At 61.3% G+C, this 56676-nt stretch carries 52 protein-coding genes, 2 tRNA genes and 1 pseudogene (1 of these 55 only partly in view); 31 read left to right on the forward strand and 24 right to left on the reverse strand.

Features of this window, described 5'->3' with window-relative positions:
- Positions 1-201: 201 nt before the first annotated feature.
- Complete coding sequence (locus GZ092_RS02465; protein WP_293634139.1) at positions 202-885, forward strand: hypothetical protein; 684 nt, start codon at positions 202-204, stop codon at positions 883-885.
- A 58-nt stretch (positions 886-943) separates the two neighbouring features.
- Positions 944-1321: a hypothetical protein gene (locus GZ092_RS02470; protein ID WP_293634140.1), complete on the forward strand. Its 378-nt coding sequence runs from the start codon at positions 944-946 to the stop codon at positions 1319-1321.
- Positions 1322-1350: 29 nt separating this feature from the next.
- Here the strand turns inward: GZ092_RS02470 and GZ092_RS02475 are convergent, their stop codons facing one another.
- A complete protein-coding gene (locus GZ092_RS02475; protein ID WP_293634141.1) occupies positions 1351-2082 on the reverse strand; it encodes a hypothetical protein in 732 nt (243 codons plus the stop codon).
- A 325-nt stretch (positions 2083-2407) separates the two neighbouring features.
- Here GZ092_RS02475 and GZ092_RS02480 point away from each other — a divergent pair, with 325 nt between their 5' ends.
- Together GZ092_RS02480 and GZ092_RS02485 are read left to right on the forward strand one after the other, a co-directional pair.
- Complete coding sequence (locus tag GZ092_RS02480; protein ID WP_293634142.1) at positions 2408-2788, forward strand: hypothetical protein; 381 nt, start codon at positions 2408-2410, stop codon at positions 2786-2788.
- Positions 2789-2800: 12 nt separating this feature from the next.
- A complete protein-coding gene (locus GZ092_RS02485) occupies positions 2801-3121 on the forward strand; it encodes a hypothetical protein (protein ID WP_293634143.1) in 321 nt (106 codons plus the stop codon).
- A gap of 199 nt (positions 3122-3320) precedes the next feature.
- On the opposite strand, the gene GZ092_RS02490 is transcribed toward GZ092_RS02485, so the two are convergent.
- The 8 genes from GZ092_RS02490 to GZ092_RS02525 all read right to left on the reverse strand — a co-directional run bounded on the left by GZ092_RS02490 (position 3321) and on the right by GZ092_RS02525 (position 8772).
- Positions 3321-3396 (reverse strand) — tRNA-Lys (locus GZ092_RS02490).
- 10 nt (positions 3397-3406) lie between these two features.
- Positions 3407-3482 (reverse strand) — tRNA-Lys (locus GZ092_RS02495).
- A gap of 76 nt (positions 3483-3558) precedes the next feature.
- Positions 3559-4398, reverse strand: a complete 840-nt coding sequence (locus GZ092_RS02500; protein WP_293634144.1) for a tRNA threonylcarbamoyladenosine dehydratase — start codon at positions 4396-4398, stop codon at positions 3559-3561.
- A 103-nt stretch (positions 4399-4501) separates the two neighbouring features.
- Entirely contained in the window at positions 4502-5224 is a 723-nt protein-coding gene (gene ybgF, locus GZ092_RS02505; RefSeq protein WP_293634145.1) for a tol-pal system protein YbgF, read from the reverse strand.
- Positions 5225-5278: 54 nt separating this feature from the next.
- Positions 5279-5818, reverse strand: coding sequence for a peptidoglycan-associated lipoprotein Pal (gene pal / locus GZ092_RS02510; RefSeq protein ID WP_293634146.1), 540 nt, complete (start codon positions 5816-5818; stop codon positions 5279-5281).
- A 40-nt stretch (positions 5819-5858) separates the two neighbouring features.
- Positions 5859-7148, reverse strand: coding sequence for a Tol-Pal system beta propeller repeat protein TolB (gene tolB / locus GZ092_RS02515; RefSeq protein ID WP_293634147.1), 1290 nt, complete (start codon positions 7146-7148; stop codon positions 5859-5861).
- Positions 7149-7162: 14 nt separating this feature from the next.
- Complete coding sequence (locus GZ092_RS02520; protein ID WP_293634148.1) at positions 7163-8005, reverse strand: glycosyltransferase family 2 protein; 843 nt, start codon at positions 8003-8005, stop codon at positions 7163-7165.
- On the reverse strand, positions 8002-8772 hold the full coding sequence (locus GZ092_RS02525) for a glycosyltransferase family 2 protein (protein ID WP_293634336.1): 771 nt from the start codon (positions 8770-8772) through the stop codon (positions 8002-8004). Before GZ092_RS02525 ends, GZ092_RS02520 begins: the two co-directional genes overlap by 4 nt.
- Positions 8773-8929: 157 nt before the next feature.
- On the opposite strand from GZ092_RS02525, the gene GZ092_RS02530 reads away from it, so the two are divergent.
- Positions 8930-10186 carry an O-antigen ligase family protein gene (locus tag GZ092_RS02530; protein ID WP_293634149.1) on the forward strand — a complete coding sequence of 419 codons (1257 nt, stop codon included), beginning with the start codon at positions 8930-8932 and terminating at the stop codon, positions 10184-10186.
- Positions 10183-11952 (forward strand): lipid A export permease/ATP-binding protein MsbA, encoded by a 1770-nt coding sequence (gene msbA, locus GZ092_RS02535; protein WP_293634150.1) that lies wholly within the window; start codon positions 10183-10185, stop codon positions 11950-11952. Before GZ092_RS02530 ends, msbA begins: the two co-directional genes overlap by 4 nt.
- Before the next feature lie 180 nt (positions 11953-12132).
- Here msbA and GZ092_RS02540 read toward each other — a convergent pair whose 3' ends face one another.
- Positions 12133-12783, reverse strand: coding sequence for a DUF2726 domain-containing protein (locus GZ092_RS02540; protein WP_293634151.1), 651 nt, complete (start codon positions 12781-12783; stop codon positions 12133-12135).
- An 87-nt stretch (positions 12784-12870) separates the two neighbouring features.
- Between GZ092_RS02540 and GZ092_RS02545 the strand changes: the two genes are divergently transcribed.
- The 3 genes from GZ092_RS02545 to GZ092_RS02555 are packed head-to-tail and all read left to right on the forward strand — an operon-like array spanning position 12871 to position 14650.
- Positions 12871-13155, forward strand: coding sequence for a hypothetical protein (locus tag GZ092_RS02545; RefSeq protein WP_293634152.1), 285 nt, complete (start codon positions 12871-12873; stop codon positions 13153-13155).
- An 18-nt stretch (positions 13156-13173) separates the two neighbouring features.
- A complete protein-coding gene (locus GZ092_RS02550) occupies positions 13174-13941 on the forward strand; it encodes an amino acid ABC transporter permease (protein ID WP_293634153.1) in 768 nt (255 codons plus the stop codon).
- On the forward strand, positions 13919-14650 hold the full coding sequence (locus GZ092_RS02555; protein ID WP_293634154.1) for an amino acid ABC transporter ATP-binding protein: 732 nt from the start codon (positions 13919-13921) through the stop codon (positions 14648-14650). The genes GZ092_RS02550 and GZ092_RS02555 overlap by 23 nt, the downstream gene beginning before the upstream one ends.
- 103 nt (positions 14651-14753) lie before the next feature.
- Here the strand turns inward: GZ092_RS02555 and GZ092_RS02560 are convergent, their stop codons facing one another.
- From GZ092_RS02560 to GZ092_RS02580, 5 genes are all read right to left on the reverse strand, one after another.
- The gene (locus GZ092_RS02560) at positions 14754-14966 is read right to left on the reverse strand and encodes a DUF3820 family protein (protein ID WP_293634155.1); all 213 of its coding nucleotides are present in this window, start codon (positions 14964-14966) and stop codon (positions 14754-14756) included.
- Positions 14967-14968: 2 nt separating this feature from the next.
- The gene (locus GZ092_RS02565; RefSeq protein WP_293634156.1) at positions 14969-15331 is read right to left on the reverse strand and encodes a translation initiation factor Sui1; all 363 of its coding nucleotides are present in this window, start codon (positions 15329-15331) and stop codon (positions 14969-14971) included.
- Positions 15332-15374: 43 nt separating this feature from the next.
- A complete protein-coding gene (locus tag GZ092_RS02570) occupies positions 15375-15734 on the reverse strand; it encodes a surface-adhesin E family protein (protein WP_293634157.1) in 360 nt (119 codons plus the stop codon).
- Positions 15735-16221: 487 nt separating this feature from the next.
- Positions 16222-18690, reverse strand: coding sequence for a transglycosylase domain-containing protein (locus GZ092_RS02575; RefSeq protein ID WP_293634158.1), 2469 nt, complete (start codon positions 18688-18690; stop codon positions 16222-16224).
- Positions 18691-18753: 63 nt separating this feature from the next.
- Complete coding sequence (locus GZ092_RS02580) at positions 18754-19398, reverse strand: YidB family protein (RefSeq protein WP_293634159.1); 645 nt, start codon at positions 19396-19398, stop codon at positions 18754-18756.
- 238 nt (positions 19399-19636) lie between these two features.
- On the opposite strand from GZ092_RS02580, the gene GZ092_RS02585 reads away from it, so the two are divergent.
- On the forward strand, positions 19637-20698 hold the full coding sequence (locus tag GZ092_RS02585; protein WP_293634160.1) for an alpha/beta hydrolase: 1062 nt from the start codon (positions 19637-19639) through the stop codon (positions 20696-20698).
- 229 nt (positions 20699-20927) lie between these two features.
- On the opposite strand, the gene GZ092_RS02590 is transcribed toward GZ092_RS02585, so the two are convergent.
- Positions 20928-22163 (reverse strand): MFS transporter, encoded by a 1236-nt coding sequence (locus tag GZ092_RS02590; protein WP_293634161.1) that lies wholly within the window; start codon positions 22161-22163, stop codon positions 20928-20930.
- Between the two features lie 21 nt (positions 22164-22184).
- On the reverse strand, positions 22185-24236 hold the full coding sequence (locus GZ092_RS02595) for a transglycosylase domain-containing protein (RefSeq protein ID WP_293634162.1): 2052 nt from the start codon (positions 24234-24236) through the stop codon (positions 22185-22187).
- A gap of 297 nt (positions 24237-24533) precedes the next feature.
- On the opposite strand from GZ092_RS02595, the gene GZ092_RS02600 reads away from it, so the two are divergent.
- Entirely contained in the window at positions 24534-24746 is a 213-nt protein-coding gene (locus tag GZ092_RS02600; RefSeq protein WP_293634163.1) for a DUF3606 domain-containing protein, read from the forward strand.
- A gap of 199 nt (positions 24747-24945) precedes the next feature.
- Here GZ092_RS02600 and GZ092_RS02605 read toward each other — a convergent pair whose 3' ends face one another.
- Positions 24946-26133, reverse strand: a complete 1188-nt coding sequence (locus GZ092_RS02605; RefSeq protein ID WP_293634338.1) for a PLP-dependent aminotransferase family protein — start codon at positions 26131-26133, stop codon at positions 24946-24948.
- Between the two features lie 236 nt (positions 26134-26369).
- On the opposite strand from GZ092_RS02605, the gene GZ092_RS02610 reads away from it, so the two are divergent.
- The 3 genes from GZ092_RS02610 (at position 26370) to nth (ending at position 28764) form a co-directional block, all read left to right on the forward strand.
- Entirely contained in the window at positions 26370-26621 is a 252-nt protein-coding gene (locus tag GZ092_RS02610; protein ID WP_293634164.1) for a helix-turn-helix domain-containing protein, read from the forward strand.
- A complete protein-coding gene (locus GZ092_RS02615; protein WP_293634165.1) occupies positions 26618-27970 on the forward strand; it encodes a type II toxin-antitoxin system HipA family toxin in 1353 nt (450 codons plus the stop codon). Before GZ092_RS02610 ends, GZ092_RS02615 begins: the two co-directional genes overlap by 4 nt.
- 131 nt (positions 27971-28101) lie before the next feature.
- Positions 28102-28764 (forward strand): endonuclease III, encoded by a 663-nt coding sequence (gene nth, locus GZ092_RS02620; protein WP_293634166.1) that lies wholly within the window; start codon positions 28102-28104, stop codon positions 28762-28764.
- A gap of 658 nt (positions 28765-29422) precedes the next feature.
- On the opposite strand, the pseudogene GZ092_RS02625 reads toward nth, so the two are convergent.
- A pseudogene (locus GZ092_RS02625) lies at positions 29423-29945 on the reverse strand (tripartite tricarboxylate transporter substrate-binding protein); the annotation flags it as partial.
- 4 nt (positions 29946-29949) lie between these two features.
- Here GZ092_RS02625 and GZ092_RS02630 point away from each other — a divergent pair.
- The 4 genes from GZ092_RS02630 (at position 29950) to GZ092_RS02645 (ending at position 34234) form a co-directional block, all read left to right on the forward strand.
- Positions 29950-30102 (forward strand): hypothetical protein, encoded by a 153-nt coding sequence (locus GZ092_RS02630; protein ID WP_293634356.1) that lies wholly within the window; start codon positions 29950-29952, stop codon positions 30100-30102.
- 136 nt (positions 30103-30238) lie between these two features.
- On the forward strand, positions 30239-31177 hold the full coding sequence (locus GZ092_RS02635) for a 1-phosphofructokinase family hexose kinase (RefSeq protein WP_293634167.1): 939 nt from the start codon (positions 30239-30241) through the stop codon (positions 31175-31177).
- A gap of 214 nt (positions 31178-31391) precedes the next feature.
- Positions 31392-33857: a phosphoenolpyruvate synthase gene (gene ppsA, locus GZ092_RS02640; protein WP_293634168.1), complete on the forward strand. Its 2466-nt coding sequence runs from the start codon at positions 31392-31394 to the stop codon at positions 33855-33857.
- Positions 33854-34234 (forward strand): CBS domain-containing protein, encoded by a 381-nt coding sequence (locus GZ092_RS02645; RefSeq protein WP_293634169.1) that lies wholly within the window; start codon positions 33854-33856, stop codon positions 34232-34234. Before ppsA ends, GZ092_RS02645 begins: the two co-directional genes overlap by 4 nt.
- Before the next feature lie 952 nt (positions 34235-35186).
- Here GZ092_RS02645 and GZ092_RS02650 read toward each other — a convergent pair.
- The 3 genes from GZ092_RS02650 to GZ092_RS02660 form a co-directional block, all read right to left on the reverse strand.
- Positions 35187-36872, reverse strand: a complete 1686-nt coding sequence (locus GZ092_RS02650) for a caspase family protein (protein WP_293634170.1) — start codon at positions 36870-36872, stop codon at positions 35187-35189.
- A gap of 26 nt (positions 36873-36898) precedes the next feature.
- On the reverse strand, positions 36899-40039 hold the full coding sequence (locus tag GZ092_RS02655) for a hypothetical protein (protein ID WP_293634171.1): 3141 nt from the start codon (positions 40037-40039) through the stop codon (positions 36899-36901).
- Between the two features lie 87 nt (positions 40040-40126).
- Positions 40127-42667 (reverse strand): hypothetical protein, encoded by a 2541-nt coding sequence (locus tag GZ092_RS02660; protein WP_293634172.1) that lies wholly within the window; start codon positions 42665-42667, stop codon positions 40127-40129.
- 534 nt (positions 42668-43201) lie between these two features.
- Between GZ092_RS02660 and GZ092_RS02665 the strand changes: the two genes are divergently transcribed.
- The 9 genes from GZ092_RS02665 to GZ092_RS02705 all read left to right on the forward strand — a co-directional run bounded on the left by GZ092_RS02665 (position 43202) and on the right by GZ092_RS02705 (position 51057).
- Entirely contained in the window at positions 43202-43642 is a 441-nt protein-coding gene (locus tag GZ092_RS02665) for a universal stress protein (RefSeq protein WP_293634173.1), read from the forward strand.
- 10 nt (positions 43643-43652) lie between these two features.
- Positions 43653-43949 (forward strand): DUF4389 domain-containing protein, encoded by a 297-nt coding sequence (locus GZ092_RS02670; protein ID WP_293634174.1) that lies wholly within the window; start codon positions 43653-43655, stop codon positions 43947-43949.
- A 573-nt stretch (positions 43950-44522) separates the two neighbouring features.
- Complete coding sequence (locus tag GZ092_RS02675) at positions 44523-45305, forward strand: transporter substrate-binding domain-containing protein (RefSeq protein ID WP_293634175.1); 783 nt, start codon at positions 44523-44525, stop codon at positions 45303-45305.
- Between the two features lie 134 nt (positions 45306-45439).
- Positions 45440-46111, forward strand: a complete 672-nt coding sequence (locus GZ092_RS02680) for an amino acid ABC transporter permease (protein ID WP_293634176.1) — start codon at positions 45440-45442, stop codon at positions 46109-46111.
- Complete coding sequence (locus GZ092_RS02685) at positions 46108-46893, forward strand: amino acid ABC transporter ATP-binding protein (RefSeq protein WP_293634177.1); 786 nt, start codon at positions 46108-46110, stop codon at positions 46891-46893. Before GZ092_RS02680 ends, GZ092_RS02685 begins: the two co-directional genes overlap by 4 nt.
- 16 nt (positions 46894-46909) lie before the next feature.
- Positions 46910-48151, forward strand: coding sequence for a cysteine desulfurase-like protein (locus GZ092_RS02690; RefSeq protein WP_293634178.1), 1242 nt, complete (start codon positions 46910-46912; stop codon positions 48149-48151).
- A gap of 5 nt (positions 48152-48156) precedes the next feature.
- Positions 48157-49569, forward strand: coding sequence for a dihydropyrimidinase (gene hydA, locus GZ092_RS02695; protein ID WP_293634179.1), 1413 nt, complete (start codon positions 48157-48159; stop codon positions 49567-49569).
- 19 nt (positions 49570-49588) lie between these two features.
- Positions 49589-50524, forward strand: a complete 936-nt coding sequence (locus tag GZ092_RS02700; RefSeq protein WP_293634180.1) for a MurR/RpiR family transcriptional regulator — start codon at positions 49589-49591, stop codon at positions 50522-50524.
- A gap of 2 nt (positions 50525-50526) precedes the next feature.
- Complete coding sequence (locus GZ092_RS02705) at positions 50527-51057, forward strand: ureidoglycolate lyase (RefSeq protein ID WP_293634181.1); 531 nt, start codon at positions 50527-50529, stop codon at positions 51055-51057.
- Positions 51058-51180: 123 nt separating this feature from the next.
- Here GZ092_RS02705 and GZ092_RS02710 read toward each other — a convergent pair whose 3' ends face one another.
- Positions 51181-52005: an NYN domain-containing protein gene (locus GZ092_RS02710; RefSeq protein WP_293634182.1), complete on the reverse strand. Its 825-nt coding sequence runs from the start codon at positions 52003-52005 to the stop codon at positions 51181-51183.
- Positions 52006-52157: 152 nt separating this feature from the next.
- On the opposite strand from GZ092_RS02710, the gene GZ092_RS02715 reads away from it, so the two are divergent.
- Together GZ092_RS02715 and msrA are read left to right on the forward strand one after the other, a co-directional pair.
- On the forward strand, positions 52158-53057 hold the full coding sequence (locus GZ092_RS02715) for a dienelactone hydrolase family protein (RefSeq protein WP_293634183.1): 900 nt from the start codon (positions 52158-52160) through the stop codon (positions 53055-53057).
- Positions 53050-53835, forward strand: a complete 786-nt coding sequence (gene msrA, locus GZ092_RS02720; protein WP_293634184.1) for a peptide-methionine (S)-S-oxide reductase MsrA — start codon at positions 53050-53052, stop codon at positions 53833-53835. The genes GZ092_RS02715 and msrA overlap by 8 nt, the downstream gene beginning before the upstream one ends.
- A gap of 149 nt (positions 53836-53984) precedes the next feature.
- Here msrA and GZ092_RS02725 read toward each other — a convergent pair whose 3' ends face one another.
- Complete coding sequence (locus GZ092_RS02725) at positions 53985-54632, reverse strand: glutathione S-transferase (RefSeq protein WP_293634185.1); 648 nt, start codon at positions 54630-54632, stop codon at positions 53985-53987.
- A 180-nt stretch (positions 54633-54812) separates the two neighbouring features.
- Between GZ092_RS02725 and GZ092_RS02730 the strand changes: the two genes are divergently transcribed.
- On the forward strand, positions 54813-55241 hold the full coding sequence (locus tag GZ092_RS02730) for a hypothetical protein (protein WP_293634186.1): 429 nt from the start codon (positions 54813-54815) through the stop codon (positions 55239-55241).
- A 237-nt stretch (positions 55242-55478) separates the two neighbouring features.
- Positions 55479-56676 carry the start of a PAS domain-containing protein gene (locus tag GZ092_RS02735; RefSeq protein WP_293634187.1) on the forward strand. 1592 nt of this gene lie beyond the right edge of the window, so the window shows 1198 of its 2790 coding nt (coding positions 1-1198); its start codon is at positions 55479-55481; the stop codon falls past the right edge of the window.

Genomic DNA, 56676 nt, shown 5'->3' on the forward strand with positions numbered 1-56676 from the left:
CCGCCCGCCCGCCGCTGGCGAACTTGTGAAAATGGGTGGACCGCTTGGACCACCCGGACCACCCCGCATAAACACTAGGCTTCATGCTACAACTTTAATAGCGCTGCTTGGACCATGCCCCGACCACCCCGGACCACCCCGGACCACCCCGGACCACCCCTAACCGGCACACGAAGTGCCATTACCTAGAAAGTACACAACATGCTGCAAAAGTTCCACCCCCTGTTTGATACCCCCCAAGGCCGCGCCCAGCTCGACGCCATTGACGCCCGCCTGGAAACCGCCCTGCGCAAAAACCCAGGGCCTCTGACTGAGGCTGCTGCTTGGTTTGCTTACCGGCAAGAGCGCATTGTCGAGCCCGGAATTGAGGGCCTAATAGGCCCAGCAGCGGTGTATCACTTCGGTGACGTGGTGCGCTACATTGGCAGCGCTGCGGATACCATGGCCGGCCACACCTTCGAAATGCCGACACCCGCAGCAAAGCGCCCGCTGGTGGCGCTTTCCACCTTGGGCAAGGGTTACGGGTGGCGCTACCTGCGGGCGCTTCAGGGCCTACAAGATGCGCTTCATGCCGCTGGCATCAAGCCAGATGCCATCGAACGTTTTAACGCCGGGTGCAGCCAGTTTGCCAATGAGTTCGAGGCCCAGCTATCTGCAGCGCACTGCGTCAACGCACAGAGTGAAAACCCGAACGCTGCAATAGAAGCGGTGCGCATGTTTGCCCGCCAAATGTTGGCGGTGTGCGACTGGCTGGAAATGACGCGGGAGAGCGCGGGGGCAATGGAGTTGCGGCGATTACTTGGCGAAGCCATGGAAACGCTTAGCGCACCTGCAAACCTGCCAGAAAAACGCCGCAGCAAGAAACGCAACGATTGGCACTGCTGACAAGCAACCTACAGCGGGTACGCCGGGCAGAATGGGCTGAACCTACAGGATCGATACGATGCAAAATAAATCCAGCCCGGCAGTTGCTGTTAGCCCCAAGCCTATCCGTACGTTGAGCCGCCGGTCACCCGAGGACGAGCAGAAACTCGATTGCGCCCTGGCGGCCTTTGGTAGTGCCGTCCAAGCCATAAACCGCAAGGCATACGCAGAACCTAAGGCACCACCGCACAGCGGCGAAAAGCACCCTACCCGAACCACCCGGGGGAGCCTGACGCAGTACCTTGGGGATGGCACTTATGTTCACTGGTGCATCGTGCGCCCCATGTCGATGGCTGAGGCTGAGCGCGAAGACAAGCGCGAACGCGAAGTGGCGCTGCAGGTTGCACAACGCGGGCCTGTGGCGCGATTCTTTGCTTGGCTGGCACATGCCCAATAGGTGTGCCCGCTGAATGCCAACGGTCAGATTTACACGCTGCGTTGCAATTGTACGGCTCTGGCCCGAATGTACGCGGCACGGGTCTTGGCATCGTTTCCGTCGCAGTCGGCATAGAGTCTGGTCCATAGCCCCCGATTCATATTGCCGGACTCAAGCTCAATGTCGATGGTTGCATAGATCGAGTCCTCAGTTTTTTCTGGCATGCGTGCTGATGCGGTTGGGGGTTGCGCAACAGGGTCGTGCTTGTGTGTCGCATTTACCCCGCCTAACCGCCATATTTTTCTGGCAAGAAACCCCAGGAGAGCAATGAAAGTTCCATACAGCAGGCCTATGACCAGTCCAGTTTCCGCTGGCCTTAATCCCCAATCACTGGCTGAGTCTTTTATGTTGGATAAAAGGCCAGCCCCAAGCAAAAGCGCTAAAAACAAACCCGCAAACAATACTGGCCTGGCGAACCGGCCGAACATGCTGCGCTTTTCAGTCGCTCCGCCAAGAACGGCAAGCAAAAGAAAACCTGTCCCGAACATCAACACTATGGCGCTTTCCGCACCAAAGCCATTTTGGGGTGTTTGGGGGCGGGCCTCATCTACCTGAACTAACTGAACAGCAACTGAACTTGCCGGCACCTTTTCATGGCCGCGCATGATGGGGTCATCGCCGCGCAGCAGGTTTTTAAACCCATAGGGGTCATCTACGTCTGGAGCGGCAGCAGCTCTGCCATTTAGCGTAGGCGTAGAGTTCATTGCAGTGGCGTAACGCATTGGATGTACTTCTTTTTGGAGCGATCGAGTAATTTACTTTACACCCAGTTACTTACGGAATTGACAGTGTGCCGTCGGTACAGAGCGGCATCTCAGACTAGGGGGGGCGCCTCCGCCTCTTTTCCCTAGCCCCGGGGGGTGGTACCCGCTTTTTGTCAGTTTTTGTGAAAGTTTGAAGGGTCCGGTCAACGCAAGCAAGAGTACGGCGCAACACTTAAACACGCGTACTGAAGTAATTATTTCAGTTTTACTGTAATGTATGGTTTATCAAACTATGAACTACTGTTAAATACAGGCCTCATTCACTTACTTTTGGAGCTTCGAAATGACCCATGCCTGCAGCACCGTCGTAGATATTGCCGTCAGCCTTCACAGTTGGAGTTCTTTTTACAGTGCTGAACTGTGGTATGCAGAGCTTGCGAAGAAGTGCACCGGTTCGCGGGTCACTATGGCCGAATTAGCTTACGTGCTTGATGGCCGCCCGGCACGGATCACTATGGCCGAATTAGATTACGTGCTTGATGGCCGCCCGGCATGGGTTACCGCCGACATACTTGATGGCCTCATTAAAGAAGACATGCCTCAATGCTGGTTTGACATTGATGCCTTACTGCAAGACGCATGGAACAGCGGAAACCCCGTGCTCAAAACTGCAGCCGACAAGTGCGATGCCCTGCAATGGCGCTACATGGCGTTAGCACACTGACCACCCAGCACCATGCCCATAGATCAATTACATCAGTCGCGCAAGCTGACCGACACAGAGCAAGCCGACCTGATACGCCGGGCGCTGACCGCTTGGCACAGTGCAGGCGACGCAGTGCCACCAGAGGCCGCCCGTGAGCCCGTAGCGGGCCGCACGGCTACCAAGGCACAAAAAGCCCCCGACGACGGTACAGAGCCCCATCTGCTGCACTTTGTAGTGGTTCACGCTGGGCTGCATATCCTGGCGGTGTACCGGGTCCGGCAGGTCAATGAATACTTCATGCTTCGCCGGATGGTGAGGCCACCCAAGGACTTGGTACGGCTGAAGGGGTGACCTGTGACGCTACTGACAACCCAGCCCGACCCGATGGGTTTTTTGTTGCCTGATGCGTTTGGCTACATGCTGGCTACACGGTACAAAACCCGGTACCGGTGGCTACATGGTGGCTACATGAGAAATTTAAGGCGGAAATTAAAAAGCCCCGTGCTATCAATTAAGTAGCTGTGGGGCTAGTGCCTATAAGGCTTTCGGCTGGTGGGTTCTGCGAGATTCGAACTCGCGACCTACGGATTAAGAGTCCGCTGCTCTACCAGCTGAGCTAAGAACCCAAATAAAATTTGGTGGGACGTGCGGGGGTCGAACCCACGACAAACGGATTAAAAGTCCGCTGCTCTACCAACTGAGCTAACGTCCCAAGTTTTTCATCTTGGTGTTACTGTGCATTTACAGTACAGCCTCAAATTATAACGTTCTTTAAACCGCTTTCTGAATCAACCAGCAATTTTGTTAAGTATCCAGCCGGCAGCACACATTCCAAAGGTCGAAGTCACGCTAACAGTAGAACCATATCCATGACAATTCAGGCTTCCGTCAGATTGTGCCTGCAGCGCCGTGGACAGACCCTCGTTTTCTGAACTGTTGATGGAATGATCTATGACACTTCCTGCAACTGAAGGCCTCGTGATCGGTTCGCGGCTAAACACACACACCACTTTCATCTTCCCAGTGCGCGCTGCCTTGTGATCTTTGCGCAAGCGTGAACGGATTTGCGCCAGCAAAGGGTCGTGTGTTACTGCCGATAGGTCTTCAATATCGACTTGGTGAGCAAGCCGCTTTCCCCCTGCTGCCCCGACGCTGATCAAACAAGCTTGATTCTTCAGTGCCCAAGCTGCCAGCGCAGTTTTTGCCTTTACCTGGTCACAGGCATCAATAAAAGCCGTTTTGCTGCCATCGGTTTGAAGATCAACACAAACAATATCAGGCCAGTTTTCCGCATCGACGAATTCCTCAATACAGTCAACCTGGCATATCGGATTGATATGCGCAATACGTTCCCGCATGGCTTGTACCTTTGACTGCCCAAAGGTGGTGTCGAGCGCATGAACCTGTCGATTGATGTTGGACTCAGAAATATGATCCAGGTCAATCAATGTCAGGCGAGCCACGCCGCTGCGCGCCAAGGCCTCTGCAGCCCATGATCCGACGCCGCCCAAGCCTACAACAACAACGTGTGCTGTCCTGATACGCGCAGCACCGGCAACCCCATAAAGACGAGCAAGTCCTCCAAAGCGACGTTCAACGTCTATGTCAATCAAGCAGGACTGGTCCATCGTTTTTTTTCTTTATAAAGGCCCGGCATCAAGATGAATCAAGGCAGCAATTACACGAAACTGCCGTCAACTCAAAAGAAAATCGCTCCCCATAAATGAGTTGTTACTTGAGCTTCACAAGTCGCTCTTTGGCAGCAGAAGCAGCTTCGGACTGTGGAAAGGAAGCAATAAGCTCTTCCAGGGTTTTGCGTGCGGACTTGACATCTTTCAGTTCGACCTGGCAGTTGGCCATTGACAAAAGAGCCTCAGGCGCCCGAGGGTGCTGCGGGTCGGAAGTTGCCAGAATGCGAAAGTTTCCTGCTGCCGCCTTGTAGTCACGCAAGGCATATTGCGCATTGGCCAACCAGAACAAGGACGATGACCTGTAACCGCTTTGCGGAAAACGCTTGAGGAAAGACATGTAAGCCGTCTGGGCAGCAGCAAAATCACCTTTTCGTAGATGGGCAAGGGCAGCTTCGAATTCCTGCTTTTCAGCAGGATCAGCCTCAAAATCCCGACCATCTACAGACACCTTGCCTGGTTCGACCTTTCGAAGGCGCTCTTCAACACCTTGGGCTACGTCTTTTTGCGAGCGCTGCACATCGGAAATTCCACGTGTCAGCTGTTCGTTTTGTCCACGCAACACAGCCATTTCGCTACGCAATGATTCGATTTGATTGGACAGGTCCAGCAAGCTGCGTCGAAGCTGCACATTCTCTTCGTTGCCTCTTCGAAGCTCTTCGGTGGTGCGCAGCTGCGAAGCTTCAACCTTTTGCCGCAAATCAAGAATTGCCCTGCGAGCATCGTCGTCTTCAAACAAAGCCGCGCTGGCATTGAAGGCGATCATGCACGCCACCACAGCAGAAAAAACTCTGGTTATGTTCACCGTTGCTTCGCCAGGTTAGCGGTAGTTGAGTTCAGCACGGCGATTTCGCGCCATGGATTCCTGATCGAATCCAGCAACGGCAGGCTTTTCTTTGCCGAAACTGACGGCTTCAACCTGCGAGTCCGTGACACCCAGCAAACCGAGCGCACGACGTACAGCCTCAGCGCGCTTCTGACCCAAGGCCAGGTTGTATTCTCTGCCACCGCTTTCGTCGGTATGCCCCTCAATGGCCATACGGCGCGACTTGTTGGCGTTCAGGTATCTTCCATGCGCTTCGATGACGCTCTGAAACTCGGGTTTGACCACAAAGCTGTCGAAATCGAAATAAATGATCCTTGCTGTATTGGCAGGACCCGCCACCGAGGCATCGGATGCACCAATCTGTACGGGCGCAACGCCCCTGGCTGCAGCCGCTGCGGCATCGGCATCGGCCTGAGATGAACTGGCGGATCTGTCTTCGACTGGAACGTCCTGCAGTTTGACATTGGAGCCACAAGCCACCAGTGCGGTTGCCAGGACAAGATACGAAATGATGGAAGAAAAAAAGCGTTTCATTGATTACCCCTGCTAAAGAAAATAGATCCGGAATTATTGCCTATCGCTGGAAGGGTCCCCAGTCAGGCTCGCGGATGTCACCGCCTGCGCCTGACAGACGCGCTTTTATCTTGCCATCAAGCGTCGTGGTCATTAACGCCTCTTTGCCCTGTTGCTGCGTTGCGTAAACAATCAACCGGCTGTTGGGCGCAAAGCTGGGACTTTCGTCCGCAGAGGTGTCCGTGATGGCCGTGGTTGTTCCGCTCGCGAGTTCCATGACATGCAGCTTGAACCCGCCACCAATCCTTGAGATAAATGCCAGCCATCGACCGTCAGGACTGAGGGCCGGTGAAATGTTGTAATTGCCGGTAAACGTCACACGATCGGCATTTCCACCGGCAGGGTTCATGCGGTAGATCTGCGGAGAGCCGCCTCGGTCGCTGACGAAATAGATCGTACGTCCATCAGGGGAAAATGCAGGCTCGGTGTCGATGCTGGAGCTCTGGGTCAACCGCTTGGGTTCGCCACCATTGAGCCCCAAGGCGTAAATTTGCGAACCACCCGCCTGGCTGAGTGTGGCGACCAGTTGGCTGCCGTCAGGTGACCAGGCAGGAGCGCTGTTGGAGCCGCGAAAGTTCGCCAGAAGGCGCCGCTTTCCAGTGGCTACCTCATGCGAGTAAATCACTGGCTTGCGCGACTCGAAAGACACATATGCCAGTTGGGCGCCATTGGGCGACCAGGCCGGGGAAATGATGGGCTCAGGACTGGCAAGGGCTGACTGCGCACTTTCTCCATCGGAATCCGCAACCCATAGCGTATAGCGCTGACCGGCCTTTGTCACATAGGCAATCCGCGTTGAAAAAATGCCTTTTTCACCGGTCAGCTTTTCATACACAAAATCAGAAACACGATGCGCCGAAAGCCGCAGATCGGATTTTGCGACGGTGTAGCTCTGACCGCCTAGATCCTGCTCACGAACGACATCCCACAAACGGAGGCGAACTTCAAATCGCCCGTCGGCAAGCGGTGAAACGCTGCCGGTAACCATGGCATCGGCACCCTTTTGGCGCCAGCTTGCGAGATCAGGGCGGGTATTTTCGTCTGCCACAACACCCGCGGCATCAACGCCGCGAAACATGCCGCTACGCTCCAGATCGGCCTTGACAATGCTGCCAATTTTTTGGGGCGATTGCGCTTCACCCTTGAAGGGAGCAACGGCAATGGGTAGCTGGGTCATGCCCACACCCGAGACTTCGACACGAAACTGGGCGAATGCCGGCAACGACAAGAGTGTGCCTGCTGCCAACAGACTGAAAACAGCCCGGCGCTTTAAGGACGGTGTAATGCTCATATATCGGATTTTTATCAATGTAATTGGGTCAATTTGACGAATGTCGAGGAATCGAGTTCCCGAAAACCTTTTTCGGCAAGGATTAAATGGGTTTTCATACGCGACATGACGCGGTTTTTGTTGGCTGACTCACTGTCACGCTTGCTTTCTGGATGCCAAAGATGAAAGACCTCGGTCGCCAGGAATCCATTTTTCCTGCGTATTCCGAGATGGCTGAGCCGTAATACAAAATCAGCATCTTCATGGCCCCAGCCTTCGAACGACTCATCGAATCCATTGACATTCAGAAAATCTTTTTTCCATACGCCGAGGTTGCAGCCACGAATGCCACGCCAGTTGAAGGTCTTTTTTACACGCAACACATGCCTGGGCCAGCCCACAAGATGCAATAGTTTGTTGCAATCTCCACGAAGTCTTGCACGCAGCCAGAAGTGAGCGGGCTGGCGGGGCAGATCTAGTGCGTTATTGATCACGTCATCTGTCAGGCGCTGGTTCAAAAGCACCCGGCTGCCGTTGACAAAGTGGCCGGCCTCCGCAACACGCTCGTGTTGTGCCACAAAGTCACGGTTCGGAATGCAGTCGCCGTCAAGGAAGACCAGATACTCGCCTGTAGCATGACTCGCCGCCAGGTTTCGGGCGCGTGAAATGGTAAACCCTTCATCCGGATGCCAGACATGAAGAACCGGGCATTCAAAAACAGGACAGCGGGCGAACAGCATCTGCACCTGATCGGGTCGTGAACCGTCGTCAGCAATGATCACCTGATGCTCTTCATTGCACTGCCGGGCCAGGGAGCGTAAAACAGCCAGCAATGCGTCTGTGCGGTTATAGGTCAGAACAATGAAGCTGATTTTCATGACGACGGAAGCGTGGCCTTTCGATCAAGCAACAGCAGCCACAGCTTCAAGTATCGGTAATAGGTTCCTTCAGCATTGGAGATGGCCAGCGCAAGGCCCATCCAGCCATCCAGAAACCCCATCTGCAAAAAGTAGGTTCGAATGAATGCCCACAAGCCATGGCCCAGCGCCTTGGGAAAGGATGACGACTTGCCCTTGCTCAGCAAGCGCTGGGCGCCGGCACTGGAATAGCGATCCACTTTATCCAGAACCGTTTCAAAGTTTGGAAAGCTCTCATGCAGCAAGCGGTTGCGCAACGGTCTGACTTGACCATTGACGACAAGTTTTTCATGGATGATGTCATCTGAGAACCGGGCTGCACCACGGCGGAAAAGCCGTGTGACAGGATCCGGGTACCAGCCTGAATGACGGATGTATTGGCCGCAGTAGCTCGATAGTCGAGGAAAGCAATAGGCATCGGCTACGGGATGCATAAGGATCTGCTGGATTTCGGCCTGGAGTTGGACACTCAAGCGTTCGTCAGCATCGATGGAAAGCACCCAGTCGGAACTGGCAAGTGCGAGCGCACGGTTTTTTTGAACACCAAACCCTTGCCACTGACTATTAACGCTGACTTCGGCACCAAATTGACGCGCAAGCTGGATCGTTTCGTCCACGCTTCCAGAGTCAAGCACCAGTATCTGATCGGCAAAATGAACCGAGCGCAGGCATGCCTCGATGTTACGGGCTTCATTCTGTGTAATCACGATGACCGACAAGCTTGTCAACAAACGCCTTTTGTATTCACCTTGGCGACAGTTCAGGGGCTTGGACCGTCAGCAGATGAGTGCAAAGCATAGCAGACCGTCCAGCCAACAGGCTTTGCAAAATGCTGGTAGGAATCACCGATAATGCGGGCCAATCCCTTTTAGACCTGAACCTAACTTGTTAAAAAAACCCATCAATTTTCGGCTTGCAGTCATTTGCTTGGCAGCAGCGTCAGTCGGATTGTCGATGGTCATTATCAGCATTTCGAAGCTTTTGCTAGTCGTTCTCGGGGCGAGCGTACTGATTTTCGCACGTCGCTTTCAGACACCAGTCCGCCTGCTGAATGGCATGAGCACTCCAATTGCAGTGATCGTTGCCCTGGCCGCATTTGCTATGAGTCTTTTATGGACCGTAGCGCCGCTAGATGATGCCCTGGGCTCTCTGGTCAAATATGGCAAGCTGCTGATGGTGGTCCTTTTGTTGATTACCATCCGTGATCGACGTGAGGCAATTTATGCCTTGGGATCGTTTGCCGTTGCACAGACCTTCCTGCTGGCAAGTTCCTGGATGCTTTTCGCGCACCTGCCGGTACCTTGGGCGACTTCCCACATGGCATTGACCGAATACGCAGTCTTTTCAAGCTACCTCGACCAAGGGATCATAAGTTCTGTCTTTGCTGCACTGTGCTGGCATTTGCGCGAACATGCTCCGGGACGGTTTGGCCGAAAACTGGCAATTTTTATCGCTTTTTTGGGGTTCACCAATGTCTTCTTTGTTCTGATGGGCCGCAGCGCCCATGTGGTTTCGATTGTGTTGATTTCGGTTGCCATCATGTGGGAACTGCCGAAAAAGTACCGATTCGTCATCGTCGTGCTGCCCTTGCTGCTTGCTGCCGGCTTGTTTTTCGCCTCCAGCAAGGTTCGGGACAGGCTGACGCTGGTTCAAACGGAAGTGTCTGCCTACTCTACCCAGAAAACGGCCATTACATCGTCTGGAATACGTCTTGACTTGTGGAACACGGCGCTGCAATCCATCGACGAGCATCCGGTGGCAGGGTCAGGCGTTGGAAGCTGGAGCACCCAGTTCAACCGGCTCCAACATGAGAAAAATCCTGCCCACATCGATATTGCCGGCAACGGCAACCCACATCAGGAATTCCTCCTCTGGGGCGTACAACTCGGGATTCCAGGCATCCTACTTTTTATAGCCTTGCTGTTTTCAATGTGGCACGACACGTTGAAGATGGCAACGCCGTATGCGCGCGCAACACAGTCAACCCTTATTGCATTGGCTGTCGCCAGCCTTTTCAACTCTTCTCTCTATGATGCGCAGATTGGAGATTTTTTTTGCATCCTGCTCGGCTTGCTCCTGGCGCTGGGTCATAAAAACCTTCCTGAGTCAATTGCCCACCCTCCTTACCAGCAGGCTGTGTGAACAAGCCACCTCCAATAAAAATAGAGGCCCAGGCCCCAAAACAGACGCTACGGCGCAGGCTGGCGCGTGTGTGGCCATATTTCAGCGGTTCGCGGGCGGGTTGGGCGCTGGCCGTTGGCTCCACCATCGTCGCTTCCGCGACAGAGCCTTTTGTTCCCGCCTTGCTCAAACCCTTGCTGGATCGGGGTTTCCAGCGGGATGACCTGAATCTCTGGCTCGTACCCGTCACGCTGATGCTGCTGTTCGTCATCCGGGGGCTTTCGGGATTTCTGGCGCAGTTGGCATTGGCCAAAGTAACCAACGATGGTTTGCTGGAACTTCGCAAAGCCATGTTCGGCAAACTTCTCAGTGCCCGGCTGAATCTGTTTGCTGACCAAAACGCCAGCATGATTGCCAACACGGTCGTATATGAAGTGTTCAATGGCTCATCAGCACTGATCAACGCGGTCATGCGACTGGCGCGGGATGTGTTGACACTGCTGGCGCTCATCAGCTACCTGGTCTACCTGAACTGGAAACTCACGCTGATCGTCGGTTTTCTGTTTCCTGCAGTCGCTCTGGTCATTCAGGTCCTTTCCAAACGCCTGTACCGCCTGACCAAAGAGAGCCAGACGGCCACGGACAGCCTTGCCTATGTGGTGGAAGAAAATGTCATGGCACATCGGGATGTTCGCCTGCATGGTGCCCAGGCGTCCCAGGCCAGTCGATTTGACACTCTGAGCCATTCGCTGCGCAGCCTGTCGATGAAATCAACTGCGGCCTATGCCGGAATGAGTGCCATCACCCAGGTGCTTGCTGCCATGGCGCTTTCGGCCGTGATTTCGATTGCGCTGATGCAAAGCGCAGAAAACACCACGACAGTGGGCGGTTTCGTCGCTTTTGTGACCGCCATGCTGCTGCTTATCGCGCCCATCAAAAGCCTGTCGGATGCCGCTACGCCCATCACCCGTGGACTTGCGGCCGTCGAGCGCGGTCTGGACCTCATGGAATTGACCCCCGACGAAACCAGCGGCTCTTTTCTCAAGGCAAGAGCCGTCGGCGACATTGAATTTTCAGGTGTCGGCGTTGCCTACAAGGCAGATGCGCTGCCTGTGCTGCAGGGCTTCAGCCTGTCAATTTCTGCCGGAGAAACGCTTGCCATCGTGGGAGCTTCTGGTTCTGGCAAGACCACCCTGGTGAACCTGCTACCCCGTTTCATCGAAATGACGGAGGGCCGTATTTCCCTGGACGGCGAGGAGATTCGCGAATGGGATCTGGCGTGCCTGCGTTCGCAGTTTGCGGTGGTCAGCCAGCATGTGGTGATGCTCAACAGCAGCATTGCCGACAACGTGTCCCTTGGGCAGCCATCCGATGCGGCCCGGGTCAGGGACTGCCTCGAAGCTGCAAACCTTGCGTCCTTGCTGGCCGGGCTTCCTGAAGGCCTGGACACCATGCTGGGCCACAACGCCATGCAGTTGTCGGGTGGTCAGCGCCAGCGGCTGGCCATTGCACGCGCGCTCTACAAGGACGCACCGATTCTGATCCTTGATGAAGCCACCTCGGCGCTGGACACCGAATCGGAAATTGCCGTGCAGGAGGCCATCCGGCGGCTCACGGCGGGGCGTACGTCGCTGGTCATTGCGCACCGCCTGTCAACCATCCAGAATGCCGACCGCATCATCATGATGGATGCAGGGCGGATCATCGAGTCGGGAACGCACAAGGAATTGCTGGCCATGGATGGCGCTTTTGCACATCTTTACCGCTTGGGTTTTCAATCCTCCTGACTCCATTTCCCGATCAATCCGATCAATCCGATTGGCCGTTGCCTTGCCCAGCCTCAGCTGGCTGTCCGGCTTCGCGCTTCATCACGTATTGATTGAAAAAGGGAATGAGTGGTTCCGGCTTGGCAGATTCCGCTTTGAAGCCTCGAACCCTGAACCCTCGTGAACTCAATCACGGTCAAGTCAGCTGACCAGTTTGGCTTGTTGCCTGGTAAAGGCAGCCATGTCGGCATGAAAGTCACTGTCCCCGCCACGGGTTGCCTGCTGTTCGCCAGGCTCGTCAGGCAGTTCACCCAGAAACAATTCACGCAGCGTGCTGGCCCCGGGCACGTTGAAGGCACTCATAGCGATGTAGGCAATGCCGCAATCGAGCAGCAGGGCTTCTTTCAATTCACGGCTGGCCTTGTTGCCATCCTGCTTGCCTAGGACATCCACACAGCCGACGACCTTGCCGTCCAGTGTGCAGATGGTGAAGGTTGCATAAAGACCACCAAGCATGTTCAGCCATTGATCGCGATTGAATCGCTTTTCATTCTGGCTTTGCGCATGGCTAGCCGACTTGTGTATTGGCGGTCCCAGCAATTGGGTGAATCGCAGGATGGGAACCTTCACCATGACCGCATGGTCATGAAAGACGCCTCTTAGCAAATGCCATACTTCCTGTTCATGTCGGCTGAAAATCGGTCGCCCCCTCAGAGGCAACAAGCCGGGCAACGGCCAAGCCAGCTTGTTGCTGACCTTGCGCCGACCCTGCCAGACCGTCCATAGCCAGGCACCCGAGAGCATCCCGACCAGCAGACTCAATACCGACACAATGACGGGCCATTCGCTCAAAATAAACTCTCTTTGCTTGCGTTATGTACCGGGTCGGCGGGCTGCCGAAGCCAAGGCAGGTTCCATCGTCAATGCTGGAGCAAAACCATGCTGCATCATGAACGAGATAGCGGCGAACGGCAACCGGATTCATCGATCAGCATGGCGCTTGCACGCGTTAACATGGCGAGCGGAATTTCATCCAAACAGCGTGATTTCGCGTATGGATCACTGCCCGCCAACCTTCACCTTTACCCCTTCAAGCCCATCATGAATTTTACGTACAGAATTTCGGCTGTTGCCGACACCCTTAGCATGACACCTGGCACGCGATTTCGGGTGGAACGCAGGAATGGCATCAACATCGCGGCAGCCGTGCTGCGCGTTCGCTGAACGCCGGCCAGATTCGCCATGGAGCAAGTTCTCTGGTTCGGCTGGTTTCGCGCCGACATCATTTCCCAATATGCCGGCCTGTTCTGGCGCGGTCTGCAAATGACCATTGCCGTCACGCTGATCTGCATCGTGCAGGGGACGGCGCTTGGCTTGGCCGTTGGCCTGGCGCGTGTTGCCGAGGCGCGGCATGCACCGGCCAAACAATTGTGCAAATACCTGCTGCAATGGCCGGCCGCCGTGTATGTCAGCTTTTTCCGGGGCACGCCGCTGTTCGTGCAGATTTTGCTGATTCACTTTGCCTTGCTGCCACTCTTTATCAATCCAACGGACGGCCTGCTCATTTCGGGTGAAGCGGCACGCGACCTGAAGCAAAACTACGGCGCCTTCCTGTCTGGCGTGGTGGCCCTCACGCTCAATTCAGGCGCCTATATTTCAGAGATTTTCCGGGCCGGCATCCAGTCGATTGATCGCGGCCAGGTCGAGGCTTCCCGCTCGCTGGGCATGTCGTTTCCCCGGACGATGTACCACATCATCCTGCCGCAAGCTTTCCGCCGGATGCTGCCGCCGCTGGGCAACAACGCGATTTCGCTGCTCAAGGACTCGTCGCTGATCTCGGCCATTGGGCTGGCCGAACTCGCCTATGCAGCGCGTACCGTGGCGGGTGCCTATTCGCGCTACTGGGAACCGTATCTCACAATTTCGCTCATGTACTGGATACTGACGCTGGGCCTGGCCTACGGCGTGAAACGACTGGAGGCACGCTATGGACGAGGTGATTCGCGTTAAGGGGCTGACCAAGCTCTTTGGCAAGCTGGCGGTATTGCGCGGCATTGACTGTGCCATCCAGGCGACCGAAGTGGTTTGCGTGATTGGCCCGTCAGGCTCGGGCAAGAGCACGTTTCTTCGCTGCCTCAATGGCCTGGAGGATGCCTCGGGCGGCGAGGTACTGGTCCACGGCGTGTCGGTGCATGAACCTAAAACCGATGTGGATGCGCTGCGTTCCGAAATCGGCATGGTGTTTCAGCGCTTCAACCTGTTCCCGCACAAGACCGTGCTGGAGAACATCACCCTGGCGCCGTCCAAGGTGCGCGGCCTCACGCATGCCCAGGCACGGGTTCGCGCCTGCGAGTTACTGGAAAAAGTAGGGCTGATCGACAAAATCAATGCCTATCCCAGCCAGTTGTCCGGCGGGCAGCAGCAGCGGGTGGCCATTGCCCGGGCGCTGGCGATGCAGCCGCGCATCATGCTGTTCGACGAGCCCACATCCGCGCTGGACCCCGAGATGGTCGGCGAGGTACTGGCGGTCATGCAGGCCCTGGCCGAGGAAGGCATGACCATGGTGGTGGTGACCCATGAAATGGGCTTTGCCCGTCAGGTGGCCGACCGGGTGGTCTTCATCGACGAAGGCGTGATCGTTGAAGAGGGAACGCCGGCTGCGATTTTTGACAATCCCCAGCAAGACCGTACGCGCCGCTTCCTGAGCAAGGTGCTGTAAACCCGCTGCCTTGACGAAAATAAATGGGGGAAATAGCCTTTTCCGCATTACCCACGGGCATATGCAGCTATTTTTAAGATAGCAAACCGGCCCTTCGCTGCCTTCAGCGCTTGCGCAGTGGGTCGAGCAGCGGAGAGAGTCCGTTGTGGTCGATTTCCTGCATCAAGGCCAGCAGGCGGCCAATTTCGCCTTTCGGGAAGCCTTCGCGCGCAAACCAGTTCAGGTAGTTGCCCGGAAGGTCGGCAATCGGCGTTCCCTTGTATTTTCCGAAAGGCATGACACGCGTCAGCAGCAGCGGGAGGTCCTCGGGATTCATCTTCAGCCGCCTGCCCTTTTGGCGGCAAAGCCCTGTTTGGCCAGTGCCTGCATCACCTGATCGCAGTGGTCGCCCTGCACTTCGATGACTCCGTCCTTGACCGTTCCGCCCGAACCGCAGGCAGCCTTGAGCTGCTTGCCAAGCTGCAGCAGCGCCGGCTCGTCGAGCGCCATCCCCGTGACCAGCGTGACGGTCTTGCCGCCCCGGCCCTTGGTGCTGCGGGAAACGCGGGCCACGCCGTCCGACCTGGGCAGTGCTTTTGCCAGCCTGCAGACGCAGGCCGACGCCGGCTGGCGGCAGTCGGGGCACATGCGTCCGGCATCGGTTGAATAGACGAGGCCCGTGGCAGACAAGGCTTTTTTCATGGTCAGGGAGTTTCTCAATGTGCGATGCCCGGCTGCAGGCATTTCAGTTGTTGATGATGTTCGAGGTCTGGCAGGCGGCCCGGATGATTCGCTGGTGGGGGTTGGGCTCGACATCGCGAAACTGCATCATGCGGGGCTCCGTTTGCGAATACTCCCGCCGCAAATAAGGTTCGCCCTTCCAGCCTGGCACGCGGTAGTAGTCAATCGACAGGAAGCGTGCCACACCCTGGGGGCACTCAAAAAGAACTTCGGAGACATACGATCGGTAGATGACGCCGTCCCAGTTGGCGCGGTCTTGCGAGCGGCTGACACGCACCCGCATGATGCGCGTATCGCCCGTGATGGAAACCGGGGTCGGGTCAACCTCGATGGTGTTGACGCTTTCGTCGGCTGCGTCGCCCATGATGTTGAACCAATCGGTCCCGGCGTGCGCCAACGTGTGGCACCACAGGCAGCACAACATTATTAAAGTTTTCATTGATCAGATCACCCGTATTTCCAGGTGTTTGAGGTTTAACCAGGGACTGACGGACCCTGCAAAAAAGCAGGAGATCACGGGCTTTAAACCACTTGAAAAAGACCAATTATCAATCCGCAGTGCGTCAGCTCATCCGCAACAGGGTAACCCGCCAGCAGATATCAGAGGCATCAACTGAATGCAGACTGCCTGCAAGCACTGGCAGGGCAAAACCATCCAGTCCCGCACGACAACGACCCAAAGCTTTTTGCTACTTTATTTATAGCTGCTGGCGCATACCAGATGGGCGCCAGGGTCCTTTTTTATAAAAAAATCAGTTGCCCGGCTTGAATCAATCCGCGCCAAGCCCACGACTCCAGAACAGCCCGCATTTCAACGCTGAACAGGACAGGCAGCGCAGGGAAAGACCGGGTCAGTCGGGGTCCCCTTGAACGTTTTGCGGCGCAAGCTCCGCAGGACGCGGCCGCCGTCCCTCGGGCGGCAACAATTCATACGCCCTGGGCATGGCCTGCCCTTCCAGCGGTAGCCGCTGGCGGTCTTGCGCGGCGGGCGGGACCGGGGGATAGCGAGTCATGGGCGGGGGTGGCAGGTTTTCCGGCGTGATGGCACCGGACTCGTCCCGGTAGAGCCGGTAAGGTCGGTAGGGCCGGTACGGCTGGTCGTCCATGATCACCGGGTCTGCCTGATCGGCGCCCTCAGGCGGCAGGTCCCCGTTTTGAATGCCACTTTCCTCTGCCTGCGGGGGCGGCGCCTCTTCTGATCCATCCGGCGTGTTCCATCGCCTGCCAGAACCGGCAAATTTTGGCGCGTCAAAAACCAGCGCTGCGTCCAGCACCCTGGACCGCAAGGCCTGCTGGAAGAATTCGCCGACCATCGGCAGCGCGCTCCGGGCACCCGGCCCCCAGCCATTGCCCATGGTGATGCGGTTGTCGTTAAAGCCGACCCAGGCGCCTGCCACCAGTTGCGGATGCATCAGGATGAACCAGCCGTCGGTGTTGTCCTGCGTGGTGCCGGTCTTTCCCGCCACGTCGGCCTGAATGCCGAACTGGCGGCGGATGCCGGTGCCCGTTCCCTGGTCAATCACGCCGCGCAGGGTATCGAGGAGGGTTTGCGCCACTTCGGCGGGCAAGGCCATTTCCGGCACTTTGGGCGCAAAGGCTTCCAGCACCTTGCCATGGCGGTCTTCAATTTGCGTGACCAGCACCGGCTCGATGAAGTTGCCGTCGTTGGCCATCGTGCCGTAGGCCGTCACCATCTCCTTTAACGTCACCGGGCTGGTTCCCAGCGCCAGCGACATCACTTCCTCCAGCCGGCTGTCACGCACGCCCATGGACCGGGCCAAGGCGGCGACATGGGCCGGCCCGACCTGCTCCATGACCTGGGCGGTGATGGTGTTCTTGGAATACATCAGCCCCTGGCGCAGGCTCATGCTGGCGCCGCTCGGGCCGCCGCCATCGCCGGGTCGCCAGAAAGCGCCATTGCCCAGGGGAATTTCGACGGCCCGGTCAACAAAGGTATCGCCCGGCTTGGCGCCGTCCTCGAACGCGGCGCCATAGACAAAAGGCTTGAAGGTCGAACCCGGCTGGCGGCGCGCCTGCTGCACATGGTCGAACTGGTCCTGCGCAAAATCCCGGCTGCCGACCCAGGCGCGGACCTGCCCGTTGCGCGGGTCCAGCGCCATGAAGCCGGCCTGAAGGCGCGTCTTGCCGTCATGCAGCTTGCGCATGAAAGCGGCGTCGGCCAGCAGTTGTTGCAGCGCCAGCACCGGCGTCTGGCCGGACTCCAGCGCGGCCTTGTAGTCGGGCGTGGCGCGCACGAAAGACTGCACCAGGTTTGTTCTCGCCTTCCAGCCGGCGTTCAACCCCCACGCCGCGCTGGCCTGGCGCTGCAGCCTGTCGGCCTGGCGCGTCACGGCCTTGTTGGCCAGGTCCTGCAGACGCGAATCGATGGTGGTGCGCACCACCAGCCCATCGGCATAAATGTTGTAGCTGTTGCGGTCGGCCCATTCGATCAGCCAGCGCTTGAGCTGCTGGGCCAGGTGGGGCGCCGCACCGAGCGTCTCGGTCTGCCGCTCGAAATCAATCTTGAGGGGCTTTTTTTGCAGGCCGGCCAGGCTGGCTTCGGGCAGCGTGCCGTTCTTCACCATCTGCGCGAGCACGGTGTTGCGGCGCTGCACCGAACGCTCGGGATTTTGCACCGGGTTGTAATAGCTGGTGCCCTTGAGCATGCCCACCAGCGTGGCGCTTTCCAGCACGTCGAGCTGGCCGGCCGATTTGTCGAAGTAGGTGCGCGCCGCCATCTCGATGCCGTGCGCGTTGTAGAGGAACGGAACGGTGTTGAGATAGGTTTCCAGTATCTCGTCCTTGGTATAGACCGACTCGATCTTCAGGGCGGTGACGGCCTCGCGGATTTTGCGACTCACGCTGGCCGCACGGCCAATTTCATCGGGATACAGGTTGCGCGCCAGCTGCTGCGTGATGGTCGAGCCGCCTTGCAGGTCGCCCGTGACAGTCTGAAACAGCGCTGACAGCGTGCGTTTCAGGTCCATGCCGTGGTGCTGGTAAAACCGCCGGTCCTCGGTGGCGATCAGCGCATCGATGACCTTGGGCGAAATCTTGGCCAGCGTGACCCATTCACGGTTCGCCTGCTTGAACACGGCCAGTTCATGGCCGTCGGACGTCATCAGCACCGAGGCTTTTTCGGACTTGGCCTTGCGCAGGTCGGAAATGCTGGGCGTGAACGGAACCTGCACCAGCGCATACAGCAGCAGCACGACGGGCAAGGCCAGCGCGCCCCAGGCCCAGTCCCGCCGGGTAAGACGGCGCCATCGGCCGGGAAGGGAGTCGGCGTATTGCCTAAAACGGGACAGGAGCATTTTCATGGCCGCGATTCTAGGGCGGCGCCCGCCAGCCTGATTTTGCGTGCTGCCCCCGGTCCGAACGCGTCAGCGGCGCTGCGCAGCGTTCATGAGTTGTTCCAGCATCGAGGTTCCGCGGTTGAGCACCTCGTCGCCGTCATCCGGCACGCCGCCCTGCGGTGTCAGCTGGTTCATCATTTCAGGCAGGATTTGCGCCATGCCCGAGGAGACTTCTTCCTGGCTGACGCCCAGTTGCTGCGACAGGCGGGAAAGCTCATCCGCGCCGACCACGTCGCTGACCGCCTGCGGCTGCAGTTCCTCGTTCGCGCCGGTTGAAACCCAGGAGGCGGCCTGCTGGGTGTAACCCTTGTTCTGGAAACGCTCCAGCACGCCGCCAATGCCGCCATTGCGCTGCACCCATTGCATGGCCAGCGGCAGCAGCAACAGCATCAGCGCGCTGCCCTTGTTCGCCATGCCTGAGCCACCCTGGCCCAGGCCGGCCATGCCGCCCAAGTCGGCGGGCCGGTTGCCGCCCTGCCCCGCGCCGCCGCCCATGAGCCCGCCGAGCAAGTCGCCCAGGCCACCGGAGCCGCCCCCGGCCTGTCCCGCACCGCCGCCCATCAGACCGCCCAACAGGTCACCAAGCCCGCCGCCACCCATCGGGCTTTGCTGGCCGGCCCTGGCATTGCCCAGCACGCTGCCCAGGATCTGCCCCAGAAAATCATTCGCCATTTTTTACTCCTGTTGATTTGTCGAAGGTAGAACATTAAACCTGCGTGATGCGACCGGGCGTAGGCAAAGGCCGCATGGCGGGCTTGTTGAAAGCTTGTTACAAGCTTTTTTCGGCGGTTTTCGGCGGTTGCTCGACCGGTAACAAAACACATTGTCACGCGGGTAAACACTGCTTCCACTTAGTCTTTATCTTTATGGTTTGCATTCAGTGCCAACCTCATTTTTTTCAACACTTTTCATGAAAGTCCTTATGAACCGTTTCAGTTCCAGCAAGCAACCCGTGGCCTTGTCCCGTTCAGGTGCCATTGCCCTTGCCACTGTTGTCGGCGCGGCCGCGACGGCTGCCTGGGTTGCTGTCCGCGCGCGCCGTGCCGAGCGTCACAACCCGCCTGCCGGCGAATTCATCGACATCGACGGCGTTGACCTGCACTTTGTGGCGCGCGGCGAAGGCCCGCCGGTCGTGCTGATCCATGGCAATACCGTGACGCATGCGGACTTCATCGCCAGCGGCCTGATGGACCGGCTGGCCCGCAACCACCGCGTGATTGCCTTTGACCGGCCCGGTTTCGGCCACAGCAGCCGGCCACGCGACCGGCTCTGGACCCCAGCGGCGCAGGCCGACCTGCTCATTGCCGCGCTGGAACGCCTGGGCATCGAGCGGCCGGTGGTTGTCGGCCATTCGATGGGCACGATGGTGGCAGTGGCCATGGCGCTGGATCATCCGGAAAGCGTGCGCCGCCTGGTGCTAATTGGCGGCTACTTCTATCCCAGCTTGCGCGTCGATGCGCTGCTGACCGCGCCGGTCGCCCTGCCGGTTCTGGGCGATGTGATGCGCTACACGGTCACGGCGTTGTCAAGCCGGCTCATGCTCAGGAAAATGGCCCAGGCCATGTTTGCGCCCAGGGAGCTGCCAGACAATTTCTTCCCAATCGTCTCGCGCGAGATGATGCTGCGGCCGGTGCAACTGCGCGCCAATGCAGAGGATGCCGCCTTCATGGTGCCTGCAGCCCATGCGATGTCCAAACGCTACGGCGAACTCGTCCTGCCGGTCACGCTGATTGCCGGAGAAGATGACGTGGTGGTTGACCCGCAAGCCCAATCAGTCCGGCTGCACGATGAACTGCCGCAAAGCGAGCTGTTTCTGGTGCCCGGCGTTGGCCATATGGCGCATTATGCTGCGCTGGACCGGGTGGTGAACGCCATCGACACGCCGGTGCAGGCGGTGTCGCTGGACCACTTCACCAGCATGACGGAGGACGACCTGACGCTGGGGGCAGAGCCGGAAATGGGCGGCCGGTAAAAAATGCAAGCAGCTATTTAATGCATAGCTGCCATCGCAAACGGAGCATGCGCAAACGGCCTATTTGATGCAAAAAATTCTGTTTTCGGTATAAAACAGTTGAGCACCCGCGCTCTGGCCTCCTTTCGTTGCCGGATCAATCAAAATCAGACGCGAAGCTGCAGGCAGTGCTGTAACGTGTAATCCCCGAGGCCAAGCAAGGACCTGGCGGATTGACCTGGAAATGGAATCAGTCTTTCACCAACTGCTCGCGCCGCCGGAGCACCCAGGCAAAGTACACGCCTTCCAGCGCCATCACCGCGCCGCCCAGCGCAATCACCGCGCCGGTGCCGATGCGGTCGATCAGGCTGGCGGCCAGCACCACGCCAATCGACTGGCCCAGGAACAGGGACGAGGAAAACAGCGACACCGCCGTGCCGCGCGCATGCGGCGCCATTTGCGTGGCGTTGGTCTGCATGGTGTTGTGGAACATGAAAAAACCAAAGCCCGCCAGCAGGCTGGCCGGAAGCGCCGGCCCCCAGTGCGGCGTATAAGCCAGCACCAGCGCCGAAACGCCCACGATGCCGCCGCCGAACAGCACCAGCCCCTGCTGGCCAAAACGACGAATCAGGTGCCGTCCGACCGCCATGTAGAGCATGCCGCCCAGGCCGAACAGCGCCACGATGGCGCCAGCCAGCGACAGCGACAGGCCGAGTGAGCGGTGCAGGTGCGATGCCCAGATCGCCAGCACGCCAAAGCCTGCAGCGCCCTCGACCAGCGCCATCAGCAAGATGATGCGCGACCAGCGGCCGGTCAGGATCAGCATCGCCTGCGTGACGAAGCCATGGCGCACCGCCGCCGCACCCGCAGGCGCCTCGGCCTTCGCGACCGGCGTGCGTTGCCGGCGCAGGTCCAGCCAGAGCAGCAAACCCACCGCGCCGAACAGCACCGTCATGAACACGAAGGCCCAGCGCCAGCCCAGCGCATCGGTCAGCAGGCCGCCGACCAGCTGGCCGCCGACGATGCCCAGGGTGCTGCCCAGCCCGGTGCGCGTCAGCATTTCCTGGAGCTGGTCGGACGGCACCGCGTCGCCGACCCAGGCCATGGACAGCGGAATCAGGGCGGCAGCGCCCAGCGCCATCAGCAGGCGCGCAAACACCAGCATGTCCAGCGTGCCGGCGAACACCGCCAGCGCGCTGCCAATGCTGCACCCGAGCGTGGCAAAGGTGATGACGCGGAACTTGCCGACACGGTCGCCCAGCGGGCCGTAGAAAAGCTGTGCGGCGCCGTAGGCGATGGCAAACACCGACACCACCTGCGCCGCCTGCGCCAGCCCGACCGCGAACACGCGCGACAACTCGGGCAGCATGGCGTCGCAGATGCGCTGCGCCGACATGCTGGCGAAGCAGGCCAGCGACAGCAGCACGATGGAACGGCGCGTGGCCGGGCTGATGGCCGTAGCCATCGTTGAAGCGCTTGTTGACATGGGCGGGACTTGCGGTGGAGGCTATTGGAGTTGCTTCAAAATCCTGCCGAACAGGCCGTTGACGATGTCCGCCAACGGATCGTTGCGCCGCTGCTGGGGTGGCGCTGGCAGTGGTGCTGGCGGTGGAGCTCTCCTTCGGGGTATGTCGAACTCGGCGTTCTGGTCAAGCCAGCGGTTGCGAAACGCGCCCTGGAACACCTCGCCGACCATGGGCAAGGCGCTGCGCGCGCCCTGCCCCCAGTTGCCCATCGTTGCGCTGTTGTCGTTGAAACCGACCCGGGCGCCGGCCACGAGTTGCGGATTCATCATGATGAACCAGCCGTCGGTGTTGTCCTGCGTGGTGCCGGTCTTGCCGGCCACGTCGGCCTGGATGCCGTAGCGCTGGCGAATCGCGCTGCCGGTTCCCTGGTCGATCACGCCGCGCATCACGTCCACCAGCGTCAATGAATCGGCGCGCGGCATGGCCGGCGTCCCTTCCCTGACCGGCGTGAAGGTTTCCAGCAGCTTGCCCTGGTGGTCTTCGACACTGGCCACCAGGACCGGCAGCATGTAGTGGCCGCCGTTGGCGATGCTGCCGTAGGCGGCGACCATTTCCAGCAGTGTGACCGGACTGGTGCCCAGCGCGAGCGAAGGCACCAGGTCGAGCTTGCTCTGGCGCACGCCCAGCGCCTGCGCCAGCTGGCCGACGCTGGCCGGGCCGATTTTCTGCACCAGCTGGGCGGTGATGGTGTTCTTGGAATACACCAGACCGTCGCGCAGCGTGGTCGGCTGGCCGGTCGGCGGCGTGGCATCGCTGGGCGTCCACACGTCGCCGCCGCCCGAGTCGATGGCGACCGGCTTGTCGATGAAGGCAAACGAAGGGCTCAGTCCCTGCATGAAGGCCGCGCCGTACACGAAAGGCTTGAAGGTCGATCCGGGCTGGCGGCGCGCCTGGCTGACGTGGTCGAACTGCTCCTGCGCAAAATCCCGGCTGCCGACCCAGGCCCGCACCGCGCCGCTGCGCGGGTCCAGCGCCAGGAAGCCGGCCTGCAGCAGGGCGCGCTCGGCACCGGCCTTGCGCTGGCCGTCCGCCAGTTTTTGCAACTGCGCCAGCTGCCGCGCCACCGCCTGGTTGGCCAGTTTCTGGATGTTGGCGTCAATCGTGGTACGCACCCGCAGGCCGTCGGCATGGATGTCATAGCCCTTGCTGTCGGCCCAGGCAATCAGCCATTTGCGCACGTGCTGGGCGACGTGGGGGGCGATGCCCAGGGGTTCGACCTGGCGCTCGAAGTCGAGCCGCAGCGGCCGCTTTTGCAGCGCGTCGAGCCGGGCCGGGTCGAGCTTGCCATGCTTGGCCATCTGGTCCAGCACCAAGTTGCGGCGCTTGCGCGCACGGTCGGGGTTGAGCACCGGGTTGTAGTAGCTGGTGCCCTTGAGCATACCGATCAGCGTGGCGCTTTCCAGCACGTCGAGCTTGTCGGCCGACTTGTCGAAATAGGTGCGCGCCGCCATCTCGATGCCAAAGGCGTTGTAAAGAAAAGGCACGGTGTTGAGGTAGGTTTCCAGGATTTCGTCCTTGGAATACACCGCCTCGATCTTCAGCGCGGTGATCGCCTCCTTGACCTTGCGGGTGATCGTGGCGGCGCGGCCGATTTCCTCGGGATACAGGTTGCGCGCCAGTTGCTGCGTGATGGTCGAGCCGCCCTGCAGTTCGCCCGACAGGGTGCTCACCAGTGCACCGGCGGTGCGCTGGAAGTCGATGCCGTGGTGCTGATAGAAGCGGTGATCTTCGGTGCTGATCAAGGCATTGACGACATGCGGCGAGATCTTGTCCAGCGTGACCCAGCGCCGGTTGCTGCGCCGGTATTCGGCCAGCACCGTGCCGTTGGATGCCAGCAGCACCGACGGCGTTTCGGACTTGGCCTTGCGCAGGTCGCCGATGCCCGGCGTGAAGGGAATCAGCACCAGCACATACAGCAGCAGCAGCGCCGGAAGCGCCAGGGCGGCCCGGACGGGGTATTGCCTGATCAGGCTGGCAAGGCGGAGGAATTGCACGCGGGCAAAGGAGGTGGCGCGCTGGAGGATGGGAGGCATGGGGCAGAGTTTAAAGCGGTACGCTCCGGCAGGCGTCAGGACGCAAATGATGCGGCCGGCTTCGCCCATCCCTAGTGACTGGCGGAATATTTTCCGAATCTTCAGGCAAAAAAGGCTTATTGCGCAGGTTGCGTATGCGCTGGAAGCTATCTATTCGATAGCAAATTCAATGGGCATGGCACCCCGCCGGCGCCGCCCGTCGCCAGCGGTTGAATCCCGTCTGCGGCCTTGGCCTACAGGTAAGGCCCACTCAAGGCGCTACGGTTGATGCATCACACACCCTTCAGGAGACCAGCGATGACAACCCAACCCGGCGTACAGCCCGACCGCATCGACATGAATGACCCGGCCGCCTGCGCGCAATGGGCCAAAAAGCTCGACGTCACCGAGGCGCAACTGCGTGAAGCAGTCACGGCGGTGGGCGATGTGGCGGCCGACGTGGAAATGCACCTCAAGGGCAGCCACAGCACCACGAATGCGGACCGCATGAAAGAGCTTGGCGGCAGTTGAGGCGGATTTAAAGGCTTGGCGCCGCTGCCGGGCCACAGCCCGATTGCGGCAACGCTTCAGGCTGACGCTTTGGTAACGCAGCGAGCCCACGGGGCCAGGTAATGTTCAGGGCCTGGAGCAAGGCCTACGTGGCGGTCAATCGCTAAATGCAAGTCGTTTGCCGGTCAAAACAACGCGCTCTGGTGAACGCCCACGTTCATCACAAAGCCCGCGCGAGCCGGGCCATGCCTTCCTCAATTTTGGCCACGTCTGCCGTTGCAAAACTGAGCCGGAAAGTCGCCCTGTCCGGATTTTCTGCATAAAACGGCGCACCCGGCACAAAGGCCACGCCCTGCTCGATCGCTTTCTTGGCGAATTCGCCAGCGTCGCGGGTCTTGCCGCCCTCGCCCGTCAGGCGTGCCCAGAAGAACAAGCCGCCCTGCGGCTGCTCGAACGCCACAGCATGGCCCAGTTCACGCTTGAGCGCAGCGCTCATGGCGGCGGCGCGCTCGCCGTAAACCTTGCGCACATTGGCCAGCGTGGCCGGCATGCGGCCGGCCTTCAGGTATTGCGCGGCGGTGGCTTGGGCAAAGGTGCTGGTGTGGGCGTCGCTGAACTGCTTGCACATGACGGCATTGGCCAGCAGCGCTGGCGGTGCAATCATCCAGCCGATGCGCAGGCCCGGCGACAGCACCTTGCTGAGCGAGCCGCAATGGGCCAGCAGTTCACGGCTGCCGGGCACGCTGTCGCTCAGGGCCAGCAAGGACGGCGGCGGCGCTTCGCCAAAATACAGGTCGCCATAGGGGTCGTCTTCCACGATCAGCGTCTGGTACTTGACGGCCATTTCCAGCACCTGCTGGCGGCGCGCCAGGCTGAGCAGCGCGCCGCTCGGGTTGCCGAAGGTCGGAATCAGGTAGACGAACTTGGGTTGATGCTCGGCAATCAGCTTTTCGAGTTCATCGGTTTTCACGCCATGCGCGTCGGTCGGTGCGCTGATGACATGCGCGCCATACAGGCGAAAGCACTGGATGGTCGCCAGAAAGGTCGGCCCTTCGACGATCACCTTGTCGCCGGGCGAAATCATGGTCTTGCCGAGCAGGTCCAGCGCCTGCTGGCTGCCGGTGGTCACGATCAGTTCCTGCGGCGCAACCGTGGCACCCTTGCTGGCCATGAAGCTGCTCAGTTGCTCGCGCAGCGGCTGGTAGCCCTCGGTGGCGCCGTACTGCAGTGCGCCGCCGGGCTCTTCGTTCAACGCCTTGCTGCTGGCGTCCTTGATGCCTTCAACGTCAAACATCGCCGGGTCCGGAAAACCGCCCGCAAAGCTGATGATGCCGGGCTTGCCCAGCAGCTTGAAGAGTTCGCGGATGGCGGAGGTTTCGACGTTGTTCAGACGGTCGGCGAATTGCAATGGCATGGTTCGGTCTTTGGGTGAGATGTCTATGAAGACTTTAGGAAAAGGCTGAAATTACCCGGCTTAAAGAGCGCTGGCATGAATGGTACTGCCCTCAAAGCCGTTTTCAACTGACTTCCACGCGTCAAGGCTTTACAGAAATCCCGCCTGCAAACAAAAAACCACCTTCAAGGTGTAATTTGACTTAACTACTTTAAAGGCGTAAATTGATTTAACTACTCTGAAGGAGTATTTTGAACTATCCCATTGACACTCCCCAACAGCTGCGCACCATTCTCCGATCACTGCGGCAGGCCAGCGGCTTGACGCAAGTGCAGCTGGGGCAAAAGCTGGGCGTGACGCAAAAACGCATTGCGCGCATTGAAGCCGTACCGCAAGTCACGGCATTCGACCAGATTGCCCGCATGGTGACAGCCCTGGGTTACCGGGTGGTGATTGAAAAACCGGCGCCCAAGGCTGCTGAACCCGGGACAGACACATGGTGACGTTTCGGCGTCCGCGCAGCAAGCCGCTCGACAACCTGCTGGGCGTGTGGACCAATGGCGAGCGCGTTGGCACCTGGTCCATCCATGACGGCGAACACCGTTTTAAATATGCGGAAAGCTGGCCTGCCGCCCCTGCGTCGCGCCCGCTTTCGCTGTCACTGCCCTTTACCCCCGACAACAGTCCGCATCGCGGCGAGGTAGTCCGAAACTTTTTTGACAATCTGCTGCCTGACAGCGACACCCTACGCAGACGCATACAAGGAAAATTTTCAACCGGCAGTACGCAAACATTTGACCTGCTGGCAGCTGTTGGGCGAGATTGCGTGGGGGCCGTGCAGTTGTTGCCGCATACCATGGCGCCGGAGGGTTTTGACAGCATTGACGCCACGCCCCTGGATGAAGCCGGTGTCGAGCATGCCATTCACAGCGCCATCACGGCAGGCACGCTGGGGCAACTGGAAGAAGACGACTTCCGGATTTCCATTGCCGGCGCGCAGGAAAAAACGGCCTTGCTCTGGCACGAGGGGCAATGGATGCGCCCCTTGGGTGCAACGCCGACGACGCATATCTTCAAGCTGCCGCTGGGTCTGGTCGGCAATATGCAGGCGGACATGAGCAGTTCGTTGGAAAACGAGTGGCTGTGCGCGCAAATATTGAACGTATTGGGCTTTCCGGTCGCCGAGTGCGACATCGCCACTTTCGGGGCGCGCAAGGTGTTGGTCGTCAAACGCTTTGACCGGGCACTGCAAGCACCCTTGGGCCGGCCACCCTGGCTGGCCCGGCTGCCACAGGAAGACTTTTGCCAGGCGCTTGGGCTGCCGGGTGAAAAAAAATATGAGTCCGACGGCGGCCCTGGCATTCGCGCCATTCTTCGCCAGCTGGACACCAGCAGCCGGGCCGATGCCGACAGGCTGGTATTCATCAAGGCCCAGCTCGCCTTCTGGCTCATGGCCGCCACCGACGGCCATGCCAAAAACTTTTCAATCTTCCTGGAGCGCGGCGGTGGTTTTCACATGACGCCGCTCTACGACGTGCTGTCGATCTGGCCCGTCATCGGCCATGGCGCCAACCAGATCAGTCCGCGCCGCGCCAGGCTGTCAATGGCCCTGCGCGGCAAGAACGCCCATGACCACCTGCACGAGATCAGCACCCGCCACTGGCAAGCGCTGGCGCGGCAAAGCGGTGTGCCCGATGCGTTTGAACACATGGTGGCGCTGGTGCAGCAAGTCCCTGAGGCGCTGGAGCGTGTGGCCTTGCTGCTGCCGGCCAGTTTTCCGCAGCGGGTGTATGAACCCATCCGTGCCGGCATGCTGGCGCAGGCTGACCGGTTTGCGGCAGAAGTGGCGTGAGCGCCTGCAGCCGCCAGTTTCGAAGCCTTTCAAGGCTTTTGCGCAGACCTGGCGTGCGCAAGCAGCTATGTTTTACATAGCAACTCCATGCTCCAGAGAGTCAATCTACTGACCGTCCTACACTTTGCCCCATGAAAACCAGAGACATCGAACCGTTCTTTGCCACGCTCAAAGCCGCCAACCCGATGCCGGTGACCGAGCTGGAATACACCAGCGTGTTCGAGTTGCTGACCGCCGTGCTGCTGTCGGCGCAGGCCACCGACGTGAGCGTGAACAAGGCCACGCGCCGGCTGTTTCCCATCGCCAACACGCCGCAAAAAATCCTCAACCTCGGCGTGGACCGGCTGGAGGACTACATCAAGACCATCGGGCTGTACCACTCCAAGACGAAAAACCTGCTGGCGACCTGCGAAATCCTGCTCGAGCAGCACGGCGGCCAGGTGCCGCGTACCCGGGAAGCGCTTGAAAAACTGCCGGGCGTGGGCCGCAAGACCGCCAACGTGGTGCTGAACTCGGCCTTTGGCGAGGCGGTCATGGCGGTGGACACGCACATCTTTCGCGTTGGCAACCGCACCGGGCTGGCGCCGGGAAAGAACCCGCTGGAAGTCGAACTCAAGCTCCTCAAGCGCATACCGCCCGAGTACCTGGTCGATGCGCATCATTGGCTGATTTTGCTGGGCCGCTATGTCTGCATGGCCCGCAAGCCGCTGTGCTGGCAATGCGCAGTGGCGCCCTTTTGCGACTTCAAACCCAAGACCGAGCCGCCATCGCTTTTGCCGCAAGCGAAGTCGTGAGGCGCCCCTGACGGCAGCCTGGGTGCTTGCATCGGCGATTGGACGCCAGACCGTGGCTGGCAGCGACGCATCACCCAGCAGCACCAGTCAACGGGCAACGCAAAAAAACCCCTGGCCGTTTGGCGAGGGGGTGAGGACAGCTCGAGTTCTCGAAATCAATATCTTGGAGGATGGCGTCATGACCTGCATCGTTGAAGGCTGCGTTCAGACGCTGTCTTGGAACCTGCTTCAAGGTTGCGAGCAATACGCTGCGTGAAACAGAGGCGCGCTTGCACTCCGCTGGCAGCCAGTGGCGCTCTGGGAGCGCCACTGGCGTTGCCGTGTTTGTTATTTGGCTGATGTTTCCGCAGCTTTGCCTTCTGCGCCTGCCGCGCCGGCGGCACCCGTAGCGCCTGTGCTGCCTGTGCTGCCTGTGGAGCCCGTTGCGCCGGTTGCGCCTGCAGGGCCAGGCTGGGTGACAACTGTTTTTTCGCAGGCAGCCAAGCCAAGTGTCATCACGAGTGCGGCAGTGAGCAATGCGTATTTCATAAAAGTCCTTTAAGTGAATTGGTCTGCACCGGAGGTGCGAAGGTTGCTACGGACGCTAGATTAACCACTCAATACCAACTGGACTGTAGGACGGGCGCACCCCATGCCGTCCTTTTAAGGCAGCAGTAATGATGTCTTCGTTCATGCGTTGGGCAAGCACCGCAGGCAGCTTGCCGGGGCCAACCAGGCCGTACCAGGTGGTCGCCTCAAAACCCGGAAAACCCGATTCGGCCATGGTCGGCACGTTCGGATGGCCCTTGGTGCGCTTCTGGCGTGTCTGCGCCACGGGCAAACGCCTTGCTGCTTTTCAAATGCGGCGTGGCAGCGGTCATGGTGTCAAAGCTGTAGTTGATCCGGCCACCAATCAGGTCGGTCAGCATCGGGCCGGAGCCTTTGTACGGGACATGAATCGCATCGATCTTGGCTGCCAGCTTGAACATCTCCAGCGCCAGGTGCTGTGCCGAGCAGTTGCCGGCCGAGCCAAAGCTGATCTTGCCGGGGTTCTTGCGGCACAGTTCCACCACGTCCTTGACAGTGCGCGCCGTCTGCTGTCCGTTGCAGATCAGCAGGTTCGGCGTGACGCCGACCAGCACGACAGGGGTGAAGTCATTTTTAACGCTGCAGGTCATCTTCGGCGTTAGCGCCGGGGCGATGCAGATGGCTGAACTCAGCCTGCTGCCCTCCGTGGGCCAGCAGCCGGACGCCATCGTGGTGGCAGACGGCACCAGTTGCCGGCACCAGATCAGGGACGGCGCGCAGCGCGAAGCGGTGCATGTCGCGGTGCTGCTGGCGCGTCAACTGCAGGCTTGATGCCGGCTTGAGGCAGCGCACCCGCCGGGCCAGGTGAACTGAAACGGTCAGATGGCGCCGGCATGGAAGCCGAAAAAACAGGCGGATCAATCAGCGGCCAGACGTTACGATGCAGAAAAACCAACCCTCGCCCGCCATGACCGACATCCTCACCGTCACCATGAATCCCGCCCTGGACGTGTCCACCTCGACGGAAAAAGTCATGGACACGCACAAGCTGCGCTGCACGGCCACCATCCTGCATCCCGGCGGCGGCGGCATCAACGTCGCGCGCGTGGTGCACCGGCTGGGTGGCGATAGCCTGGCGTTGTACCCGGCGGGGGGCGCGAACGGACAGCGGCTGCAGCAGCTTATCGACCAGGAACAGGTGCCCACCCATTGCATCGCGATTGCCGGCGAGACGCGCGAAAGCTTTTCGGTGCATGAACAATCCAGCGGACGCGACTTTCGCTTTGTGCTGCCCGGACCTGAACTGGCGCCTGGCGAATGGCAGGCCTGCCTGCGCCACGTCGCCAGCCTGCAGGCGCCGCCGACTTACCTGGTGGCCAGCGGCAGCCTGCCACCCGGCGTACCGGCCGATTTTCATGCCCGGCTGGCCCGGCTGGTAAAGGAACGCGGCAGCCGGCTGGTGCTCGACAGCTCGGGGCCGCCACTGGCTGCGGCGCTGGCCGAAGGCGTGTACCTGGTCAAGCCCAGCCTTCGCGAACTGCGCGAACTGACCGGCCATCCCCTGGATACCGAGCAGGACTGGCATGCGGCGGCGCTGCAGATCATCCGCGCCGGCCAGGCGCAGGTGGTGGCGCTGTCGCTGGGCGAAGACGGCGCCTTGCTGGTGACGGCCGACAGGGCGCTGCGCGCACGCAGCCTGCCGGTCAGGGTCGCCAGCTCGATTGGCGCGGGCGACAGCTTTGTCGGCGGCCTGCTCTGGGCGCTGAACCGGCGCGAAGAACTGGAGCAAGCCTTTCGCTATGGCATGGCCGCCGGCGCGGCCGCCCTGCTCGCCCCGGGCACGGCGCTGTGCCAGGCGGCGGATGTGGAACGGCTGCACCGGGAAGTGGCCGTCTGCCCGTTCTGATGTGAACACGGACAGGACCGCCTGTCCGGCGCCGTCAGCAGTTTTCAGGCCCTTTGATCTAGCGCAAGCCACCAGCGCGATGCGGCGGCTACTGTAGTGGCAACAAGAGATGACCAGCAACAAAAAGGCAGCCAGGGGTGCGAACCGACACGCGACCTGACAGCCTGACGTCACTGGCAAACCCCGTATTCCCTGCCAAGCCGGAGACATCGCCATGACGACACCCTTCATCCGCTGGTTTTCAGACATCGGCATCGCCGATGTCCCGCAGGTCGGCGGCAAAAATGCCTCGCTGGGCGAAATGGTCCGTGAACTCGGCGCGCAGGGCGTGCGCGTGCCCAACGGCTTTGCGGTCACCGCCGGCGCTTACCGCCATCTGCTCGACCAGTCAAACGCCTGGGGCGGCCTGCACGAGGCGCTCGACGGCCTGGACGTGAAGGACGTGGACGACCTGGCAAGGCGCGCCCGCCGTGCACGGGAAATCATCCACGCCGCGGCGCTGCCGGCTGGCATGGTCGCGCAAATCAATGAAGCCTATGCCCGCCTGCGCGCCGAATACGGCGAACAGGTGACGCTGGCGGTGCGCAGCTCGGCCACCGCCGAAGACCTGCCGAATGCCAGCTTTGCCGGGCAGCACGAGACCTTCCTGAACATCTCGGGCGAAGCCCGGCTGCTCGAAGCCATCAAACAGTGTTTTGCCAGCCTGTTCATGGACCGCGCCATCGCCTACCGGGTGGACCACGACATCGACCACTTCAAGGTCTACCAGTCGGTCGGCGTGATGAAGATGGTGCGCTCCGACCTGGCCGCCAGCGGCGTCACCTTTTCACTCGACACCGAAACCGGCTTTCGCGACGTGGTGTTCATCACCGGTGCCTATGGCCTGGGCGAAAACGTCGTGCAGGGCACGGTCGATCCGGACGAGTTCTATGTCTTCAAGCCGACGCTGGCCCAGGGCCACCGGGTCGTGCTGCGGCGCAAGCTGGGCGCCAAGCAGATCCGCATGGTCTATGCCCAGGCGGCAGGCCGCGAAACCACACGCAACATGCCGACGCCGCCGGAAAACCAGGCGCGCTTTTGCATCAGCGACGACGAGGTGCTGGAACTGGCCGACGCCGCCATCCGCATCGAGGCGCACTACAGCCGCAAGGCCGGGCAGCCCACGCCGATGGATGTCGAATGGGCCAAGGACGGCGTGGACGGCAAGCTCTACATCGTCCAGGCGCGGCCCGAAACCGTGGCGTCGCGAAAACCGCTCGGCCAGCTCGACGAATACCGCCTGGGCGACAAGGGCCAACCCGTCGTCAGTGGCCGCGCGGTGGGCGGAAAGGTCGTCAGCGGCCGGGCGCGCGTCATCAGCGAGGTGTCCGAGCTCAACCAGTTCCAGCCCGGCGAGGTGCTGGTGGCCGACACCACCATGCCGGACTGGGGCACGGTGATGAAGATCGCTGCCGCCGTGGTGACCAACCGGGGTGGGCGCACCTGCCACGCGGCCATCGTCGCGCGCGAGATGGGCATTCCTGCCGTGGTCGGCTGCGGCCATGCGACCACCGCCATCCGCACCGGCGACGAGATCACCGTGTCCTGCGCCGAAGGCAGCACCGGCCAGGTCTATGCCGGCCGGATTCCCTTCACCGTCACCCACACCGACGTGACCAGTCTGGAGCGGCCGCGAACGCATTTGATGGTCAACCTGGCGAATCCCGATATGGCCTTTCAGACCGCCCTGCTGCCCAACGACGGCGTGGGCCTGGCGCGCATGGAATTCATCATTGCCGAGCACATCCATGCGCATCCGATGGCACTGGTGCATCCCGAGAAAGTCGAAGACGCGTCGGTGCGCGCTGAAATCGCCCGGCTCACCCACCTGTATGCCACGCCGGCCGATTATTTCGTGCGGCAGCTGGCCGAAGGCGTCGGCACGATTGCTGCGGCTTTCTACCCCAAGCCGGTGATCGTGCGCATGTCGGACTTCAAGACCAACGAATACGCGAGCCTGCTGGGCGGGCGCGACTTCGAGCCGGTCGAGGCCAATCCGATGATCGGCTTTCGCGGCGCCTCGCGCTATGCGCACCCGGCCTATGCCGAGGGTTTTGCGCTGGAATGCGCGGCGATGAAACGCGTGCGCAACGACATGGGCCTGACCAACGTGAAGCTGATGATCCCCTTCTGCCGCCGGGTTGACGAAGGCGAGCGCGTGCTCCAGGCCATGGCCGGGCACGGCCTGGGGCGCGGCGTGAACGGGCTGGAAATCTACGTCATGTGCGAGATTCCCAACAACGTGATCCAGATCGATGCGTTTGCGCAACTGTTCGACGGCTTTTCGATTGGCTCGAACGACCTGACGCAGCTGGTGCTCGGCGTGGACCGGGATTCGGAGATCGTCGCCTTTGATTTTGACGAGCGCGACCCGGGGGTCAAGATGGTGCTGCGCCAGACCATCGAGGGTGCGCGGCGCAACCACCGGCATGTCGGCATCTGCGGACAGGCGCCGTCGGATTACCCCGAAATGGCGGCCTACCTGGTCGAACTGGGCATCGACTCGATGAGCGTCACGCCCGACACGCTGCTGAAAACCACGCGCGACGTGCTGGCCGTCGAAGCGCGGCTGGGACGCGCGCCGCGCGACACTGCAGCCGCCGCGTCAAACCCTGCGGTTTTACAAGGGAGACTGTCATGAACAATCAAAGCATTGCGTCCCTGATGCGTCACGAGGTGTACCCGGTCGGCGCCGACGACACCATCGCATTGGTCGAAAAACAGATGGTGACGCGTGGCCTGAGCTGGGCGCCGGTGGTGGACGAAGGCGGCGCGACGCTGGGCGTCGTCAGCAGCCTGGACCTGCTGCGCTTTCATGCCGACGGCAAGGACGCCACCAGGTTCTACGCCTGGCAGATCTGCACCTACAAGCCGATTTCGGTGTCGCCGGATGCCAGCGTGGCCGAAGTGGCCCGGCTGATGGTGGAAGCCGGCATCCACCACGTCGTGGTCCAGGAAGGCAGCGCCCTCAAGGGCGTCGTGTCGTCCATGGACTTTGTCCGGACCTTCATGGACTAGCGGGTTAAATCGCTACTTTTTTAGTAGCTGACTGCGGCCGCTGGGCCTGCGCAAGAAGGCAATTTGCTGCATATTTTTGGACTTTGGGTGGGTTCTTCTGTGGATTGAGGGTGAGCGCCTTCCTGGCGGGGGCGTGGGGAAATTGCTGGCGCTTGCGGTTTGATTGCTGCGTTTTCTGTTCTTGTTCTTGTTCTTGTTCTTGTTCTTTGGCTTTGGTGGCTTCTTCTGTGGGTTAAGGGGTGAGCGCCTTCCCGGCGGGGGGTAACTTTCTTTTCTGGCAAAAAAGAAAGTCACCAAAGAAAGGAGCGGGTTAGAGCTGAACGCTCTGTCGGGCCATCGCTGCGCTGGGCTCTGGGTTCTCTGAGCGGTGGCCAAGAATCCATGACGTGGCTTGCTGGTTCTACCGCTCGTTCGCCAACAGCTTCACGCTCTGCTTGTTCGGCTCTTTTGTGCATCAAGCCCTGCTTGGGTTTCTTGCCCTGTTTTTTTCTTGGTTTGGAGTGGCAGTTTCGTAGGTCGGATTAGCCGCAAGCGTAATCCGACAAGGTAGAGACGCAATCGCCGATGTCGGGTTACGCTGCGCTAACCCGACCTACCAGGATGAAGCTGAGTCGTTATGCCTGTGATGAAGAATTTTTGATGTGACAGCGCTTATGCGTGCAGTGGAATCAAACCAGAACAGGCAGAGCGTGAAGCTGTTGGCGAACGAGCGGTAGAACCAGCCAGCCACTGGCATGGCCATCCGCCCTCACCTCCAGGTGCCCAGGGCCCAGCGAAGCGATGGCCCGACAGAGCGTTCAGCTCTAACCCGCTCCCAAGGCAACTTTCTTTGGTGACTTTCTTTTTTGCCAGAAAAGAAAGTTACCCCCCGCTCACCCCTTAACCCACAGAAGAAGCCACCAAAGCCCAGAAGAAGAAGAAAGCGCAAAAAGCCTTCTCGCCAGCCAGCCCCTCACTTGCCCGACTGCGCGAACGACGCCAGGTCGAACTCGCGCGACAGCGCAAAGCTCGGTGCATTCTGGCCCGAACTGTTGGGCGTGGTGCAGCCATGACCCACCCACTGGGTGGGCGACTCGGTCCACCACATGCGGTAATACAGCCGGCCATTGGTGGCGTTGTCGCGCAGCCGGCTCCAGACATCGGCCGGCAAATCGAATGCCGACGGGTACAGTGCCGACGAGCGGAAGGGCGCGACCTTCCAGGAGCCGTAGAAGTTGTTGTCGTTGCGCTGCGCGCTGTACTGGTCGGTGAAGTACCAGCTGTTGGTGGACACCTCGACCGCGTAGTAGCGCCCAGCCCCGGGGTTGACCTGGAAGCGCGGCGCCGCCCCGTTGGCCGGGAAGGTGGTGGGCGCAGTGATGGCCGGCGTGCCGGTGTCCTCGCCGCCACTGCCGGGCTGGCTCTGCGCCGTCAGGGCCACGCCGGGCGCGGACTGCGCATTGGTGTCGGCGGTCGTGACCTGGTAGTTCACCCAGGCGGTCGGGCTGGCCGTGCACCAGAGCCTGTAGTAAAGCCGCGCCGCGCCCTGCCGCAGCCGGTTCCAGGCGTCCAGCGGCAGGGTGAACGAGTTGCCCTGGCGGAACGGCGCGACCTTCCAGGAGGCATAAAAATTGTTGTCGTTGCGCTGCCCGCCGTTGGCCGTGCTGTTGAACAGGCTGGCATCGGTGGCGACTTCCACGGCAAAGTAATGGCCCGAAGGCACCGACACCGAGAAGCTGACGGGCGTGGCGCCATTGGTGAATGACGCAGGCGCCGAAATCGACATGCCGCTGCCACTTCCGGTACCGCCCGTGCTGGCGGCGCCGATGCTGAACGGCTTTTCAGCATCGAACGCCGGATTGGACACGCCGGTGCGGAACAGGTTGGGCGTCTGGTCCGACGGCATGCGTGCAACGATGGCCGAATGGAACTGCGCATAGCTGCCGCTGAAAGCGCCGTCGTTCCAGACTTCCTTCAATCGCTGGGTGAACAGGCCATTGGCATCGCCGTCGGACGACAGCTGGTTGTCCTGGCAGCCCGAGATCAGCGTCACGCTGGCATTGACCGCCGCGCGGTGCGTCCACTGGCTGACCTCGTAGTTGGTCTTGTTGGCCAGGTAGTTGGCATGGACGGCGGCCGGATCGGCAGCGCGGATGCGCGGCGGCGCATTGGCCGGCCGGCCATATTGGGCGGCAAATTCCGGGCTCTTGAACTTTTTCTGAAAGCTCATGACGCGCGCCACCGTTCCGCTGTGGCAGCTGTCGGACAGCAGGAAAATGCGCACGCCGGCGGCAAAGCCGGACCACAGCCCGTTGAGTTCATCGTCCAGCAGCTGGCGGTCCCAGAGCACCCAGGTTTCATCCTTCCCGTCCGGCTCGTCGCCGGTCACGTCGTTGATCTGCGAGCCGTGCCCGGAGTAGGTCACCAGGCAGATGTCGCCTGCCGCCAGCTGGCGCGCCGCCTGGCCGATGACGCGCGTCACCTCGGAAGCCGATGCCTGCGCGTCGGTCAGCAAGGTCGCGCTGTAGCCGACCTGCGTCGCGATCTGGTACATGTCGCGGGCATCGTTGATGCAACCCGCCAGCTCTCCGTTCCATCCGTTGTAGGCGGCTGGGTTGACAAAATTCAGACCGATATTGACAGCAATTCCTTTTGACATTTGAGCGCTCCTTGGGTTGTCTTCGGTTAGGTGGAAATCATCTCCGAGGTGATCGTGACGATGTTGCTGCCGGTCTGCATGTCCCAGGCGCGCCATGCCAGCATTTCCGCAGGCTGGGTGGCAAACACCTTGGTGAGCCGGAATTCAACGATGCGGGCCGCCAGGTAGGTGGTCAGCGGCAGCAGAAAATTGACCGCGCCGCGCCGGCTGTCCATGCCGACCCGGTAAACGCCGGGAACGCCCTGCAGCCGGGCGTCGATGTCCAGGCGCGTGAGCCCGTGGTTTTCATGGTTGACGACATCGATGAACACCACGTTGCACTCGATTTCCTCGATCATCGCGCGGACCTCTTCAAGCGTCGGGTTGCCGTCGGCCAGTGTCACGAAATCGGCCTGCGCGGCGCTGTAGCCGGAAGGCGCGGCGATGTCGATCGACGCACCCGGCGCCAGCGACGCCTCGACCGGCACGCGCGCAGGCTCGCCCGGTCCGTTGAACAGGTAGACATCCTTCACCGCCACCGAGCTTTCGACCCGGTTGGTCAACTGCAGCGTGTCGCCCCGGGGCTGCAGGCTGATCGGGCCTGACAGCCAGGGCCCGGTGATGCGCCCCAGGTGCACCGACAGCGCCGACGTGACCACGCTGCCGTCTTCGAGCACAAAACGCGCGGTTCCGCCCAGGCCGGTGTTCTGGATCAGCGTCTTGAGCAGCAGCGCGCTGGTCAGATCGGTTGAAAGCGCGGTGTGCAGGCCTTCGGGCGTGGCGGATGTGACGGCTTCGATCGGCGGCGTCGCGGTCAGGTTCCAGCTGAATTCGGTGCGCTGGGCCAGCATGTTCGGCAGTTCGAGCACCGGGCTGGCGGCTTCCAGCAGCAGCCGGCGGCGCAGGTCCTCGACCTCGTAGGGAGTAATCGACGGGCCGAGCATGGCTTCGAAGCGGATGCGGTTGTTTTCCGGCTGGTCGGCGTCCAGCGCCGCATAGACGATCAGCGCCGGGCGGTATTCGCGCTCCGGCGTTCCGGGCGCGTAGCGGGTGACTTCAAAGCGCAGCGGCACCAGCAAAAACCGGCCGGGCTGCCGGAGGTTGCGAAACACGCGGTAATTCGGCCGGTTCAGCGCCACCACTTCCTGGTAGGTCAGCGAGGAGGCCTGGCCCAGCCGAAAGGCTTCGGCGCAGCCAATCGACACCGTGGCGGCCGCCTGCTTTTCGCGGTAAAAAGCGCCCAGTTCGGCGCAGGAAAAAAAGGCCTCCATCGACTGCTGCCGGATGCTGGTGCGCTGGGCATACCGGATCTTGTCCGGCAGGGCAATGGCAGCGGTCGAGCTGCTAAGGCGTCCGGCCAGCGTCAGGTTGAGCTTCCCCGCCTGGAGCGAGCCAGGCCGCACGACAAACTCGCGTCCGCCTGACACCACCCGGATACTGTCGGCATCGTCGCGCTGCCTGGCCAGCAGCACGGCGCTGGAAATCTTGCCGCCCAGCACCAGTGGCGGCCGGTTCAGGACCGGTGCGTAGCCGGAAAACTGGAAAGCCACCTCCAGCCGCGCCGGCTCGCTTTGAAAGCCGGCAGTGGACAGCGAGCCATAGGCGGTGCGCGCGGCGTCATTCATCAGTTCCACGGTAGCCACCAGCCGGTTGCCCGAACGCACGATGGAAGCCCGGCAGTCGGACCGCCGGAGCTGGCCGGAAACATCGTCAATATAGGGAACGCTGAGCGTGACCGAAGGCTCTACCGGCTCGATCATGCGCGCCGTCAGGCCGGGGTTGGCGGCCAATGCGGCACGCGTGGCGGCAGACGGCAACATCTCCAGCGTGAAGCGCAGGCGGGCGCGAATGGCCGGCCGGCCCGAGGCGCTGGTGCCGATGCGTTCCAGGTCGAAAAGGAAAGGACTGCCGTCGGGCGCTTCGTTGGCCGCAGGCCGGACCAGCGTGATGTCGGGCAAATACCAGCGCAGGCCGGGGTTGTTCTTGTCGCTAAGCAGCGGCGCGTTCAGGTCGCCCAGGATGGGCAGCGACTCCGCCACGAAGGCCATCGTCAGGAATACCGCCTCGGGCAGCATGTAGTGCGTCAGTTTGGCCACAGCAGGGGTCGAAACCGTTGTCACCGGCTGCTGGATGCGGATCGCCTCGGTCGAGATCAGGTGCGCCGTCGCCACGGGCCGGACCGACGGCTGCAAGGTGGCGGCCACGGTCTGAATCCTGTTGCCGGCGAGCATCGCGCCCATGCCGACAGCCCCCCGGGCCGCGCGCGAACTGCTGCGGCTCAAGGTGTCCAGCAAGGGGCCGCCCTGCAGGTTGCCCGACGGCCCGACCACGCTAAGGCAGGCTGCGCGGTCAGCTGCCGTCAGGGCATGGCCCAGCACCGCCTGAAGCGGGCACGCCACCTCGATGTGGCGCAGCGCGTCCTGGCCGGCGGCTGGCTTCAAGCGTGCGGCGCCGGGCGCCGGGCGGCGGCCCAGCAGGGCACCGTCCTGGCTGGGAACCAGCAGGCTGTCGCAGGCGCGGCGAAAGTCGGCAAAAGCCTCGGGCGGAAGATGGAATTGGCCGAACACCTGTTGAAAGGCGTTTTCACCCAGCGCGCCATCGACTGCAACCGCCTTGAGCCGGTCCCACAGTTCGGCAGGGCACAGGTCCGGCGCCACGCCGGACGCCGCTGCATCAGCGCGGTAGTCGATGCGCGCCGCCAGCACCAGCGGACCCGGCACATCGTCGAGCGCATCGAGCACCGACAGCGTTTGTTCACGCGTCAGCGGCGTGTGCAGCGCCCCGCGCAGCAGCGGCGCATTCAGGCTGGCCACGGCGAAAGCCAGCTGTCCCGGCGCATGCAGCCACACCTGGGCCTGGCGCGCAAAGACCGGGCGGGCCGGGCCGGGCTGTCCGGGCGCTGAAGGCAGCCGGTAGTCCAGTTCCATGCCCAGGTAGGCCGACATCAGCAGCGGACGAATCGAGTCTTCGCCAGCAATCGGGGCGCGCGACAGCAGCAGCACCAGCGAAAACTTTGGCGAGGTTTTTCCGGCCACCAGACGCGGCACCTCCAGGATGCCGTGGCGCAAGGCGTCGCCGTCGCCACCGCCTGGCACCTGAACGGGCTCCGCAGCCGGTTCCAGCGCGGCCGCCAGCGCCGGCTTTTGCTGCGGCAGGCGCGCCGCCGCAGGACCGAGTGTTGATGACATTGCCATAGACCACCCCGCAAGGTAACGGGCCATGAAAGCCGGGCAGGCGCGTAGATCGCGCCCGCCCGGTGCCACTGGCGGGCCAGCTCAGGTGTTGACCCAGCCTTCAGGGTCCTGGCCGCCGCTGGACACCGGCTGGCGCAGGCTGTCTTTTCCCCGGCCGCCCTGGCTTGATGCAGCCGGCGCATAGTCATTTTCCCGGAAGCCTTCCACCGAATTGCCGTCGGCCCGCACGCGGTAGCCACTGACCTCACCCGAGGCGGTCTTTTCACGCGGGGCCTGCGGTTCAGCTGGCGGCGACGGCGGCTGGCCCATCACCACGGGCTGGGCGGTGGGCGCGACTGGCGGCTGGGCCACCGCCGTGACCTGCGGAGGCGCAGGCGGCTGGCCGCCCACGCTGGCGGGGGTTCCCACGTCCGGTGGTGCCGGCGGCGTCGCAGTGCCGGCGCCCGACCCTGCGCCGTCCAGGCCATCGGCGGCGCGCACCACCACATCCGAGAACATCTCGCGCTGCGTCAGCGACCGCTTGGTCACGCCGGGGTCATCGGCCATTGGCACGTTGATCATGATCGCGCCGTTGCCGATGGCGTTTTCCCACGGGCCGGTCCAGGCCTGGCCCTTGCTGGTCAGGGTGCCGCGCACCGTCACGTTGACGCGGTACTGGTAGTCGGTCTTGAAGTCGGCCTGGCCGGTGTAGATGCGCCAGAAGCGCGGCTCCAGCTGGTCGGACGACAGGAAGCGAAAACGCGTGACCTTGTCGGCCCGGTTCTTGCCGTCGGCGCGCTGGCCTTTGGCGCGCATTTCCACCTCGACGATCTCGGCGGTGGACTGCAGTTCGACGCTCAGCGCGACCGGCCCCACGTCCAGCGTTCCGGCCGAGTCGGCGCGCGCTTCCATGATGTTGTCGTTCGACAGCGTGCCGTTGGCGCCAGGGTCGAGGTCAATCACGTTTTGCTCGACATCGATGTGAAAGAACGGAAACTCGCTTTCGGTCGGCGGCTCCAGCAGGTGGATCTTGCGCTTCATGTAGGTGGCGTCAGGCTCCCACGCGGCGGGAGGATTCGAGACTTCGCCCTTGCGCCACTGGATCCACACCGGGCGGAAGGTCGTGTCCGGCGAGTCGCTCTTCTGGAAGGTGGCGGGCTTCCAGCCAATGGAGCCGCCCGAGTCCGGGTAGCCGACCTGCGCCGACACGAAGGCCACCGGCTCGCCCGCCCAGTTCCGGGCCTTGTCGGGCCAGTTGACCACCGGCTTGACGATGCGGAACAGCTTGCGGCCCAGTTCGCCCAGCACCAGGCGCTGGAAGTACTTGCCTTCAGCCTTGGGATCGTTCTTGATCTCGTTATAGAAACCTTCAAGCGAGCTGGAAATGGTGTGCGGCTGGTTGTAGCGGAAGTAGCGCGTTTCTTCATACTTCAGGTCCAGCTGGGTTTCATCGCGCCGGAACTTCAGCGCCAGGCCGGCGTTGTAGCCGAACAGCGAGCCGAACAGGCCGCCGCCCGAGGTGGACGCCTGGGCCGGTTCGACCTGCGGAGGGGGCGGATCGAAAATCACCTTCTTGGCCTGCTCGGTGAACTGCGTGACGATCAGGTCGATGCGCTGGTTGATCATCTTCTCCATTTCCTGCGCGCCCGGCAGGGTGCCGTCGATGTCCACCTCGACCTTGATGTCGCCGTTGACCCGCAGCTTGTTGAACTCGGCCTTGATGTCGGCAGAGAACCACAGATAGCGGGCGTTCACATGGGCCGAGAAATGCGTGAAGATGCGCTCCCAGCTGCCGACGATCTTCACGCGCATCAGCTGCGACCACATCGGCATGACCAGGTTTTGCGTCACGAACAGCGGGCTGTAGGTGCCATGAAAGCCGGCCCAGACGATCTCGCTGGGAATCGGGCCGATCACGCCGCCGTAGGCGTTCTCGCCACCCGTGATGGAGCCCGGGCCGCTGCCCTGGATGCGCCAGGCCCAGGCGTCGAGCTGCGCGCCACGGAAATTGCGGCCGTGCGGCACCGGCGCCCAGGCCGAGCGCGAGCCGAGCTGCATGAAGTCGCGGCTGCGCGGGCCTTCGGGCGCGCCGGGTTCGCCGCCGCCAGGCACGGGGTTGGCCACGCCGCCACCGCTACCGCTGCCGGCATTGGCACCAATGCCGGGCGTGGCGCCCGAGGCATCGGGTGCCAGGCTGGAAATCGCCGTCTGGTTGGAGGTGATGGGGGCAATCCGGATTTGTGGCGCAACCCGCGTGCGCAGTCCCCAGTATTTGTCGTTGCGCCCGCTGAATCGTTCCAGAATCTGGGCTTCAGCCTGTTTCAGGACGCTGGGCGGAAAGCGCGAGGTGGTGGTCAGCGACAGCACCCCGCCCGAGGTTTCGCCCTTGTCGATGCCGGCGATGCTTTCATCGAAAACGCCGACAAAGTGAATGTGTCGAAACTTGAAGTCGTTGTTGGCCGCGTTGCGCGCCAGCCGGACTTTTTCCGGAATGTAGTAGAAAACCGGGGCCTTGCGCTCACGCTGCAAGGCATCGTTGTTGCGATCCGGCAGGAAAAGCAGCGTATGCCCCTCCCCCGCTTCGTCCTGAATGACAAACTCTTCGAAGCCACCGGCAAAAACCGGCCCTACAGGATCGGACATATCGGGTTCTCCTCTGGTTGGGTTCAGGGCCTCCAGGTATTGAATGCCCTGCCATCACGAAGGAATTTTTCAAGGAAACCTTTCATTCGCGATGCGCAAAGTTATACGCTTGCCTCCGCACTACCTCAAGCGGCGACAAGCTGCCAAAGTTACAACTGGCGCGCATCCTGAATAACCTGGCCTGATCGAACCGGCACTTACAGCAGGACAGTTAATAATTCGAATTTGTAAATTTTTATATAAAACAACAAAGACGACTCGACAGGAAAATCACTGGTTGGCGGGGAACCGGCACAAGCTCAACTTGAAACGGTTGTTGCAATCTGCAGCAAAACAGGGTTGTTTGTGAAACACGAAACTGCCAACTCGCTCTTGCCGCCCAGCCGGAGATGGCAACGTCAAGCCTTTCAAATCAAGAGGGCTTGACCTGGCCGGGTGCCTGTGCGAAGGTGTACAAGACCGTTTTGAATTTCTGAACGTTCAGAAATTTCTTCAAACACAGGCTATTTTCAAAAAACCAAGGAAAAATTCATCATGTTCAAGCACATCCTCCTGGCCACCGACGGCTCCGCAGCTTCCGAGCACGCCGCACAAATCGCCGTTGACATGGCCCGCATCCACGGCGCCCAGCTGACGTCGCTTTATGTAGTCGATCCCTACCCCTACCTGGGTATCGGCGAGTCCAATCCGCTGGGTTTCCAGTCCTACATGTCGGCAGCGCATGAACATGCCACCCAGGCGCACGCCAAGGTCGCCGCCCTGTGCAGCCAGGGCAGCGCCCCGGTAGCGCTGGCCACGCGTATCTCGGAGGACCTGACGGCGTCCGAGGGCATTGTGACGACCGCCACCGACGAAGGCGCCGACCTGATCGTCATGGGTTCGCACGGCCGTACCGGCCTGGCGCGGCTGGTGGTGGGAAGCGTGACCGCCAAGGTGCTGTCAGCCGCGTCGATCCCCGTGCTGATCACGCGCTAGCAAGCCACCCATGACCGACAACATGCGCGCACTGCCGCCGCCACCCCGCAAGCTGTGGGTACGGGTGCTGCTGATGATCTTGCTGGCCGCAGCGTTCCAGCTGGCGGCGTCCGTACTGCTGTTTCTTTGCGTGCTGCAGTTGGTGCTGGCCGCTGCCACCCGCGCGCCCAACCTGCGGCTGCAGCAACTGGGCCGCAGCCTGGGCCGCTACCTGTTGCAAATCGCCGAGTTTGAAAGCTTCGGCAGCGAGGAACTGCCGTTTCCGTTCAGCCCGTGGCCTGCGGGCAACGGGCAGATCAATCTGTAAATTCTTCAGGCAAATTACTCAGGGCAGCTGACATGGCCGATCACGGTATCTGATCAGTTTTCACTACTGAATTAATAGCTGCTAGCGCTTGGTGCACCTGCGCCAGCAGGCTATTTGACACTTAAAACGGCAGCACTAGGTTCTTCAGCAGCCTGCACGCTGTCGGATTCACTCTTCTTTTTGCAGTGAACCCGAAGTCATTTCCGTTCAGGGTCTACCGAACAATAATTTTTTGCCGTTTTCACAGGCAAGCATTCAGCAACGCGTATTGAATGGCTTAAGCACGTCTGAATACCCGCCTTCGCGGTTACCACGCCATGAAGTTATTGGTTGCCGCATCCTTGGCGTGTCGGGCAAACCCGCGACTGCAATGAACGCTGACTCAAATCGGTGCATCAGTGCTGGCAAAAGTGGCACTGCAGCGCACCATTTTGGCGCAAATAATTCATTTAAAAAAATTATTGAATCAAATAATTTACTCTGCTAGAGTGACGGGTACCGGACAGGCTTTGCCTTCCTGCCATGCCGGCCGCTTGCCCCTTCCACCGTTTTCATTCACCGGAGTCACACAGCATGAAATTCAAACTTTGCGCCGCAATGCTCACCCTGGCCGCCTCTGCTGCCCTCCCGGCTTTCGCCGCCGACTGGACAGTGGGCGCCAATGTCGGCAACGTGCCCTGGGAATTCCAGGACGCCAGTGGCAAGATCGTCGGCTTCGAGATCGACCTGGTGAACGAAGCCGCCCGGCGCGCCGGCAAGAGCGTGCAGATTGAAAACATTCCGTTCAATGGCCTGTTCTCGGCGGTACAGTCCGGCCGCATCCAGATTGCGGTGTCGTCCATCACCATCACGCCTAAGCGCCTGGAGTCGGTGGCCTTTGCCCAGCCCTACTACGACAGCGACCAGTCGCTGTCGGTGCTGAAAGCCACCAAGATCAACAGCCTGGAAGACACGGCGGGCAAGACCATCGGCGTGGACACCGGTTCCACCGGCGACATGTACGCCACTCAAAACACCGCCAAGTACAAGATCGCCACCATCACCCGCTACGAAGGCCTGGCTCCCGCCATGCTGGACCTGGCCGCCCGCCGCATCGACGGCTACATCAGCGACATTCCGGCGGTCGAGTACTACATCAAGGACAAGCCGCAATACCGCATCGCCGCGCGCATTCCCACCGGCGAGCGCTACTCCTTCATGACGGCGAAGAACTGGCCCGAAGCCGCCCGGCTCAACGACATCCTGACGGAAATGAAAAAAGACGGCTTCGTGTCCAAAACCCATCAGAAATGGTTTGGCTCCGTACCGCCGGCCGACTCTTCCACCGTCAAGGTCATGGACGTTCCCAAGCTGTAAACCGCCAGCGCCACCAGCCGCCCAGGCAGTTGGTGCGCGTCAACCCGCAAGGCATCAGCCGCAGGGACGGGGTTGCCCTGAGCGACCTTTTTTGAATCCGGCAACGACGCAACCCACACAGCAGGCCTTCCCGCATGGATTTGATCGACACTTTTTTCAACTGGAGCGTGCTGCGCGGCGCCCTGCCCATGCTGATGCAGGGCCTGGGCATCACCGTCATGCTCGGCGCGGTCAGCATCGTGCTGGGCCTGGCCGGCGGGCTGGTGCTGGCGTTGCTCAGGCTGTACGGCCCGCTGCCCGTGCGCGGCACGGCCCGCATCTACATCGACGTGTTTCGCTCGATTCCGATCCTCGTGCTGCTGGTGCTGGTGTACTACGCCCTGCCGTTCGTCGGCGTGCGCCTGTCGTCGTTCGCATCAACGGTGCTGACGCTTTCCCTGGTGTCGGCAGCCTACACGGCCGAGATTTTTCGCTCCGGCATCGAGGCCTTGCCCAAGGGGCAGTTCGAGGCGTCCGAAGCCATGGGGCTGAATTTTCTGGACACCATGCGCGATATCGTGCTGCCGCAGGCCTTTCGCATTGTGGTGCCGCCGCTGACCAGCAACTGCATCAATGTGCTGAAAGATACGGCGCTGGCATCGGTCGTGGCCATGCCGGACCTGCTCAAGCAGGCCACGCAGGCGCAGGCCCTGGCCGCCAACCCGACGCCGCTGATCGGCGCTGCCGTGCTGTACCTGCTCTTGCTGCTGCCGCTGGTGCGGCTGGTCGGCTACTTTGAAGCGCGCCACCGCGCTGCCACCCGATGACCACAGACACTTCATTGCAGTCCGACACCCTGACCCCTGCCACCGCCACAGCACCGCTGATCCGCATCAGCCAGCTGCAAAAGCGCTATGGCGACTTCATTGCGCTGCACGACATCAACCTCGACATTGCCGAGGGCGAGGTGGTCGTCGTCGTCGGTCCGTCGGGCTCGGGCAAGTCCACGCTGATTCGCTGCATCAATTTGCTGGAGGACTACCAGCAGGGCGAGATTTGCGTCGATGGCCAGCCCGTGGTGCGCGGCAAAACCCTGGCGCAGGTGCGCGCCGAAGTCGGCATGGTGTTTCAAAGCTTCAACCTCTTTCCGCACCTGACGGCCTTGCGCAATGTGGCCTTGGGGCCGTTGCGCGTGCGCAAATTGAACCGGGCAAATGCCGACCAGCGGGCCGCCGAACTGCTGGCCAAGGTGGGCCTGGCCGACCATGCGCACAAACTGCCGGCGCAACTCTCGGGCGGCCAGCAACAGCGCGTGGCCATTGCCCGGGCGCTGGCGCTGGAGCCAAAGGTTTTGCTGTTTGACGAGCCCACCTCCGCGCTTGACCCGGAAATGGTCGGCGAGGTGCTCGACGTGATGCAGAACCTGGCCAAGTCCGGCGTCACCATGGTCATCGTCACCCACGAGATGGGCTTTGCCCGCCGCGTGGCCGACCGCGTCATCTTCATGGAAGCCGGCCGCGTCATTGAACAGGGCCCGCCCGTGGAATTCTTTACCCATCCCCGGGAAGTGCGCACCAAGGCCTTCCTGCAGGCCATTGTCAACCATTGAAAATGAAGCACACCCCATGAGCCCACTAAAAACCGAACTGAACCTTGACCTGGTGCGCGCCGAATTTCCGGGGCTGGCCAGCGGCTACACCTTCCTGGACAACGCGGGCGGCTCGCAGGTGCTGGCCCGTGTGGCAGACCGGGTGCGCGACTACCTGCTGAACAGCGCAGTGCAGCTGGGTGCGAGCTATTCCGAGTCGGTCGCAGCCGGCGAGCGCGTCATCGCGGCGCGGCGTTCGGTGGCCCAGCTGATCAATGCCGCGCACGAGGACGAAGTCGTGATGGGCAGCGCGTCCACCAGCCTGATGTTTTTGTTCACGCAGGCGCTTCTGCCGGGCATCCGGCCGGGCGACGAGATCATCGTCACCAACACCGACCACGAGGCCAACATCGGCTGCTGGACGCGGCTGGAAAAGGCCGGCGCGGTCATCAAGTTCTGGAATGTCAACCTCGACTCGCTGGCGCTGGACCTGGCGGAGCTGCAAAAGCTCCTGAATCCGCGTACCCGCTGGGTGGCGATGACGCATGCGTCCAACATCCTGGGCACCGTCAATCCGGTGGCGAAGGTGGCCGAACTGGTGCACCAGGCCGGTGCGCGGCTGCTGGTCGATGCCGTGGCCTATGCGCCGCACCGCCTGGTCGATGTGCAGGCCAGCGGTGCAGACGCCTACGTCTTCAGCTTCTACAAGGTCTTCGGCCCGCACTTTGCCGTGCTCTGGGGCAAACGCGACATGCTCTTGCCGCTGCCCAGCCTGAACCACTACTTCATTGGCCCTGAGGTGCTGCCCTACAAGCTGCAGCCCGGCAATGTGAATTACGAGTTGTCGTATGGCTGCATGGGGATTTCCGACTATTTGTGCGCCATGGGCACAGCGCACGGCGCCACAGGCAGCCCCCGCCAGTTGATGCAGGCCGCGTTCGACCTGTTCGAAGACCATGAAGACCGGCTGGCCGAGCAGCTGCTGTCTTACCTTCGCACCAAGGCCGGCGTTCGCATCATCGGCCTGCCGGCGCTGACCTCCGGCGAGCGCGTTCCAACCATCAGCTTCGTGGTCAAAGGCCGCACTTCCGAATCCATCGTGCGGCACCTGGACCCATTCAACATCGGCATCCGCTTTGGCGACTTTTACGCCAAGCGTCTGATTGAAGCACTTGGGCTGCAAAGTCAGGGCGGCGTGGTGCGGGTGTCGATGGCGCACTACAACACCGTGCAGGAAATTGACCGGCTGATCCGCCACCTTGACGAAGCCATCGGCTGAACACCATGAACACGACCCTGATCCGCAATGGCCGTGTCATCACGGCGACCGACGATTACATCGCCGATGTCCTGATGCAGGACGGCGTGATCCACGCCATCGGCAGGAACATGGTCGTGGGCGAAGGCGTGAAGGTCATCGACGCCAGTGGCCTGTATGTGCTGCCGGGCGGCGTGGACACCCATGTCCACCTGCAAAATATCATCGGCCCGACGGTCACCTGCGACACGTTTGCCAGCGGTACGCGGGCAGCGGCTTTTGGCGGCACCACGACGGTGGTCGACTTTGCGCTGCAGACCGCCGAGGATTCGCCGCTTGAAGCGATTGCCCGGGCGCAGCGCCTGGCCGGCCCGCAGGTCAACGTCGACTACAGCCTGCATGTCATCGTGACGCGGGTCGATGCCCAGGTACTGGCCGATGTGCGCCACGCCATGCGGCACGAAGGCGTCACCAGCTTCAAGATGTTCATGGCCTACCCCGGCGTCATGATGGCCGACGATGCAGCAATTTTCCAGATGCTGCGCCAGGTTGGCGCCGACGGCGGCATGGTGGCGTTGCATGCCGAGAACGGCACAGTGATCGACCTGCTGATCAAGGAAGCGCTGGAGGCCGGCCATGCTTCGCCGCGCTACCACGCGCTGACCCGGCCGGCCATCCTGGAAGGCGAAGCCACGCACCGCGGCATCCGGCTGGCTGAACTGGCCGAGGCGCAGATCTACTTTGTCCATGTCTCGTCCAACCAGGCACTCAAGCACATCGTCACCGCGCGCGCCGAAGGCATTCCGGTGTTTGCCGAAACCTGCCCGCACTACCTGCTGTTTGACGACTCGGTCTACAACAGCGACGAATTCGAGATCGCCAAGTACGTCATGACGCCGCCGCTGCGCACCCCGGACGACCAGAAGCATTTGTGGCGCGCCCTGCGCTATGACGACCTGCAGGTCATTGCCACCGACCACTGCCCTTTTTGCATGAAGGAAGGCCACCTGGGCTACCAGCGCCAGAAAATGAGCGGCCTGCACGATTTTTCCAAAATTCCCAACGGCGCGCCCGGCATCGAGACCCGGCTGACCAGCCTGTTCGACATCGGCGTGATGCAGGGCAAGCTGTCGCTCAACCGCTTCGTGCAGCTGACCTCGACCACGCCAGCCAAATTGTTTGGCCTGTTCCCCAAAAAAGGCACGATCGCTGTCGGCAGCGATGCCGACGTGGTGCTGTTCGACCCGGTCGCCACGCAGGTGATTCATGCCGAGCACCTGCACAGCCAGTGCGACTACACCTTGCTCGAAGGCCGAACATTGCGCGGTCAGGTGAATAAGGTTTTCCTGCGTGGCCAGCTGATCGTGGACGGCGAGCAATGGCTGGGCCGCGAGGGCATGGGCCGCTTCGTGCCGCGTGGTACGGTACAGGCGTTTTGAACTACCCTGGCACAGCCCCGTGACACCAACCGCCCAGTCCAGAACACCTGCCCCCGCCAGACCCGAACGCCTTTCCCGGCCTGCCAACCTGGCCGAGTTGCGCGAGATGATCGGCCGCGAAAGCGAACGGCTGACGCCCCGCCTGCGCGCCGCTGCACGCTACGCACTGGACCATCCCAACGAGGTCGCGCTCAACCCGGTGGCCACGCTTGCCAGAACCTCAAAAGTGGCGGCCGCGACATTTATACGGCTGGCCCAATTCCTGGGTTGCGAAGGCTACAGCGACCTGCAGCGGCTGTTTCGAGAACCGCTCCAGCACGCCGGAAAACCCAGCTTTCCGCAGCGCATCCGGCATTTCGGCGGCGAGCAGACGCTGGACCATCCGGACGATCCGGCGCAGGTGCTGCAGGCGTTCAGCCAGGCCAACATGGTGTCGCTGGAGCATCTGCGCGCCGACGCCGCGAGCCTGCCGCTGCAGGCCGCGATTGATTTGATCGAGCAGGCCACGCTGGTGCATGTCGTGGGGCTGCGCCGGTCGTATGCCGTGGCCGCATACCTGGCTTATGCGCTGAACCGGGTCGGCTGCCCGACCGTGCAGATCAACGGCCTGGGTGGCAGCATCCACGAACAGGCTTCGATTGCCAGCGCTGGCCACCTCCTGATTGCCGTCAGCTTTCCGCCCTACGCCGGCGACACCCTGCAGGTGTGCCAGCAGTTGAGCCAGCGCGGCGTGAAACGGCTGGCCCTGACAGATTCCATCTTCAGCCCCGTCGCGCAAGGCGCCGACCTGGTGCTGGAAGTCAATGACGCCGAACTGCTGGGCTTTCGCTCGCTGTGCGCCGCCATGAGCCTGGCGCAAACGCTGGCCATGGGAGTCGCCTTCAGCAAGCGCAGCAAACAGCGAACCGGTTCCACCGAAACGTTTGAAACCGTCCTGGAAGACATTGACTGCTAGCCATGAACCCTGTCATCCTGAAACCCGAAGCATTGACCGCCGCCGCATTTTTGCCGTTTGGCGATGTGATTGAAGTGCAGGACAGCGCACAGCGCCTGTCCATCAACCAGGGCCATGCCGAGCGCTACCACGACCTGGCCAGCGTCGACCTGGCGGGGCCTGGTGCCCGGGCGCTGATCAGCATTTTTCGCTCGCAACCGCGTCAGTTTCCGCTTTTCCTGAATGTGCTTGAACGTCACCCACTGGGCAGCCAGGCTTTCATGCCGCTGGCAGCCCTGCCTTATCTGGTGGTGGTGGCACCCGGCGTCGAAACGCCTGATCTGCAAGGGCTACGCTGCTTCATCGCCGCCCCCGGACAGGGTGTGAACTACGCACGCGGCACCTGGCACCATCCGCTGCTGTCGCTGGAGGAAACCACCGATTTCCTGGTGGTCGACCGGGGCGGGCCGGGCGTCAACCTGCAAGAGCATGCCCTGCTGCCCGAACACATCCGTGTTCTTGCTCCGACGGATGGCTCTCACAGCCCATCCTGAATGGTTGGAGCGCCAAATGCCATGCATCCATCGGCTTTCAGCATAAAAAAGTTGCTTTGCGCAAGTCCAGCATGCATTTTCAGCTATTTTTTTTGTAGCGTGATCGTTGCTTGAAAGCGATTGTCAGCGCAGCCGGATCATGGGCGGCTGGCCGGCTTCGCTCACTTCCAGCAGCGCGCCAAAGGCCGACAGCATGGCCGGGAAATTCGCGTGGTCGTGCTCCTTCGGATCAAAGGTCGAGTCCAGCCGCAGGATCATCTGCCAGACGGCTTGCGGGCTAACCCAGGCATCGCCCTTGGCTTGCGCCAGCAGGCGAATCGCCCGTTTCAGCAATCCGGCGGCGGCATCATCGGAAAGCAACTCTGCCGATGGCGTGACCGCGCTTTCGGGCGCCTGCAGGCTGTCCAGCAAGGCTTCGTAGTAATGAAAGGCATGGCAACTCTTGGCCCAGTGGCGGTTGGTCGATTTGCGGGTCCCGATGCCGATCAGGGTTCGACCCGCAGCCTTGACCTTTTGCGACACCGGCATGAAGTCGCTGTCGCCGCCGACAATGATGACCGTGCCAATATGGCCAAAGCGCCCCATGTCTTCCATCGCGTCCAGGCACAGGCTGATGTCGGCGCCGTTCTTGGCCGAGCCGCCGGGCGGAAACAGCTGGATCAGTTCGACCGCGCATTGCAGCAGCGCATCGCGGTAGCGGCTGAAATACTGCCAGTTGCAGTAGGCGCGGTTGATGGCAATCGGCCCAAACGAAGCCGCCAGTTCGACCACCGCCTGAATGTCGATCAGCGGCTCCTGCACCCGAAAGCGGTTGTCCTGCTTGCTGTAGGCGCCTTCCTGACGGGCTTCGCACAGGCTGGCGTGCAAGTTTTCAAAGTCCCAGTAAAGGGCCACCGAGGCTTGGGTTTCGCTGGCGCGCTGGCGCATGAAGGCTCCTGTCAAAGCCATGATGCTAACGCGCCGGCACACTGGCACAGACAAGGCAGCGCCGGCCGGCCCGCGCGGCGATAACCCCAGGACTTGATGCCCATGATCAGCGCGCACGGCGGCTTGACGGCTCACGGCTTATTCTGCTAATTTTTTAACCCAAGGAACGCTCCATGCCGCCACGCCTGACCGCGCAAGACTTTGACCAGGAATTGCTGATTCTGTTTGATGCCTACGTCCACGGCAGCCTTGATCGGCGCGGCTTTCTGGTGAAGGCGCAAAAATTTGCCACAGCGGGTGTCACTTCCGTCGGCCTGCTGGCGGCGCTGAGCCCCAATTTTGCGTTGGGCCAGCAGGTTCCGCAGGACGATGCGCGGCTCAAGACCGAGCGGCCGAGCGTGCTATCGCCGGCCGGCAATGGCAGCGTCAAGGGCTACCTGGCCCGCCCCGCCAGCGCGGGCACGGCCAGATTGCCTGCCGTCCTGGTGATCCACGAAAACCGGGGCCTGAACCCGCACATCGAAGACATTGCACGGCGTCTGGCGCTGGACGGCTTCATGGCCTTTGCGCCTGACGCGCTGACGCCGCTTGGCGGTTATCCGGGGGACGAAGAAAAGGCACGGACGCTGTTCGCCACGCTGGACCAGTCAAAGGCAATGGAGGATTTTCTGGCCGCCAGCCAGTGGCTCAAGTCCCGGCCCGACGCCGCAGGCAAGCTTGGCGCGGTGGGCTTTTGTTATGGCGGCGGCATCGTCCACCAGTTGGCGGCGCGCCTGCCGGACCTGGGAGCGGCCGTGCCGTTTTACGGCAACACCCCTGCGCCACCGGAAGCGGCCAGGGTCAAGGCGTCGCTGCTGGTCCACCTGGCGGCCGTTGACGAGCGCATCAATGCCGCCTGGCCGGCCTATGAAACCGCGCTGAATGCGGCGGGTGCCCCCTACACGGTGCACCAATACGCCGGAACGCAGCACGGCTTCAACAACGACACCACGCCGCGCTACGACGCTGCGGCGGCGCGGCTTTCTTGGGACAGGACCGTGGCATTCTTCAACGCCAACCTGAAAAATGGATGAGCAGCTCCTGCATACGGTGACGCAAGCCGCCCGCAAGCCGGACCCTTCAGGCACCCGGGGCGCCAAGTGGCTGGTATTTGCCGCGGTGGTGGCCGCCGCCGGGCTCATTTACCTGGGCCGAAGCAACTCGGGTGCTTCAGCCGTCCCGTTGCCGGCACCGACGCGTGACCTTGTGGCCGGCGATGTGTCTGCACCCCAGTCGGCGGTGTTTGCCGGTGGCTGTTTCTGGGGGGTGCAGGCGGTTTTCCAGCATACGCAGGGCGTGTTGAATGCGGTGTCGGGTTATGCCGGCGGCAAGGCCAAGACCGCTCGCTATGAACGCGTCGCATCGGGCCAGACAGGCCATGCCGAATCGGTGCAGGTGACCTACGATCCACAGCAGATTTCCTACGGCAAGCTGCTGCAAATCTATTTTTCCGTGGCGCATGATCCGACCGAGATGAACCGGCAGGGACCGGACTACGGCACGCAATACCGGTCTGCAATTTTTTACCGCAGCGCAGAACAGCAACAGATGGCCGAGCGTTACATGGCCGAGCTGGATGACGCCAGGGTGTTTCCGCGCAAGATCGCCACCCAGCTCACGCCGCTGCAGGCCTTTTACCCGGCCGAGGCGCAGCATCAGGACTACGCCACGCTGAACCCGCATTCGCACTACATCGCCACCTATGACCTGCCGAAGATTGCCAGCTTGAAGCAGATGCTGCCCGAGGTGTATCGCGAGTCACCGGTGCTGGTGGCCTCGCAAGCCGCAGCGGCGGCTATCGGCAGCAGGTGAAGGGCGCCGACCTGCATTGATCCTGAACGCACAGCGACTTTGAAAGCCCGGTCCTGCGCATGCCCTTGCGCCTTTGCTTTTAAACGCCTCTGCGATTTTTTTAAACCCCGAGATCAGCGCCTTTCTGCGCGCCAACCCTGGCGCGCAGCTCAGTGGGCAGGCCTGGCCTGGTAAGCCTTGCGGTCAGCCAGTACCTTTTTAGCCGACGGCCTTTCGCTGACCAGCCGTATGTAAGGCTTGTAATCGATGCCGGCCGCCAGCAACAGGTCCTCTCCCAGGACGGCTTTGGTGGCCATCCCGACCAACGGCAGGCTGACAAAGGCTGCGCAGTCGGCCTGGGTGAATCGCTCGCCCGCCACATAAGGCGAGAATTTCGCCAGTTGCCTGAAGGCCGGAATGTTTTTGTCGAGCTGCCTGCGCACCCGCGTCTGCGTTGCTTCGCTCACCGTTCCACCAAAGAACGCCTGGCCATAGAGTTCTCGCGCGACGAGTTCCAGGTGCAGTTCAATGAAGGTGATGAGTTCGCGCACCTTGGCGGCGGCAAACGGTTCGGCGGGCAGCAGCGCCGGCTCGGGATAAGCCGATTCGATAAACTCCATGATGGCCTGGCTTTCGCACAAACAGCCTTCGGGCGTGCGCAGGAAGGGCACCTTTCCCAGCGGCGAAGCCTGCAGCGCCGCCGCGTCGGCAACGGGCAGCGTTACCACCTCTTCGTTGAACGGCACGTCTTTTTCAAGCAGCGCCAGCTTGACCTTGTTGTAGTAATTGGAAACCGGAAAGCCGCAAAGGGTAAGCATGAAAGTGATGTCTCCTCAAGTTGGGACCGCCAGTTTATGTGGAGTCTGGCCAAAGGCTTGCAACGGCTGCGACAACGGCGCCGCTGCAGGGTCATTCACCGCGAGATCAGTTTCCCGATAATCAGCGTCACAGGCCCGGCCGACCTGAACCCATTGCTTGACCCACCAGGAGTTACCCCTTTGCGAACGCCTTTGCTTTTTACCCTTGTGCTGTGCAGCCTTTTTTCAGCGCACGCAGCCGAGCCACTCCCGTCTGCGCCCGCAGCCCATCCCCTCACCGGAAACTGGTCCTGGACTTTGCCGGACAAGCCTTGCACCGAGCAACTCCACTACCGCGCCGATGGCACGCGCCAGGGCAGCAGCGGCGAAGAGACGACACAAAGCCGCTACGAAGTCGCGGCCATTCCCAGCCTGCTGGGCTTTTACCGCCTGACCGAAACCGTGACCGATAGCAACGGCAAACGCGATTGCTCTGGCGACCTGCACGCAGCACCCGGCGAGCCGGTGACGCGCTTCATCCAGCTCAGCCCCCGAAAAGACCAGTTGATCGTCTGCCGGGAAGAGTCGCTGAAGGCCTGTTTTGGCCCCTTGAAACGCCTGCCTGGCTAGGCTGGCCGTATCCGGGCTGGCTGGCATGCAACAGGCAAAAATACGGATTGCAGACGACACAGGTTTGTAAGGAACAACTGACAGGCGCCCTAAGGGAAGTTCCCGTCAATCCCATGGCTGCAAGCGGCCAAAGATATGATCAAAATTTATTGGCCAGAAACTGCCGGGACACAAGGACTGGTTCGCGTAACGCACGACCTTGACAATCCAGCCGCCTCCTGAAACCGCCGTCACTTCATGTACCAAAATCCTCCAGAGGCGTCCCCGCCGATGCGCTACCTGGGCCTGGCCTATGCCCAGCGCATGACTCAATCCCCACGATGGCAGCGTTACTCGCTGGCGCTGGTTTTCTTCCTAGTCGCCCTGGCGGCGCGGTTCGAACTGGTTGACGTGCTGCCTGAAAAAGGCTTTCCCTTCCTGACCTTTTTTCCGGCCGTACTCCTTGCCACTTACCTGACGGGACTCGGCCCCGGGCTGCTTGCCTCCGGCTTGAGCTTTCTGGCGGCCTGGTTCTTTTTCATCCAGCCGGACCGGTCGGTTGCACTGAGCGGTGCCGACCTGGTCGCACTGTCCTTTTTCTCGGCCATCCTGCTCATCGACTGCCTGGTGATTCATTTCATGAAGTCGGCACTCACACGCGTGAACCGTACCGAGCGACAGTTGCGCGAGTCCAGCCAGCGGCTGAGGCTGGTACTGGACAACCTGTACGTGTACGTCAGCATCCTCAGCCTCGATGGAAACGTGCAGGAGGTCAATGAAGAAGCCTTGCTGGCCGCCGAGATAAGACGCGATGAGATTCTCGGCCTGCCCTTGTGGAAAGCGGCATGGTGGGCCGGCGACGTCAAGCAGCAGCAGCATGTGCGCGCCGCCATCGAGCGCGCCACGACCGGAGAAACTGCGCGCTTCGACATTGAAGTGTCGCGTGCCGGCAAGACCTTCACGATTGATTTCCAGGTCGGCCCGCTGCGCGAGGGCAGTGGACAGATCACGGCGCTGGTAGCCAGCGGGGTGGATGTAACTGACCGGGTGGTGGCTCTGGCCGCACTCCATGTCAGCCGCAAGGAAGCCGTCAGCGCTGCCGAAGCAGCAGAGGCCGAGCGCCGTTTGCTCAATGCCACCTTCAACGCAGTGCCTGCCAGCATCATGGTGGCCGATGCACAAGGCAGGATTCTGCGCATGAACGAGTCCACTGAAGATATATGGGGGATGGTGCCAATCGCGGAAAATGTCGCCAGCTATGGCGAATGGAAGGGCTGGTGGGCCGATGGATCGGCGCGGCATGGTCAGCGCATACTGGCGCATGAATGGGGCATGGCGCGCTCGCTGCAAGGCGAAACCTGCAACGACATCATCGAGATCGAGCCCTTTGGGCGGCCCAACGAGCGGCTGTTCACCATGCTGTCGTCGGCGCCGGTTCTCGGCGCTGCCGGTGAGG

This window comes from Polaromonas sp., from assembly GCF_010365105.1.
Taxonomy (GTDB): Bacteria; Pseudomonadota; Gammaproteobacteria; order Burkholderiales; family Burkholderiaceae_C; genus Polaromonas.

What these genes read in the sequence shown, in the direction of transcription:
- GZ092_RS02465 (WP_293634139.1), top strand. Translation starts at nt 202, where the DNA reads ATGCTGCAAAAGTTCCACCCCCTGTTTGATACCCCCCAAGGCCGCGCC.
- GZ092_RS02470 (WP_293634140.1), top strand. Translation starts at nt 944, where the DNA reads ATGCAAAATAAATCCAGCCCGGCAGTTGCTGTTAGCCCCAAGCCTATC.
- GZ092_RS02475 (WP_293634141.1), bottom strand. Translation starts at nt 2,082, where the DNA reads ATGCGTTACGCCACTGCAATGAACTCTACGCCTACGCTAAATGGCAGA.
- GZ092_RS02480 (WP_293634142.1), top strand. Translation starts at nt 2,408, where the DNA reads ATGACCCATGCCTGCAGCACCGTCGTAGATATTGCCGTCAGCCTTCAC.
- GZ092_RS02485 (WP_293634143.1), top strand. Translation starts at nt 2,801, where the DNA reads ATGCCCATAGATCAATTACATCAGTCGCGCAAGCTGACCGACACAGAG.
- GZ092_RS02500 (WP_293634144.1), bottom strand. Translation starts at nt 4,398, where the DNA reads ATGGACCAGTCCTGCTTGATTGACATAGACGTTGAACGTCGCTTTGGA.
- ybgF (WP_293634145.1), bottom strand. Translation starts at nt 5,224, where the DNA reads ATGATCGCCTTCAATGCCAGCGCGGCTTTGTTTGAAGACGACGATGCT.
- pal (WP_293634146.1), bottom strand. Translation starts at nt 5,818, where the DNA reads ATGAAACGCTTTTTTTCTTCCATCATTTCGTATCTTGTCCTGGCAACC.
- tolB (WP_293634147.1), bottom strand. Translation starts at nt 7,148, where the DNA reads ATGAGCATTACACCGTCCTTAAAGCGCCGGGCTGTTTTCAGTCTGTTG.
- GZ092_RS02520 (WP_293634148.1), bottom strand. Translation starts at nt 8,005, where the DNA reads ATGAAAATCAGCTTCATTGTTCTGACCTATAACCGCACAGACGCATTG.
- GZ092_RS02545 (WP_293634152.1), top strand. Translation starts at nt 12,871, where the DNA reads ATGCTGCATCATGAACGAGATAGCGGCGAACGGCAACCGGATTCATCG.
- GZ092_RS02550 (WP_293634153.1), top strand. Translation starts at nt 13,174, where the DNA reads ATGGAGCAAGTTCTCTGGTTCGGCTGGTTTCGCGCCGACATCATTTCC.
- GZ092_RS02555 (WP_293634154.1), top strand. Translation starts at nt 13,919, where the DNA reads ATGGACGAGGTGATTCGCGTTAAGGGGCTGACCAAGCTCTTTGGCAAG.
- GZ092_RS02560 (WP_293634155.1), bottom strand. Translation starts at nt 14,966, where the DNA reads ATGAATCCCGAGGACCTCCCGCTGCTGCTGACGCGTGTCATGCCTTTC.
- GZ092_RS02565 (WP_293634156.1), bottom strand. Translation starts at nt 15,331, where the DNA reads ATGAAAAAAGCCTTGTCTGCCACGGGCCTCGTCTATTCAACCGATGCC.
- GZ092_RS02570 (WP_293634157.1), bottom strand. Translation starts at nt 15,734, where the DNA reads ATGGGCGACGCAGCCGACGAAAGCGTCAACACCATCGAGGTTGACCCG.
- GZ092_RS02575 (WP_293634158.1), bottom strand. Translation starts at nt 18,690, where the DNA reads ATGAAAATGCTCCTGTCCCGTTTTAGGCAATACGCCGACTCCCTTCCC.
- GZ092_RS02580 (WP_293634159.1), bottom strand. Translation starts at nt 19,398, where the DNA reads ATGGCGAATGATTTTCTGGGGCAGATCCTGGGCAGCGTGCTGGGCAAT.
- GZ092_RS02585 (WP_293634160.1), top strand. Translation starts at nt 19,637, where the DNA reads ATGAAAGTCCTTATGAACCGTTTCAGTTCCAGCAAGCAACCCGTGGCC.
- GZ092_RS02590 (WP_293634161.1), bottom strand. Translation starts at nt 22,163, where the DNA reads ATGTCAACAAGCGCTTCAACGATGGCTACGGCCATCAGCCCGGCCACG.
- GZ092_RS02595 (WP_293634162.1), bottom strand. Translation starts at nt 24,236, where the DNA reads ATGCCTCCCATCCTCCAGCGCGCCACCTCCTTTGCCCGCGTGCAATTC.
- GZ092_RS02600 (WP_293634163.1), top strand. Translation starts at nt 24,534, where the DNA reads ATGACAACCCAACCCGGCGTACAGCCCGACCGCATCGACATGAATGAC.
- nth (WP_293634166.1), top strand. Translation starts at nt 28,102, where the DNA reads ATGAAAACCAGAGACATCGAACCGTTCTTTGCCACGCTCAAAGCCGCC.
- GZ092_RS02630 (WP_293634356.1), top strand. Translation starts at nt 29,950, where the DNA reads ATGGCTGAACTCAGCCTGCTGCCCTCCGTGGGCCAGCAGCCGGACGCC.
- GZ092_RS02635 (WP_293634167.1), top strand. Translation starts at nt 30,239, where the DNA reads ATGACCGACATCCTCACCGTCACCATGAATCCCGCCCTGGACGTGTCC.
- ppsA (WP_293634168.1), top strand. Translation starts at nt 31,392, where the DNA reads ATGACGACACCCTTCATCCGCTGGTTTTCAGACATCGGCATCGCCGAT.
- GZ092_RS02645 (WP_293634169.1), top strand. Translation starts at nt 33,854, where the DNA reads ATGAACAATCAAAGCATTGCGTCCCTGATGCGTCACGAGGTGTACCCG.
- GZ092_RS02650 (WP_293634170.1), bottom strand. Translation starts at nt 36,872, where the DNA reads ATGTCAAAAGGAATTGCTGTCAATATCGGTCTGAATTTTGTCAACCCA.
- GZ092_RS02655 (WP_293634171.1), bottom strand. Translation starts at nt 40,039, where the DNA reads ATGTCATCAACACTCGGTCCTGCGGCGGCGCGCCTGCCGCAGCAAAAG.
- GZ092_RS02660 (WP_293634172.1), bottom strand. Translation starts at nt 42,667, where the DNA reads ATGTCCGATCCTGTAGGGCCGGTTTTTGCCGGTGGCTTCGAAGAGTTT.
- GZ092_RS02665 (WP_293634173.1), top strand. Translation starts at nt 43,202, where the DNA reads ATGTTCAAGCACATCCTCCTGGCCACCGACGGCTCCGCAGCTTCCGAG.
- GZ092_RS02670 (WP_293634174.1), top strand. Translation starts at nt 43,653, where the DNA reads ATGACCGACAACATGCGCGCACTGCCGCCGCCACCCCGCAAGCTGTGG.
- GZ092_RS02675 (WP_293634175.1), top strand. Translation starts at nt 44,523, where the DNA reads ATGAAATTCAAACTTTGCGCCGCAATGCTCACCCTGGCCGCCTCTGCT.
- GZ092_RS02680 (WP_293634176.1), top strand. Translation starts at nt 45,440, where the DNA reads ATGGATTTGATCGACACTTTTTTCAACTGGAGCGTGCTGCGCGGCGCC.
- GZ092_RS02685 (WP_293634177.1), top strand. Translation starts at nt 46,108, where the DNA reads ATGACCACAGACACTTCATTGCAGTCCGACACCCTGACCCCTGCCACC.
- GZ092_RS02690 (WP_293634178.1), top strand. Translation starts at nt 46,910, where the DNA reads ATGAGCCCACTAAAAACCGAACTGAACCTTGACCTGGTGCGCGCCGAA.
- hydA (WP_293634179.1), top strand. Translation starts at nt 48,157, where the DNA reads ATGAACACGACCCTGATCCGCAATGGCCGTGTCATCACGGCGACCGAC.
- GZ092_RS02705 (WP_293634181.1), top strand. Translation starts at nt 50,527, where the DNA reads ATGAACCCTGTCATCCTGAAACCCGAAGCATTGACCGCCGCCGCATTT.
- GZ092_RS02710 (WP_293634182.1), bottom strand. Translation starts at nt 52,005, where the DNA reads ATGGCTTTGACAGGAGCCTTCATGCGCCAGCGCGCCAGCGAAACCCAA.
- GZ092_RS02715 (WP_293634183.1), top strand. Translation starts at nt 52,158, where the DNA reads ATGCCGCCACGCCTGACCGCGCAAGACTTTGACCAGGAATTGCTGATT.
- msrA (WP_293634184.1), top strand. Translation starts at nt 53,050, where the DNA reads ATGGATGAGCAGCTCCTGCATACGGTGACGCAAGCCGCCCGCAAGCCG.
- GZ092_RS02725 (WP_293634185.1), bottom strand. Translation starts at nt 54,632, where the DNA reads ATGCTTACCCTTTGCGGCTTTCCGGTTTCCAATTACTACAACAAGGTC.